Source organism: Pannus brasiliensis CCIBt3594 (assembly GCF_036688125.1).
GTDB classification, from domain to species: domain Bacteria; phylum Cyanobacteriota; class Cyanobacteriia; order Cyanobacteriales; family Microcystaceae; genus Pannus; species Pannus brasiliensis.
Genome location: NZ_JBAFSM010000002.1, coordinates 1 through 56,749 on the forward strand (window position 1 = coordinate 1; position 56,749 = coordinate 56,749).

Annotated in this window: 55 protein-coding genes and 1 pseudogene (1 of these 56 cut by a window edge); 18 read left to right on the forward strand and 38 right to left on the reverse strand. The window is 52.3% G+C overall.

Annotation, left to right across the window (positions count from 1 at the left end; genetic code table 11):
* Positions 1-58: 58 nt before the first annotated feature.
* The 3 genes from miaB to V0288_RS01265 all read right to left on the reverse strand — a co-directional run bounded on the left by miaB (position 59) and on the right by V0288_RS01265 (position 2,273).
* Positions 59-1,399 carry a tRNA (N6-isopentenyl adenosine(37)-C2)-methylthiotransferase MiaB gene (gene miaB / locus V0288_RS01255; protein ID WP_332863186.1) on the reverse strand — a complete coding sequence of 447 codons (1,341 nt, stop codon included), beginning with the start codon at positions 1,397-1,399 and terminating at the stop codon, positions 59-61.
* Positions 1,400-1,614: 215 nt separating this feature from the next.
* Positions 1,615-2,049, reverse strand: a complete 435-nt coding sequence (locus tag V0288_RS01260) for a PIN domain-containing protein (RefSeq protein ID WP_332863187.1) — start codon at positions 2,047-2,049, stop codon at positions 1,615-1,617.
* Positions 2,046-2,273: a hypothetical protein gene (locus tag V0288_RS01265; protein WP_332863188.1), complete on the reverse strand. Its 228-nt coding sequence runs from the start codon at positions 2,271-2,273 to the stop codon at positions 2,046-2,048. The genes V0288_RS01260 and V0288_RS01265 overlap by 4 nt, the downstream gene beginning before the upstream one ends.
* Positions 2,274-2,344: 71 nt before the next feature.
* On the opposite strand from V0288_RS01265, the gene V0288_RS01270 reads away from it, so the two are divergent.
* Positions 2,345-2,587: a hypothetical protein gene (locus tag V0288_RS01270; protein WP_332863189.1), complete on the forward strand. Its 243-nt coding sequence runs from the start codon at positions 2,345-2,347 to the stop codon at positions 2,585-2,587.
* 109 nt (positions 2,588-2,696) lie between these two features.
* Here the strand turns inward: V0288_RS01270 and V0288_RS01275 are convergent, their stop codons facing one another.
* The 5 genes from V0288_RS01275 to V0288_RS01295 form a co-directional block, all read right to left on the reverse strand.
* The gene (locus V0288_RS01275) at positions 2,697-3,722 is read right to left on the reverse strand and encodes a HEPN domain-containing protein (protein WP_332863190.1); all 1,026 of its coding nucleotides are present in this window, start codon (positions 3,720-3,722) and stop codon (positions 2,697-2,699) included.
* A gap of 267 nt (positions 3,723-3,989) precedes the next feature.
* Positions 3,990-5,354: an NAD-dependent succinate-semialdehyde dehydrogenase gene (locus V0288_RS01280; RefSeq protein WP_332863191.1), complete on the reverse strand. Its 1,365-nt coding sequence runs from the start codon at positions 5,352-5,354 to the stop codon at positions 3,990-3,992.
* A 32-nt stretch (positions 5,355-5,386) separates the two neighbouring features.
* Positions 5,387-6,385, reverse strand: a complete 999-nt coding sequence (gene pdxA / locus V0288_RS01285; protein ID WP_332863192.1) for a 4-hydroxythreonine-4-phosphate dehydrogenase PdxA — start codon at positions 6,383-6,385, stop codon at positions 5,387-5,389.
* A 50-nt stretch (positions 6,386-6,435) separates the two neighbouring features.
* Positions 6,436-7,146: a tetratricopeptide repeat protein gene (locus tag V0288_RS01290; RefSeq protein ID WP_332863193.1), complete on the reverse strand. Its 711-nt coding sequence runs from the start codon at positions 7,144-7,146 to the stop codon at positions 6,436-6,438.
* A gap of 106 nt (positions 7,147-7,252) precedes the next feature.
* A complete protein-coding gene (locus tag V0288_RS01295) occupies positions 7,253-7,798 on the reverse strand; it encodes a dihydrofolate reductase family protein (RefSeq protein ID WP_332863194.1) in 546 nt (181 codons plus the stop codon).
* A 22-nt stretch (positions 7,799-7,820) separates the two neighbouring features.
* Between V0288_RS01295 and rbsK the strand changes: the two genes are divergently transcribed.
* Positions 7,821-8,771 (forward strand): ribokinase, encoded by a 951-nt coding sequence (gene rbsK / locus V0288_RS01300; protein ID WP_332863195.1) that lies wholly within the window; start codon positions 7,821-7,823, stop codon positions 8,769-8,771.
* A gap of 99 nt (positions 8,772-8,870) precedes the next feature.
* On the opposite strand, the gene V0288_RS01305 is transcribed toward rbsK, so the two are convergent.
* From V0288_RS01305 to V0288_RS01320, 4 genes are all read right to left on the reverse strand, one after another.
* Complete coding sequence (locus V0288_RS01305) at positions 8,871-10,289, reverse strand: slr1306 family protein (RefSeq protein WP_422661868.1); 1,419 nt, start codon at positions 10,287-10,289, stop codon at positions 8,871-8,873.
* A 29-nt stretch (positions 10,290-10,318) separates the two neighbouring features.
* Positions 10,319-10,579, reverse strand: a complete 261-nt coding sequence (locus tag V0288_RS01310) for a hypothetical protein (RefSeq protein WP_332863197.1) — start codon at positions 10,577-10,579, stop codon at positions 10,319-10,321.
* A 101-nt stretch (positions 10,580-10,680) separates the two neighbouring features.
* Entirely contained in the window at positions 10,681-12,291 is a 1,611-nt protein-coding gene (locus V0288_RS01315; RefSeq protein ID WP_332863198.1) for a calcium-binding protein, read from the reverse strand.
* 825 nt (positions 12,292-13,116) lie between these two features.
* Positions 13,117-16,200: a DEAD/DEAH box helicase gene (locus V0288_RS01320; RefSeq protein ID WP_332863199.1), complete on the reverse strand. Its 3,084-nt coding sequence runs from the start codon at positions 16,198-16,200 to the stop codon at positions 13,117-13,119.
* 228 nt (positions 16,201-16,428) lie between these two features.
* On the opposite strand from V0288_RS01320, the gene V0288_RS01325 reads away from it, so the two are divergent.
* The 5 genes from V0288_RS01325 (at position 16,429) to V0288_RS01345 (ending at position 19,400) form a co-directional block, all read left to right on the forward strand.
* Positions 16,429-17,217: a pentapeptide repeat-containing protein gene (locus tag V0288_RS01325; protein WP_332863200.1), complete on the forward strand. Its 789-nt coding sequence runs from the start codon at positions 16,429-16,431 to the stop codon at positions 17,215-17,217.
* 76 nt (positions 17,218-17,293) lie between these two features.
* The gene (locus tag V0288_RS01330) at positions 17,294-17,920 is read left to right on the forward strand and encodes a TenA family protein (RefSeq protein ID WP_332863201.1); all 627 of its coding nucleotides are present in this window, start codon (positions 17,294-17,296) and stop codon (positions 17,918-17,920) included.
* Positions 17,921-17,994: 74 nt separating this feature from the next.
* Positions 17,995-18,315 carry a DUF2605 domain-containing protein gene (locus tag V0288_RS01335; protein WP_332863202.1) on the forward strand — a complete coding sequence of 107 codons (321 nt, stop codon included), beginning with the start codon at positions 17,995-17,997 and terminating at the stop codon, positions 18,313-18,315.
* Positions 18,316-18,438: 123 nt separating this feature from the next.
* A complete protein-coding gene (locus tag V0288_RS01340; protein ID WP_422661869.1) occupies positions 18,439-18,744 on the forward strand; it encodes a DUF2973 domain-containing protein in 306 nt (101 codons plus the stop codon).
* Positions 18,745-18,752: 8 nt separating this feature from the next.
* Positions 18,753-19,400 (forward strand): YqiA/YcfP family alpha/beta fold hydrolase, encoded by a 648-nt coding sequence (locus V0288_RS01345; RefSeq protein WP_422661870.1) that lies wholly within the window; start codon positions 18,753-18,755, stop codon positions 19,398-19,400.
* Positions 19,401-19,511: 111 nt separating this feature from the next.
* On the opposite strand, the gene V0288_RS01350 is transcribed toward V0288_RS01345, so the two are convergent.
* Positions 19,512-20,072 carry a hypothetical protein gene (locus V0288_RS01350; protein WP_332863205.1) on the reverse strand — a complete coding sequence of 187 codons (561 nt, stop codon included), beginning with the start codon at positions 20,070-20,072 and terminating at the stop codon, positions 19,512-19,514.
* A gap of 189 nt (positions 20,073-20,261) precedes the next feature.
* Entirely contained in the window at positions 20,262-21,719 is a 1,458-nt protein-coding gene (locus tag V0288_RS01355; protein WP_332863206.1) for a hypothetical protein, read from the reverse strand.
* A 520-nt stretch (positions 21,720-22,239) separates the two neighbouring features.
* Between V0288_RS01355 and psaA the strand changes: the two genes are divergently transcribed.
* Complete coding sequence (gene psaA / locus V0288_RS01360) at positions 22,240-24,495, forward strand: photosystem I core protein PsaA (RefSeq protein ID WP_332863207.1); 2,256 nt, start codon at positions 22,240-22,242, stop codon at positions 24,493-24,495.
* Positions 24,496-24,736: 241 nt separating this feature from the next.
* The gene (gene psaB / locus V0288_RS01365) at positions 24,737-26,950 is read left to right on the forward strand and encodes a photosystem I core protein PsaB (RefSeq protein ID WP_332863208.1); all 2,214 of its coding nucleotides are present in this window, start codon (positions 24,737-24,739) and stop codon (positions 26,948-26,950) included.
* A 96-nt stretch (positions 26,951-27,046) separates the two neighbouring features.
* Here the strand turns inward: psaB and V0288_RS01370 are convergent, their stop codons facing one another.
* The 5 genes from V0288_RS01370 to glcD form a co-directional block, all read right to left on the reverse strand.
* Positions 27,047-27,559: a TolB family protein gene (locus tag V0288_RS01370; protein ID WP_332863209.1), complete on the reverse strand. Its 513-nt coding sequence runs from the start codon at positions 27,557-27,559 to the stop codon at positions 27,047-27,049.
* 23 nt (positions 27,560-27,582) lie between these two features.
* Complete coding sequence (locus V0288_RS01375; RefSeq protein ID WP_332863210.1) at positions 27,583-27,798, reverse strand: hypothetical protein; 216 nt, start codon at positions 27,796-27,798, stop codon at positions 27,583-27,585.
* A 111-nt stretch (positions 27,799-27,909) separates the two neighbouring features.
* Positions 27,910-28,203: a cupin domain-containing protein gene (locus V0288_RS01380; protein WP_332863211.1), complete on the reverse strand. Its 294-nt coding sequence runs from the start codon at positions 28,201-28,203 to the stop codon at positions 27,910-27,912.
* A gap of 30 nt (positions 28,204-28,233) precedes the next feature.
* Positions 28,234-28,635, reverse strand: coding sequence for an acyl-CoA thioesterase (locus V0288_RS01385; protein WP_332863212.1), 402 nt, complete (start codon positions 28,633-28,635; stop codon positions 28,234-28,236).
* 22 nt (positions 28,636-28,657) lie between these two features.
* Positions 28,658-30,124, reverse strand: coding sequence for a glycolate oxidase subunit GlcD (gene glcD / locus V0288_RS01390; protein WP_332863213.1), 1,467 nt, complete (start codon positions 30,122-30,124; stop codon positions 28,658-28,660).
* Positions 30,125-30,311: 187 nt separating this feature from the next.
* Between glcD and V0288_RS01395 the strand changes: the two genes are divergently transcribed.
* Positions 30,312-31,046 (forward strand): ABC transporter ATP-binding protein, encoded by a 735-nt coding sequence (locus V0288_RS01395; protein WP_332863214.1) that lies wholly within the window; start codon positions 30,312-30,314, stop codon positions 31,044-31,046.
* Positions 31,047-31,142: 96 nt separating this feature from the next.
* Here the strand turns inward: V0288_RS01395 and V0288_RS01400 are convergent, their stop codons facing one another.
* On the reverse strand, positions 31,143-31,469 hold the full coding sequence (locus V0288_RS01400) for a hypothetical protein (protein ID WP_332863215.1): 327 nt from the start codon (positions 31,467-31,469) through the stop codon (positions 31,143-31,145).
* Between the two features lie 481 nt (positions 31,470-31,950).
* On the opposite strand from V0288_RS01400, the gene gnd reads away from it, so the two are divergent.
* Complete coding sequence (gene gnd, locus V0288_RS01405) at positions 31,951-33,378, forward strand: decarboxylating NADP(+)-dependent phosphogluconate dehydrogenase (protein WP_332863216.1); 1,428 nt, start codon at positions 31,951-31,953, stop codon at positions 33,376-33,378.
* Here the strand turns inward: gnd and V0288_RS01410 are convergent.
* The 4 genes from V0288_RS01410 to V0288_RS01425 all read right to left on the reverse strand — a co-directional run bounded on the left by V0288_RS01410 (position 33,375) and on the right by V0288_RS01425 (position 37,260).
* A complete protein-coding gene (locus V0288_RS01410; protein ID WP_332863217.1) occupies positions 33,375-34,337 on the reverse strand; it encodes an HhH-GPD family protein in 963 nt (320 codons plus the stop codon). The two genes, gnd and V0288_RS01410, sit on opposite strands and share 4 nt — an antisense overlap.
* A gap of 222 nt (positions 34,338-34,559) precedes the next feature.
* The gene (locus V0288_RS01415) at positions 34,560-36,296 is read right to left on the reverse strand and encodes an ABC transporter substrate-binding protein (RefSeq protein WP_332863218.1); all 1,737 of its coding nucleotides are present in this window, start codon (positions 36,294-36,296) and stop codon (positions 34,560-34,562) included.
* A gap of 40 nt (positions 36,297-36,336) precedes the next feature.
* The gene (locus tag V0288_RS01420; RefSeq protein ID WP_332863219.1) at positions 36,337-36,765 is read right to left on the reverse strand and encodes a DUF29 family protein; all 429 of its coding nucleotides are present in this window, start codon (positions 36,763-36,765) and stop codon (positions 36,337-36,339) included.
* Between the two features lie 114 nt (positions 36,766-36,879).
* The gene (locus V0288_RS01425) at positions 36,880-37,260 is read right to left on the reverse strand and encodes a hypothetical protein (protein WP_332863220.1); all 381 of its coding nucleotides are present in this window, start codon (positions 37,258-37,260) and stop codon (positions 36,880-36,882) included.
* 78 nt (positions 37,261-37,338) lie between these two features.
* On the opposite strand from V0288_RS01425, the gene hpsP reads away from it, so the two are divergent.
* Both hpsP and V0288_RS01435 read left to right on the forward strand, forming a co-directional pair.
* Complete coding sequence (gene hpsP, locus V0288_RS01430) at positions 37,339-38,499, forward strand: hormogonium polysaccharide biosynthesis glycosyltransferase HpsP (protein ID WP_332863221.1); 1,161 nt, start codon at positions 37,339-37,341, stop codon at positions 38,497-38,499.
* Positions 38,496-39,362 carry a DUF1338 domain-containing protein gene (locus V0288_RS01435; RefSeq protein WP_332863222.1) on the forward strand — a complete coding sequence of 289 codons (867 nt, stop codon included), beginning with the start codon at positions 38,496-38,498 and terminating at the stop codon, positions 39,360-39,362. The genes hpsP and V0288_RS01435 overlap by 4 nt, the downstream gene beginning before the upstream one ends.
* A gap of 43 nt (positions 39,363-39,405) precedes the next feature.
* On the opposite strand, the gene V0288_RS01440 is transcribed toward V0288_RS01435, so the two are convergent.
* The gene (locus V0288_RS01440; protein WP_332863223.1) at positions 39,406-39,723 is read right to left on the reverse strand and encodes a slr1957 family protein; all 318 of its coding nucleotides are present in this window, start codon (positions 39,721-39,723) and stop codon (positions 39,406-39,408) included.
* 187 nt (positions 39,724-39,910) lie between these two features.
* The gene (locus V0288_RS01445; protein WP_332863225.1) at positions 39,911-40,471 is read right to left on the reverse strand and encodes a 5-formyltetrahydrofolate cyclo-ligase; all 561 of its coding nucleotides are present in this window, start codon (positions 40,469-40,471) and stop codon (positions 39,911-39,913) included.
* Between the two features lie 157 nt (positions 40,472-40,628).
* On the opposite strand from V0288_RS01445, the gene grxC reads away from it, so the two are divergent.
* Positions 40,629-40,943 carry a glutaredoxin 3 gene (grxC, locus tag V0288_RS01450; RefSeq protein WP_332863226.1) on the forward strand — a complete coding sequence of 105 codons (315 nt, stop codon included), beginning with the start codon at positions 40,629-40,631 and terminating at the stop codon, positions 40,941-40,943.
* 1 nt (position 40,944) lies between these two features.
* Positions 40,945-41,436, forward strand: a complete 492-nt coding sequence (locus V0288_RS01455) for a nucleoside deaminase (protein WP_332863227.1) — start codon at positions 40,945-40,947, stop codon at positions 41,434-41,436.
* Positions 41,437-41,443: 7 nt separating this feature from the next.
* Here the strand turns inward: V0288_RS01455 and V0288_RS01460 are convergent, their stop codons facing one another.
* From V0288_RS01460 to V0288_RS01495, 8 genes are all read right to left on the reverse strand, one after another.
* Positions 41,444-41,866, reverse strand: a complete 423-nt coding sequence (locus V0288_RS01460; protein ID WP_332863228.1) for a hypothetical protein — start codon at positions 41,864-41,866, stop codon at positions 41,444-41,446.
* Positions 41,867-42,681: 815 nt separating this feature from the next.
* Positions 42,682-43,737, reverse strand: a complete 1,056-nt coding sequence (locus V0288_RS01465; RefSeq protein ID WP_332863229.1) for a Fe(3+) ABC transporter substrate-binding protein — start codon at positions 43,735-43,737, stop codon at positions 42,682-42,684.
* A 467-nt stretch (positions 43,738-44,204) separates the two neighbouring features.
* Positions 44,205-44,414, reverse strand: a complete 210-nt coding sequence (locus tag V0288_RS01470; RefSeq protein WP_332863230.1) for a DUF6887 family protein — start codon at positions 44,412-44,414, stop codon at positions 44,205-44,207.
* A gap of 74 nt (positions 44,415-44,488) precedes the next feature.
* Positions 44,489-46,720 carry a tetratricopeptide repeat protein gene (locus V0288_RS01475; protein WP_332863231.1) on the reverse strand — a complete coding sequence of 744 codons (2,232 nt, stop codon included), beginning with the start codon at positions 46,718-46,720 and terminating at the stop codon, positions 44,489-44,491.
* 19 nt (positions 46,721-46,739) lie between these two features.
* Positions 46,740-47,126: a hypothetical protein gene (locus V0288_RS01480; RefSeq protein ID WP_332863232.1), complete on the reverse strand. Its 387-nt coding sequence runs from the start codon at positions 47,124-47,126 to the stop codon at positions 46,740-46,742.
* Positions 47,127-47,239: 113 nt separating this feature from the next.
* Positions 47,240-47,518: a DUF4164 domain-containing protein gene (locus tag V0288_RS01485; protein ID WP_332863233.1), complete on the reverse strand. Its 279-nt coding sequence runs from the start codon at positions 47,516-47,518 to the stop codon at positions 47,240-47,242.
* 104 nt (positions 47,519-47,622) lie between these two features.
* Positions 47,623-48,012 carry a hypothetical protein gene (locus V0288_RS01490; RefSeq protein WP_332863234.1) on the reverse strand — a complete coding sequence of 130 codons (390 nt, stop codon included), beginning with the start codon at positions 48,010-48,012 and terminating at the stop codon, positions 47,623-47,625.
* 99 nt (positions 48,013-48,111) lie between these two features.
* Positions 48,112-49,524: a collagen-like protein gene (locus tag V0288_RS01495; protein WP_332863235.1), complete on the reverse strand. Its 1,413-nt coding sequence runs from the start codon at positions 49,522-49,524 to the stop codon at positions 48,112-48,114.
* A gap of 149 nt (positions 49,525-49,673) precedes the next feature.
* On the opposite strand from V0288_RS01495, the gene V0288_RS01500 reads away from it, so the two are divergent.
* Both V0288_RS01500 and V0288_RS01505 read left to right on the forward strand, forming a co-directional pair.
* Positions 49,674-50,963, forward strand: coding sequence for a glucose-1-phosphate adenylyltransferase (locus V0288_RS01500; protein WP_332863236.1), 1,290 nt, complete (start codon positions 49,674-49,676; stop codon positions 50,961-50,963).
* 99 nt (positions 50,964-51,062) lie between these two features.
* Entirely contained in the window at positions 51,063-51,509 is a 447-nt protein-coding gene (locus tag V0288_RS01505) for a YidH family protein (RefSeq protein WP_332863237.1), read from the forward strand.
* 9 nt (positions 51,510-51,518) lie between these two features.
* On the opposite strand, the gene V0288_RS01510 is transcribed toward V0288_RS01505, so the two are convergent.
* The 3 genes and pseudogenes from V0288_RS01510 to V0288_RS01520 form a co-directional block, all read right to left on the reverse strand.
* Positions 51,519-52,361, reverse strand: a complete 843-nt coding sequence (locus V0288_RS01510; RefSeq protein ID WP_332863238.1) for a ChaN family lipoprotein — start codon at positions 52,359-52,361, stop codon at positions 51,519-51,521.
* A gap of 72 nt (positions 52,362-52,433) precedes the next feature.
* Entirely contained in the window at positions 52,434-53,636 is a 1,203-nt protein-coding gene (gene petH / locus V0288_RS01515) for a ferredoxin--NADP reductase (RefSeq protein WP_332863239.1), read from the reverse strand.
* A gap of 303 nt (positions 53,637-53,939) precedes the next feature.
* Positions 53,940-54,155: pseudogene (locus tag V0288_RS01520) on the reverse strand (phycobilisome linker polypeptide); the annotation flags it as partial.
* Between the two features lie 409 nt (positions 54,156-54,564).
* Here V0288_RS01520 and V0288_RS01525 point away from each other — a divergent pair.
* Complete coding sequence (locus V0288_RS01525; RefSeq protein ID WP_332863241.1) at positions 54,565-55,566, forward strand: phosphoribulokinase; 1,002 nt, start codon at positions 54,565-54,567, stop codon at positions 55,564-55,566.
* Between the two features lie 183 nt (positions 55,567-55,749).
* Here the strand turns inward: V0288_RS01525 and V0288_RS01530 are convergent, their stop codons facing one another.
* Positions 55,750-56,749, reverse strand: partial view of a S8 family serine peptidase gene (locus V0288_RS01530; RefSeq protein ID WP_332863366.1) — the 3' portion only. Its footprint extends 545 nt past the window's final position; the window shows 1,000 of its 1,545 coding nt (coding positions 546-1,545); its start codon lies beyond the right edge, outside the window — the gene reads right to left on this strand; its stop codon occupies positions 55,750-55,752.

The following is a 56,749-nucleotide window of genomic DNA, read 5'->3' on the forward strand; positions in this document are numbered from 1 at the left end:
ACTCCTGACTCCTGACTCCTGACTCCTGACTCCTGACTCCTGACTCCTGACTCCTCCCTTAAATCGGGACTCCTGACAGGCTGAACGGACGCGCCTCGGTAATTTTGACTTTGACCGATTTGCCCCGTAATTCGTCGATATTGCCGGTGAAGAAGGTTAAACGGTTGCCGCGGGTACGTCCCATCACTTGGGTAGCGTCTTTCGGGTTCACTTCCTCGACGAGAATTTCTTCTACCCGTCCTAGATAACGCTGGGAACGTTCCGCCGCTTTGGTGGCGACGAGGTGGTTGAGACGTTGCAACCGATCGCTTTTTACCTCCTCGCTTACTTGATTGTCCCACAGCGCGGCCGGGGTTCCGGGACGCGGGGAATACGCGGCCGTATTCAGTTGGTCGAAGCCGATCTCGTCTACCAGTTTCAGCGTATTTTCAAACTGTTCCTCGGTTTCGCCGGGAAAAGCGACGATCGCGTCGGCGCTGATAGACGCGTCCGGCATTAGTTCGCGAATGTTATCGATAATCTGGCGATATCTCTCGTGTGTGTAACCGCGTTTCATCGCCTTGAGAATTTCGTTATCTCCCGATTGGAAGGGAATATGAAAATGTTCGCAAACTTTCGGCAATTCCTGACAGGCTTTGATCAAACGCTCGGTAAAATAGCGGGGGTGACTGGTGGCGAAACGCAGGCGATCGATCCCCTCCACGTCATGCACGTAGTACAGTAAATCGGTCAGGGTGTGTAAATGTCTACCGGTTTCCGTCACTCCCGGCAGATCTCTCCCGTAAGCGTCGATATTCTGCCCTAATAACGTGATTTCTTTATATCCCTGTCTACCTAGTTCTTCCATTTCCGCGCGAATCGCGTCGGGAGTCCGGGATTGTTCGATTCCGCGGACGTTGGGAACCACGCAATAGGTACAGCGCTCGTTACAGCCGTAAATCACGTTCACCCACGCGGTAATATGGCTTTCCCGTCGGGGTTTGGTGATGTCTTCCATGATGTGGACGGGTTCGGTAGCGACCACCTGCGAACCGTCGAAAACCTGTTGCAGTAAATCGCCGAGACGGTTGGCGTGTTGCGGCCCCATGATTAAATCCACCTCGGGAACCCGTCGCAAAAGTTGTTCGCCCTCCTGTTGCGCCACGCAACCCGCGACAATGAGGGTGAGATCGGGTTTGTGTTGTTTCCGTTTCGCCTGCCTACCGAGGTAGGAATAGACTTTCTGTTCGGCGTTGTCGCGAATGGTACAGGTATTGTAGAGGATCAGATCCGCCTCGTTGGGATCTTCCGACCATTGGAAGCCCATATTTTCGAGAATACCCGCCATGCGTTCGGAGTCAGCTTTGTTCATCTGACAGCCGAAGGTGGTGATATGGTAACGACGGGGGGAGAGGTTCATGGCGGTTCGGGGAATTCGGTACTAAACATCCAGCCCTCTATTGTAGCAATTCTCGATCCGTCGATCGGGGGGAGTAGTCCGCGAGCGGGCGATTTCTCTACTCTATTGAATCGTTTAGACGTAATATCGAGAGAAAGTTACGGGTTTGTCGTCCGCGGGATCGTTCGGGTGATATTTTCGAGCACTTTTTCAATCGCGCCAAATGTTAGAACCGCTTAACTGGGAGACGATTCTCGTTCTAACAAATTTTTTAGCTCTTCTGGCGATCGAGTGGGAATGGGTGAACCGACGAATCCGGAAAGATCACGAGTCACGATCGTTTCTAACTCGGCCGTTATCGCGCAAGCTACCTGTACCGCGTCTTCAAAATCAGCCAACCCGATCGAGATCGCCCGTTCTAATACCGCTCGATCGACCGGGCAAATTTCCATCAACGCTAATAAACGAGTTACCGCCATAATAGCGGTTTCCGCGCTTTTGGTCTGCCGTCCCACCAGATAGTGTACGTCTGTAATCGTCGTTGCCGATATAAATCCTTCGATCGTTCTGGATTCAACGGCCTCCAGCAGAAAACCCGCGGACTCGACAAACGGTTCTCGTGCCAGCAAAGCGTCTAACAGGACATTAGTATCGAATAAAACTCGAATCACAAATATTTACTCTCTAGACGTTCTTTCAAGAGGGCTTCTACTTCCTCATCGGTGGGAGGGGGCGCGTCTGTTTTGGCGATGCCGATTAAACTGGCCGCTAAACCTTTGGGTTTTACGGTGGGACGGGATTCGGGTTGAAGAGATCGAGTCAGGGTATCGATTAATTGTAAACGCTCCTCGATCGAGAGTTGTAAGGCTCGCTCTTGAATTTCCTGTAAGGTCATAAGTCGAGTAACCGTCTAAGATTCCCCTATTCTATAATTAAGATTACTTCATTCGATCGAACCCTTACCCTATGGAAGCCACGAGCGAAAATCTCCCCGAACTCCAACAAGCACAAGAGGCACTGGCGCAACTTTCGGCCGAGCGTTTAAAAATCGCCGTCGAGTTTATCGCCTATTTGCAAGAGAAAGAATCACGAGAGGCAACGGAAGAATTGCTGACGATTCCGAATTTTTTGGAAGAGTTAGAAGAAGCGGAGGAAGAAGTTCGATCGGGCGCGGTAGTATCTTTTGAAAGTATCCGTCGTGATGTATGAAATAATTCTAGCTCGCAAAGCACAGCGATTTTATCACGAGACTGATTTTACGCTTGGTCTCCGATCAAATAGCTGTTTTAATGAATTCGCCAAGAATTTCCTTTATATATTAAAATTTAGCGTGTTCTTGTAGAAATTCGTGTAATGGCATACCATCGAACTCTAATTCGGGTACAACTGGCATATCACGATTTAAGTTTTTGCCGATACATTGAGCGACGACTTCACAAATTTCCAATGATAAAAGATGAGCTTTAACGGCATCATTTATTAAAACCGTTATTTCTCCGTATCGAACGCCAGCGAGACACTGTATATCTTCAATATACTGTTGCGGTATTTCAGGAAGACCTAAATTTTTAGCCTGATTAGAAAGTTCTCGTAATGAGTGAGTTCGTTTTATCGAGCCTCCTTGTAAAGCTATATATGACTTGAGCAGTTTTTCAACAGCCTGTAGACTCGACCATTTACTTAACCCCGGTTGAGATCGATGCTCCATAAGGTGAAATACAGCCGCATTAAAATCCCCATTCGCCTCGTTAATGTAATCTATATCCTGTATGGCTTTTAAGGATAAGTACGCTCCCATGCCGCTCATAAAAGCAACATATATTTTAATAAATTCTTCTGTGGAGAGTGAGGAAGCGAAATCGAGAGTTAAATCCTCAACAAAATTTATAATATTAGAAATTGGAGGTTGATTGATGCCAATATTTTCATATTGTTTGCCTAAGTTTTGCGGCTCGCAAATAAAATGAACCGCGCCGTATATTGTAGGACAGTTAATCACAAACAGATCCCCGCGCAAAGGACAAACGACCTGACCTATACGAAAGGGAACCTTAAGTCGGTCACCATATCTTCGTTCTATCCAGTTATGAACTCGTATACTTATTTCCAGTGGATCGAAACAGCCATGTTGATGAGGGCGACGAGGTGGAAGAGCGTTAAGAACAATATCATAGCGTTTAGTTATTTTTAAGCCTGCCATAAAAGGACGTGCCGTAATTGAAATTCCCTCATTTGCCATCTCCCGATCAATATCTTCCATTAATAACAAAAATTCCTCTTCGGAGGAAATGACTAGCGGCGGTCTAAAATCTTGTGATTTTTCTTCCCGATCATTTGTAGTCATCAATACATCCTTACATTAGAATTAGATTTAAACGCAAAACAATCTGTTACTATCCTCATTATACCAATTTTTAAAAGTCATGCAAGAATTAGTTAGTTCGTGCGCTCCTAACCTCTTGATCACCAAGTATAGAGCCTCGGATGTATTGCACGATTAAAGAAAAATAGTATTATTGATTATAGCAAATTTTTCTAAAAAGTTTACAGATTGATTAAAAATCAGGGTGAGCGTATCGCCCACCCTCAGTTAAATCTTAAGAAATTCAGGCTACTTAATCCAAATGGTCTTGATGTTTACGAACTCGCGGATGCCCTCCGCGCTTAACTCGCGACCGAAACCCGATCGCTTGCTACCCCCGAAAGGTAAACGCGGATCGGATTTCACCATGCCGTTAATAAACACCGAACCGGCTTCCACTTCCGAGACCAATCGATCGATCTCCGCCGGATCGTTCGTCCACGCGCTCGAACCTAACCCGAAAGGACTATCGTTCGCCAACGCGATCGCCTCGTCGATATCTTTCACCCGGAACAACAACGCCACCGGCCCGAAAAACTCCTCTTTTTCCCCCGGTGAACCCTTCGGAATATCGGTCAGAATCGTCGGTTGATAGAAATTTCCCGCGCCCTCGATCCGTTGTCCTCCGGCTAGAATTTTACCGCCCATCTCTACCGTTTTCCGTACCTGTTCGGCAATTTCCTCGACGATTTTCGCGGTCGCGAGAGGGCCGATATCGTTGCTTTCCTCGATCGGATCGCCCACTTTCAACGCTTTAACTTTCTCGACAAATAATTCCGTAAAGCGATCGAACACCGAATCGGCCACGATAAACCGTTTCGCCGCGATGCAAGTTTGCCCGTTATTCAATGTCCGCGCCATTACCGCCGTCGCGGCCGCCGCCTCGATATCCGCGCTATCCAAAACGATAAACGGATCGCTACCCCCCAACTCCAAAACCACTTTTTTAATCTGTTTCCCGGCCGCGGAAGCGAGACTCATCCCCGCGGGTTCACTTCCCGTTAATGTTGCCGCTTTCACCCGCGGATCGTTGACGAGATCGAGCACTTTTTCCGCGCCGATTAACAAGGTTTGGAACACACCCGCGGGAAATCCCGCCTCTAGTAAAATCCGTTCAACCGCCAGGGCCGATCGAGGTACATTAGAAGCGTGTTTGAGAATCCCCACGTTTCCCGCCATTAACGCGGGCGCGGCGAAGCGGAATACCTGCCATAACGGGAAATTCCACGGCATGACCGCGAGAATAATCCCTAACGGTTCGTAACGGACGAAACTACGGCTCGCGTCGGTAGCGACTTCGTGATCTTGGAGAAATTCCGCCGCGTGATCCGCGTAGAAACGGCAGACGAGAGCGCATTTCAAAACCTCGCCGATCGCCTGTTTGATCGGTTTCCCCATCTCTAGGGTCATATTTCGCGCCAATTCCACCTGATCGCGCTCTAGAATGTCCGCCGCCTTTCGCAACCATTCACCCCGTCGCGCGATCGGGATGTGACGGTATTCTCGGAAAGTCGCGTCCGCGAGCGTTAGTTTCGATTCGATTTCGTCTGAAGTCAGAGGGGTAAAAGTTTCCAAAACTTCGCCGGTTGCCGGATTAACTGAAGCGATCCCCATATTCGATCGTCTCCTAGTGAGAGCTACATGATCTAGTCTAGATCGCCGCTCGATCGCTGACGGCACAATTCCGCGGCTAGTTGAATAGCGGCTTTCATACTATCGGCGCGCGCGATGCCTTTTCCCGCGATGTCGAAAGCTGTCCCGTGATCCGGGGACGTGCGAATGAACGGTAGGCCGATCGTCGTGTTCACCGCCCGATCGAACGCCATTAATTTCACCGGAATCAGCCCCTGATCGTGATATAACGCCAGATACGCGTCCGCGGGATTTCCGCCCCCCTCGAACCAAGCGCGGCCCGGTTCCAGCCACATCGTATCGGGAGGGATCAAGCCGATTAATCTCGCGTTCGGGTATTTTTGCCGCGCGCTGTCCAACCACGCGTTTAACCAGTCTTTTTCCTCGGTTCCCAGTTGTCCGGCTTCCCCACTGTGGGGATTCAATCCCGCGATCGCGATCGACGGATTCGTTATCCCGAAATCTCCCGCTAAACAATCTAGCAATAATTCGAGTTTTCGGGTCATTAGCTCAGGATTTAACGCGGTCGGAACGTCTTTTAGGGGAATATGGGTCGTGGCGAGGAGCGTTCGCAGTGTCCAGCCGGTACGCGGGGATCTGGCGACGAATAGCATCCCGTAGCGATCGATTCCCGCCATTCCCGCTAATACTTCCGTCTGTCCGGGGAAATCGTATCCCGCTTGTTTCCAACAGGATTTCGCGATCGGCGCGGTCACGATCCCGTCAAATTCACCCGCTAACGTGCGTTTTATCGCTTCCTGTAAGTAGAGAAAGCTAATTTCCCCGCTGTACGCGTCTCCCTTGCCCACGGTGATTTTTTCGGGGTTGTAGGGGATATCGAACAGAGGAAAATCGGTATTCGGTAGAAACGCCCGCGTACCGATGAGAGCGATCTGACAATCGCGGGTAATCACTGGATCTTCGATCGATTTTAAAACCACTTCCGGCCCGATGCCCGCCGGATCGCCGATGGGAATCACCAGACGGGGAAGAGAAGAGGGGGAATGTGCCATCGGAGAAACCCGCGAGAATTACCAGGATCGATCGTAACCGCTCGATCGCTCTATTTGGGCTGTTCGTTTCCACCGGACGCGGGGACGGGGTTCGTGTTTTGAGAGGAACGGAAATATCCTTTGGCCAACGCGAGCGCTAATCCGACGAGAATCGCCACGATCGCGCCCCGATAGAGGGAATTCACGCCATATCTCGGTTTCGCGCTATTTTTCCATCCGTTAATTTGCCGTAATACGCGCTCTCGTTCCCGCTCGGCCCACGGCCAACCGGGAGATAAAACCAACGCGCGATCGAAATCCGCGAGGGCTAAATCGAGTTGTTTCATGTCCGCGTACACCAATCCCCGGTTATAAATCGTCCCGCACTCGTCCGGAACGCTCTCTAGAATTCGGTTGTAATATTCCAACGCCTTATCGTATTGCTGGAGTCCGTGATAGGCCGCGCCGATGCGTCGGTAGTAGGGAATCGGCTCGGTATCGAGTTCTAGTCCCCGGTACGCGTCATCGAGTTCCCCCTGAAAATCACCTTCCGCGTGTTTCGCCCATCCCCGACAGTAGTAGGCGAACCCGTAATCCGGCGCGAGTTGTAAGGCTCGATCGTAATTTTTTTTCGCCTGTCCGATGTCGGATTTTTGCTGGTAGGCGAACCCGCGATAGGCGTAGGCGGGCGCGTGGTCGGGTTTTAACCCGATAACCTTCGAGAAACAATCGATCGCGCGATCGTTCTCGTCTTCATTTAACCATTCATTCCCTTGCGCCATTAAGCGATTTACTTCGGAGAGCGTGTCGGGATCTGTTCGGGAATTTCGATCGATCATAACCGGGCAATCATTTTGAGGGGAAACGGTTGGCTAGATCCCGCGGGTATTATTCGCCACGATCTCGTCGAGAATCGAGCCTATACTGCAATTGTATACACCCATTCGGATAGGAGCGAGAGGCGATCGGGGTTAACTTATCCGGCTTTCCTGACACACCGAAGAGGGGAATTCCCGACCCCAAAACGATCGGCATAACCGAGACGATCAATTCATCGATCGATCCCGACTCTCGAAAAGATCCGGCCAGTTGTCCCCCACCCACTAACCAAACTCGCCCCCAACCCCTCTCCCGTAACTCCGCGACCGTCTCCCGCGGGTTCGCCGGGGTAAAAGTGACTTCCGGGATTTCCCCCGATAATGGCGTTCGCGAGAACACGAAACAAGGTTTCCCCGGATAGGGCCAGCTACCGAAACCGAGAATCTGTTCGTAAGTGCGACGACCGAGGAGAAGAGCGTCGATCGAGTCGTAAAATTCCCGATAACCGTAGTCTTCTCCCTCGATCTCGTAAGCCCCTAACCAATCGATCGATCCGTCCGGGGTGGCGATATAACCGTCCACGCTCATCGCGACATAGTAAACCACGCTCGTCATAATTTTCGGGATTCTAGAAAGAGTGTTCAACCGATCAGAGTACGATCGAATTATCGTTCACGCGGATCGATCGATGGAAATTCTGGTTATCGGCAGTTCTAACACGGATATGGTCGTTCGCGCGCCCCGTCTTCCCGTCGCGGGAGAAACCATTCTCGGGGGACAATTCCGCATGGTTCCGGGGGGAAAAGGCGCGAATCAAGCCGTCGCGGTGGTGCGTTTAGGCGGATCGGTTCGTTTCGTGGCGAAATTAGGGGACGATCTCTTCGGGAGACAGACGCTCGCCGGTTTGCGAGAAGAGAATATTCCGGGCGATTATATTTCGATCGATCCCGAATTTCCCTCCGGGGTGGCGTTAATCACCGTGGACGAGCGCGGCGAAAACTCGATCGTGGTCGCGGGTGGCGCGAATACGCGGTTAACCGAAACGGATATCGATCGATCCCTTCCCGCCCTAGAATCCGCGGAAATCATCCTCCTACAGTTAGAGATTCCCTTACAAACCGTCGAATACGCCGCGAGATTAGCCCGCGAGTTCGGAAAAACCGTCATTCTCGACCCCGCGCCCGCGTGTCCCCTCCCCGATTCCCTCCTACAAACCGTCACCATCCTCACCCCCAACCAAACCGAAGCCGAGCTATTAACGGGAATCGCGGTCAATAGCCCCGAAACGGCGCGAAAAGCGGCGATAGAACTGCGCGCTCGGGGCGTGGCGAACGTGATTATCACCCTGGGTTCGGAGGGCGCGTACCTGTATAACGGGGAGATCGATCGACGGATTCCCGGATTTCCCGTCGAGGCCGTGGATACAACCGCGGCGGGCGATACTTTTAACGGCGCGTTAGCGGTCGCGCTCGCCGAGGGCAAGGATCTCGTAACGGCGATCGCCTTCGCCCATCGGGCCGCCTCGATCGCGGTGACTCGTCCCGGCGCTCGTTCCTCGATTCCCTACCGTCGGGAAATCGCCTTTTAGGGACAAAAACTTCGAGAGATAGCCGTATATAAATTAAAAAATCTAGGATTTCGTCTCCTAGACTTTCGTATGATGACCGATCGAAGAATTCCCGATCGACTAACCCGCCACTTTCGCCTCGGCTAGATGCGGTATAGCTTGCTTGACAAAATCTTGTAAAAATGCTATGCGCTGATTTTGTTCAAAGATCTGCTTGATTTTCCGCGCCAGTCGATCGAGGTTGAACTCTTCGCCGGTTTTCGCGGTGATTTCCTGTTCTTGGAAATACTCGATCACGCTCAAACCCGCCAGACGGGTGAGATAGGCCGCGCTGACTCCCTGCACCGTACCGCCCGCGATATAGGTGAGGGCGTTACCTTTGAGGAGAGCGCCGATCGCCTGCGTCGTCACCTCTACCACGCCTAACTGTACCATCAGTTTCCCGATCGTTTCCGCCGCCGTCCGCGCCCCCGCGAGAGAGATTTTCTGCTGGTAGATCTCGCCGAGATCGACTAACATCTGTCCGTTAATCGCCGCGGCCGCCACCAGATCCAGCGCCGCGACCGGGTTCGCGAAAGCCGTCGCCGCCGCGATCCATTGATACTGTTCGATGACGGGGATAGCGCGCTTCCGTCGGGACTCGTTGAGGAGCGATTTTCCCCGTTCCTGTAACGCGACCGCCTCGCGCCAGAGGGTTCCGAACACTAAACTCTCTCTTTCCTGTTGGAAAATCCGGGTTAACCGGTTTTCTAACGCGTCGATCTCGATTTGACGGGGTTCGATCGATTCGATAATCTCGCCATCGGCTTGATGCTGGCGGACTTTCATCGGTTCGGGCGCGGCGGCGATCGAGAGGATATTTTCGACGGGAATGGTATCTTTAATCCGTTGTTTGAGCGCGAGAAGGATTTCCTCTTTTTCTTCCGGGTGGAGACGATCCTGTTTGGTGAGGAGAAGGAGCGATCGCAGGTGTTTTCGATCGAACTCTTGCAGGATCTGCCACTCGGAATCGGTGAGATCGCCGTTCACGAGATATAGCACGAGATCGGACGCTAGAGCCGTCTTTTCCTCGCCCGCGCCGGTAATCGTTAGTAAAGGTTCCGTCTCGACGAAAGAAACGCCATCGCCAAAATTTTTAGCCGATAATACTTCTTGTAAAGCCGTTTTTCCCGTTTTGCGGGTTCCCGCGATCGCGACTTGTAGGGTTTGTCGATCGAACCGTCGGGGTAGTGCCGCGATTTCCTGTTTTAACGCCGAGATATCGGTTTCCGGGGCTTCTTTTTCCAGATAATTCACGATCGTGTTGGCGCGCTCGATCGCCTCCAGCACTTTTTCCCGATTTAAAGGACTCGGACGGAGGAAATCGAGGGAAGGAGTCGGTTTTCGGAAAAACCATAACCCGGCGCCGACGGCGATCGCGCCGATCATTCCCCATTCTCCGACCTCTGCCAGTCTGCTATGAAACGCTTCCCAAACTCCCAGAGCGATCGTGATGCCTAAGCCCGATACTAAAATTGGTTTTCCGATTTTCACGCCCATTTCTCTCGATTCCTCGCCAACTGCCGTTTTCATTTTATCCTTTTCCCGATCGAACCGAGGCCCTTTTCCCGTATCGCGAGCGATCGGTTAACCGTCATCTCCCGAACGAGCGGTTCTCCTACCGTCCGGGAGAGAGCGTGTTCCCGATCGCCGGAACCCTGGATTTCTTGTCCCTCCACCCGTTCGCGGGGACGATCGAGAATCGTCGCCTCTTCCACTTCGTTTCCGACGCGGGTAATTCCTCGATCGATCGCTTTCCGATCCCGGTTCCCGGCGATCGACCCCGGCAATTCTATCCCCGTTTTTTCGATCGAGATTGTTCTGTCCGGTGAGCGACAAGATATTGAACGGCGCGTTCCGGTAGCTCTCCAACCGCGAACGCTCGGAGCGACTACCGCCCGAGGATAGCGGCCGGTCTCCCCCCTAACTCTTCCAGGATCGCCAGGTGTTCCGCGTCGGCGATCGTCAACTCCAGGCGCATCTGTCGGAGAATGGACAGACTAGAGACCGAGTCGGTGTACCCTTCCTCTAGGAATTCTTTCAACACGGCTTTATAGGCTTTTAATCGCTCCTCGTGGGTGAAATCCGGGAGGATTTTGGCGAGAACGTATACTTCGTCGGCGTTGAGCTTTTCTAGACAACGACCGTCCAGATAGCTGGCGGTATCGAGACCGAGTTTCGCCAGTTGCTGGCGGAGTCGTCCGGCGAGAGATTCGCGCCGGTAGCCACTCGGATCGCGGAACCACGTCCGGTACAACCAGGTGCCACTGATAATCCCGAACGAGATACTGGCGAAAAAATGCCAGAACGTCGGCATGAGGTTAATAAACGGTCGCCCCCCGAAAATAAAGAAAAAGTTGAAAATCAGGAAGGTTCCGAAACTGAACATTCGGTGGCGAACAATTTCGGAAGGTAGAGGGTTCTTTTGACGAATTAGAGACACTTTGTAGGCTTTCTCGAGTTTTCTTCCCGAGAAATAGCCGAAATAGGTAAAAAGCCCCAGGGTCAGGGGAACGGACACCCATTTCGGGATCGCGATCGTCTGTCCCCAGACATAAAAACCGGACTTAAACAGTTCTCCGAGCGGATCGGCCTGATTTGCCCAAGCCCCGGAGAAATAATAATCCCAATTTCCCGCGTAGAGATAGTAATAGACGAAATAACCGACAACCAAGCCGAAATAGGCGTAATACATGAACTGGCGATCGGGGGACAGAATGCCCTCCCAGTAGGAACGTTCCGCGTCGATGTCGTTACAGGCACTCTTACAGGCGACACAGGCGCTCTGTTCGGTTCCGTCCGCGAGGACGACACGGCACATAGACTGGGTGATCTTGAGGTTCCGATCCTCGTGCGCGGTACTGTTCAATAAACCTCTCGGTTCCCCGAAAATTTTTTCTACCGGTCCCATCGGGCAGAAATAGTGACACCAGGATTTGCCACCGTACCAGTATCCCACGCCGATCGCGGCGACAATGGTGAAGACCAGAAAGCCCCCTAAAATCAGGCGATGGGAGTTATAAAGGAGGATTCGACCGCATAAGCCCAAAAATAGGAGTCCGAATTGTAGATATAGATGATTTCGGGCGAGCCAAGAGTTTTTCGGTACTTTATAGACCTCGTAACGGGTTTTCCCCGATCGATCGGTGTGTTTTTTTTGCCTCTGTTTTCCCAGGGCCCGCGGGATCTGCGAGAGGAAGGATAAAGGACAGATCCGCCGCCAGGTCTCGTGGCCGCAGAGTAAGAGGATTAAAATTCCAGCGGGGACGATCATTCCCCAAAAAATCGATGTTCCTAAAGGATGGGGGGAGTCGGATAAACAAACTCCCTGAACCGCGATACAAACCTCGGGACGCGATCTCAGGGGGCTATAGTAATTGGTCGGTTCGGTTAGTATTGACGAGATCGGGTCGTAAAAGAGAGAGAATATTAAAAGGAGCCATCCGATGGTGATCGTCCACCGGACGCGGTGCATGGTTCTCTCGGGGATTCGCGCGAGCATAATTAATTCTCCTGTAGGTCATTCACTTCGAGAAAGGAAAACACGATCGATAGAAAACTCCACCTATCCCCCCCCTAGATCGGGTTAGACAGGCGCGATTCGGGTTGAGACCGGAGTATTGGACTATAGCGAGAAAGTATCGGTCGCCTAGGAGTTTCCACTTCCGAGGAAAGGGGGTAGGTAACGCCGCGATAGGTGAGTTGCATGGGTGTGTCTCCTAACAAGCTAACGTTGTTTTACATGACTCCAGTATCGCGATAACGCCCAAAATCCGAAAGCCGAAAAAATCTGGAAAGTTAAGGAGCGAGAAGCCGGAGAAATCAGGTCTACAACTATATAGTTGTGGTAGGTTACGCTTCGCTAACCCACCACAACGATAACTTTATTTTTTCCGCGTTCTCGCGCGACTGTGGCTAAGACTCTACCGGGAGGTTTGTAGCCAGTATAGACAGGGAAAGGGGCTTGACAATCGTTCGATCGCCTTTTTCCATCATCTTACACCATATTTCGGTATCGAGACGAACGCGGGCTTGGCAAGCATTCGGACGCGGTTTTCCGTGAGAGATCGGGAAATTGGGGATCGCGCTCCCCGTCCGACTACCGATCGAAGAAATGGATAATTTTTCGATTTTTTCGCTCTCTGCCGTTGTTTCTCGCGCGGGGAGATCGGCGATCTCGGACGGAACTAGCGGGAGCGAGCGAAAACCATCCCGGAAACGAAATATCCGTCTGAATCTTGATTTCGGGGATTTTTCGAGGCTCGAAACGGAATTCTGGCAGGATTTTCAGAATGGAGAGAGCGTCGTATCGCGAAAAAACAACCGCTTAGCTCTCTTCGTCGTCGATAATCGCCGATCGATCCAGTAATAACAGTTCCCGCAGTCGATCGGTATCCAGTTCCGTCAGCCAATTTTCTCCCGCGTCCACGGTTTGTTCCGCGAGTTGTTTTTTACTCTCGATCATGTCGTTAATTCTCTCTTCTAGCGTTCCCGTACAGATAAATTTATGTACCTGTACGTCGCGTTTCTGGCCGATGCGGAACGCGCGATCGGTGGCCTGATTTTCGACCGCGGGATTCCACCAGCGATCGACGTGAAAGACGTGATTCGCTCGCGTGAGATTTAAGCCCGTCCCTCCCGCTTTTAAAGAGAGGATAAAAATCGGCGGCCCGTCCGGATCGTTTTGGAAGCGATCGACCATTTCCACCCGTTCCTTCTGTTTTGTCGAACCGTAGAGAAATAAAACTTCCCGCTTTAATTTCTTCTGTAAGTACGGTTGTAATAATTTTCCCCACTCGGCGAACTGGGTGAAGATTAACGCTCGATCACCCTCCTCTACTAACTCCTCTAGCATTTCTTCCAAGCGTAATAATTTTCCCGATCGATTCCCGGACTCTAAACGATTTTCCTTGAGAAACTGAGCGGGATGATTACAGATCTGTTTCAACTGCATCAGTAACGTGAGAATCAATCCCCGTCGTTGAATTCCCTCGCTCGATTCGATTTTCTGTAAAGTCTCGCTCGCGAGCGCTTGATACATATCGGCCTGCTCTTTAGAAAGTCCGCAGAAAACATTCATCTCCTGTTTTTCCGGGAGATCTTGAATGATGCTTTTATCGGTTTTCAAGCGTCGCAGAATAAACGGACGGACGAGAGAGCGTAGGGAGTGTAAAGATTGTCGATCGCCGTATTTCTCGATCGGGATCGCGAAACGTCGCTGGAAGAAGGATTTATTTCCTAAAAAATTCGGGTTGAGAAAATCGAGGATCGACCACAATTCCGAGAGACGGTTTTCTACGGGAGTTCCCGTTAAAGCGACCCGGAATCCCGCGGGTAATTCTCGTACCGCTTTCGATTGTTTCGCGTCCGGGTTTTTGATATTCTGCGCTTCATCTAACACCACCCCGCGCCACTCGATCGACCCTAACGTTGTCGCGTCCCGATACACTAACGGGTAACTGGTGATCACGAGCGCCTTATTTTGAACTTCTCTCGCGAACGTTTTTCCTTTCGATCGCTTTTCCCCGTGATGCAAGAGAACCGAGAGTTTCGGCGCGAATTTTTTCACCTCCCGTTCCCAGTTATTCACCACGGAAGTCGGACAGACCACTAACACGGGATTCTCTAACAGATCCCGCTCCTGTAAAGACAGTAAAAAAGCGATTAACTGCGGTGTTTTTCCCAATCCCATATCGTCCGCTAAACAGGCACCCAATCCCCACTGTTCGAGGAAATTTAACCAACTGACCCCTTTCTTTTGATAGGGGCGTAATTCTCCTTTAAAATCTTTCGGAGTTTCGATCGGTTGAATGCCTTGATTGTTGGTGAGATTGGCGATCAGTTCTTGCAGGATTCCCGTGGCCTCGAAATTCACGACGGGAAGTTTCGCGATCACGTTATGATCTCCCGAACTCAATCGTAAAGCATCTTCTACCGAGAGATCGATCGGGGCTACGGTATTGCTTAAAATCTCCCGCGCCGCTTTCACGTCCGTGGGTTGTAGAACGATCCACTGTCCCCCCACCTCGACGATCGGCGATTTTTTCGCCAGTAATTTATCGAAATCTTTTTGCGAGATTTCTTGATCCCCGACTACTAATTTTAATTGAAAATTTAACAGACTTTTTAAGCTTAACCGCTCTCCTTTCTTGGGCGTAACATTCGCCTCGATTTTAATTCCCAAACGGGTTTCGTTACTTCCCGCCGCCAATCCATCGGGTAGAATTACCCCCAAGCCCCGATCTTGTAGTTGCCAGGCTATCGAGCGGATAAATTCGTAGGCTTGGATCGGATCGAGCGCGCATTCGGTGGGATTACTTTCTTCTAAGCTCGCCTCGATCGGCGCGTGAATTAACGAGGCGAGTCCTAATCCTTTTAATAAAATCTCTTGCGGGTGTTCGATCGCCCGTCCGTTCGTGTAATAGATCTCGCCCGACTCTTCCCAGATCGATCGGGCCGTGACGAGAACTTTTTCATCATCTAAGGCTTGTAACGCGTAAACTAATCGCCACGTTTCCCCATCGGGTGACGGGGGATGTAGCGAGAAACAGACTCGATACTGATTCTCGATCGAGAGTCGATTATCGAGGGGGATCAGGTTTTCTTGAATCGGGAATACCCAGTTAGAATAAGCGTTCGCTAACCGCTGGAACGTGTTCGGATCGATCGCTATCTGTCGATCGGTATCGCTCAGGGATTGTAACCAGGGACGCGTGAAAAGAGACGGGGAGATCGCGCTCTTACTGTCTACAGAACCGCGAACGCGCGCGTCGATAATATTGCGGAGGAAATCGAGCAGGATAACCCGCGTGTCCTCTCCCCCCCGATACGCTTGACAGATTTTCGGCGCGGTTTGAATGAACTTGGCGAAACGGGAACGATCGAGCGTGCTATCGAGCAGGGGATACCACCAACTCTCGAAGTTTTCCCCGTCCGGATTCGCGATTCCCGCGAGAAATTTTCCCCGCGCGAGTAAATCCAAACTCCAGCGATGAACGTACAGCCAGAATCGCAGATCGTTCCCGATTCCCTCCACCGTCCCCAAAGGTAATCTCGTCAAAAGTCCCGCGCTCGTCGCGACATCGAGGGCGATTCCCGACACGCGCCAAGTCTGTAATCTCGTGGATTTCGCGGACGGATCGAGAGATTGTTCGCCTAGGAACGGAAGAAGATATTTTTTTCGGGGAGGCGAGTAACTCGGTAAGGTGATTTCTTCCTCGGTAACGTTCGCTTTATCGAGTTTTACCTCAAAAGATTGAAGCTTCCGAATTAGTTCCGAAGAATCTAAACAGAACGGGTGAAAATCGAGGTTTTCCAGTTCTCCGACCTCGATCGTTCGCCATCGTTCCCCCCAGATAAAAAAATAGCTGACCCCGGATCGAACCATCCAATTCCCGTGTAAAGTAGTCATTATCGATCGGTAAAATCCTTAGATAAATTGTTTTTTCCGAAAAACTTGTCGATCGCCTTCAGAACTATCGGTCGGAACAAATCGTCATTCTAGTCAGGCTCCAAATCGCGGGCGGTTCCCGAAGATCGTCCTTGTATTGTAGTTGACGGGCGATGCTTTCTCAAGCAAGATCGAGTCGAAACCCTTTTCCCCACTGCGCTCATCCCTTTCGCCATCGAGGCCGAGATCATGAATAAGTCGATCTTTCTAACCCTTGCCCTCGGTTTTCCGATTCTCTGTATTTCCCCCACGCGAGCGGAGGATCTTAACCAATTACAGCAACTCCTTTCCACCAATCAATGCAACTTATGCGATCTCTCTAGGGCGGGTCTCGTTCAATCTAACCTATCCGGCGCGAGATTGAGCGGGGCGAATCTCCGGGGCGCGAACTTGAGTCAGGCGAATTTAAGCGGTGCCGATCTCGATGGTGCGGATTTAACGGGCGCGATTTTATTCGGGGCGAACTTGACGGGGGCGAATCTCCGGGGCGCGATTTTAAACGGGACGGATCTCCGGAACGCGTATCTAGTCAATGCCGAGTTCGGCGGGGCGACCCTGGAGAAAACTTTCCTACGCGGCGCGGTCGGGATTCCCCTGGAAGCGGCCACTCCCGAACTCTTTTATACGTTAGGCATCGACGACACGCGACAGGGACAGAACGCGGAAGCGATCGAGAATTTCAATCGAGCTTTGACGATTAATCCCGATTTCGCGCCGGCCTATCTCGCGCGGGCGATCGCCAATTTCCATCTCGGGAACAACACCCTTGCGGCCGATGACGCGCGAACCGCCTCGACTCTCTTCGAGCGCCAGAATAATCCGGAAGGCCAAAAGGCGGCGGAAGACTTTATCCAAGGGATGGAACTCGCGCTGAAACCGAAAAAAGAGCCGGGGCAAACCTCGTCCCTCGATCGCGTCGTACAGGGGATCGGTTCGGTATTGTTACAGTTCGTGATTCCCTTTCTCGGTTTCCTGTAATTTCGGGAGGCGGGAGGCGATCGGCAATAGGTAGGAGCGTAATATTTAGGAATCTCCCTCATCTCTCTCATCCCCCATGCTTAGTACAGAACTCTGGCAAGCCCATCAAGATATCGCCCGCGAGTGCCTCGATCATCCTTTCGTGCGGGGAATCGCCACCGGGACGCTCGATCGAGATCGTTTCGCGTTTTATGTCGGTCAGGACGCGTTTTTCCTCGAATCTTTCGCCCGTTCCTATAGTATCGCCGCCGCGAAAGCTCCCGACTGGAAGGGATTCCGGGTTTTCCAGCGGTTAGCGACCGGGGTTTTAGAAGAATTACAGCTACACGAAACCTACGCGCTTCGCTGGGGGGTGGATCTGCGAACGGTACGGCCCGCCCCGGCAACGCGCCACTATACCGATTTTCTCCTGGCGACCGCCTGGGCGAAAGACCCCGGAGCGATCGCCGTGGCCATGTCACCCTGTATGCGTCTATACGCTTTCTTGGGTCGGGAATTAGCCGGGGAGAGGATTTCTGAGAACCCTTACCAAGATTGGATCGACACATACAGTTCGTCGGAATTTGAAGAATTAGCGTGTGAGTTAGAGAGATTGGTCGATAAATACGCGGTATCGGGCGAGGAAAGTTATTCTTCCTACCGTTACGCTCTCGATCGCGAGCGAGACTTTTTTGAGGCCGCGATCGAGAGGGGCGAACCTTAAAATCCCGCGCGGGTAATGTTAAGAAATATAAATAACGCTAAGATTAGGGGAGAAAAAATCGTCATCATAAAGTAATGTACAACTCGCGACCGACCGAAAACGAACTGTTGAAAGCCGTTCTGGAGCCGTTGTTAGAGGACTTCCGGGAATGGTTCTCCCGCGCCCGAGCGCTCTTGGAAACCGAGAGATTATCGTTTTTATCGATCGAGGAACAGGAGGATCTGCTCGATCGGGTAAAACGCTCTCAACAGGAAGTGGCCACGGCCGATGCCCTGTATCGAGCGACGGGAGGACAGGCCGGAATCGAGGCCCGGATGTTATTTCACTGGCATCAACTGGTGGCGGAGTGTTGGAGGGTGTCGAGTCGGTGGCGATCGTTCCGGGGAAAGGTATAAATCGCTCTCGCGGATCGGGAGCGTGACCGTGACCTTTTTGATAAGCTAGAGAATCGATCGGGTTTTCGAGATAAGTTTTTGAAATTCGGAATTTCCGCGAAACCGCAACGGGAGGATTGGCTAATGTTACATCTGCTCTATATTGTCGCTTTCACGATCATCGCTTTTCTGACGATCGGGAATCTGGTCCGGAGTTTACTGACCGTCAGCATGGACTCTCAGAAACGTCCGACGGGTTCGTCCAATCGAAACCATCCCTACGGCTACCCGACGGCCTCCCATCCCGAACTATTAGATGACGCGGGACAGCCGATTAACGAACCGCTTTTGGTGATCCGTTCCGTTACGGTAGAGGATGCCCGTCAACAGTTGGACGCGATCTATAACGCTTCCCCCGGCCAGCCGAAAGAGTGGGAAGACGACAAATAATCGATCGGGTGTCGGTGAATCAGAGCGACTATATTTATTTACACGGTTTCGCCTCCGGGCCGCGCTCGGCGAAAGCCGCTTTTTTTCGCGAGCGTTTCCGGGAGTTACGGAGATCGATCGAGACTCCCGATCTCAACGGCGAGAATTTTTCCACGTTAACCCTGACCCGACAGATCGAGCGCGTGGGTCGGGAGCGGTTAGCTTCCGGGTCTCCCGTCACGTTGATCGGTTCGAGTTTGGGCGGATTAATGGCGGCCTGGCTGGCCGAGAAATATGTCGCGGTGCGAGGCTTGGTTTTACTAGCTCCCGCTTTCGGTTTCCCCCGACGACCACCGACGGAAGAGATGGAGGAAACGCTGAGAGAATGGGAGAGATCCGGGTGGTTATCGGTTTATCACTACGGCTACGGGCGATCGCTCCCGATTCACTACGAGTTCGTTCGCGACGCGGGCATCTATCGGGAGGAGGATTTAACCCGCCCCGTTCCCACCCTGATCCTTCACGGTCGTTCGGACGGGGTGATCCCGATCGAACGAAGTCGGGAGTACGCGCGCTCCCGTCCCCACGTACAATTAATCGAATTAGATAGCGATCACGCGCTCACCGACGTTCTGCCGAGAATCTGGACGGAAACGCGGAATTTTTTAGAGCTATAAGGAAATTTTTGTTTTCCCGAGACAATTCTCGATCGCCCGCGAACGAAAACCCCTTTTCTGACTCGAAAAGGGGTTCGCCGAGATAATTCCCGGAAAGTCGATCGGGTCTATCTACCAAAGTCCCCGAATAGGAGCGGCCGCGGGAGCGGGAACGGGAGTGGGTTCGGCGGTGAAGGTGCGGGTTTCCGGAGCGAGAGGGGGAAGGCCGGTAGAGGTTTCGGAGCGGTTGAGTTCCTCGATCAATCGAGCGGTATTGCCGTTATACGAGGTTTCCGATTTCAGTTTCAAGCGGGAGATCCAATAGGGGTGAGCCTTGCCGATATAGACTAACTTACCGTCCACGACCTGTAAGATCACGTCGTCACCACCCATCGCGTCGCCGACCACCCGTTGGCTAGTTCCGTAGGGCGCGAGATCGGCGGCCATAATGTCTTTCCCGTCCACGGTAACGGCTCTCATCAACTCGATCGACATGATGCCGCCAACGGTTCCCCGCACGCGACCGAGAACGTATTGAGTCGGGTCCATCTGCGGTTCTTGCCGGTAGGTTTCGTGGCCGCGCAGTTGGCTGAGAAGAATACCTTGCGGTTCCGCTTTGACGGGGCTCGCGCAGAGGGCGGTCACGGTCAGTAATCCGGCGGTTCCCAGCAGAGGAAGCATCTTGTTAAACATGAATTACCTCACTCGAAAAAATCGGTAAATTTCTAATTGACGTTTTAGATTATAGCGCGGTTCCCAAAATTGTCGAGATTGGCACATACTCCTTTAACAATTGTCGGCGCGTTTCCCTTTTACCTTACAAAAAGTCCTAGAGGGAGACGGCTCCCTCTAGACAGAATTCCCCGGATGGTCTCCCCGGGCTTACGGCGCGGGCGATCGCTCCGGAGCGATCGGTTTCACGGGTTCCGAACCCTCGCCGCGGGCGGAACGCCATCGATCGAGGGTCCCGCGAAAGCGATCGATCCAAGGGTTCGCCCGCGGGGGATTCGGTTCGGCGGGAGGCGGTTCGATCGTCGGGGTTTCGGTCGCTTCCGTCTCTGCGGGGAGGACGATTTCGGGGGGGGCTACCGGTTCCGCGGCGGTCACTTGTCCCTCGTCGGGAAGAACGAGACGCGGCAGTTGTACCGGTTCGGCTGTCGGGGTTTCGAGGTCTTCGGGAAGAACCAGTTCGGGTAATGGGAGGGGCGGACTCTCGATCGGCGTTTCCGCTTTCCCGACTTCTTCGGGAATTTTGAGGGCGGGGAGTTCGATCGGCTCCGGCGTTTCTTCCGCGACCGGTTCTTCTACCGCGGGAGGGATTTCTTCGGTGGCGGTCGGTTCCTCGATCGGTTCGGGAATGGCTTCGGTTTCCGTTACGGGAGCGGGTTCTTCCTCGATCGCCGGTTCTTCCCCGATGACGGGGGTCGCCGTATAGTTCGGATCGACGATTTTCCGGGCGATCGGGACGGGGATCTCGCCTTTGACTAGCTTGGTAAGCGAGTCCTCGTAAGCGGGATCGTAGGTAATTAACCGGGCGGTCGTGTTGAAAACGTTCTCGATCACGTTCCCTTTTTCGTCGATAAATTCCAGTTTTACTAAATTATCGCCTTTGTCAAAGCCTTGCAGATAGATGGGTTCCCAGGTATCGAGGAGGAAACTCTCGCCGTTGACGGTGACGCGTACCCGCCAGTCGCGGATCTCGTCGGCCTCGCTCTCTCGGGCGACAACGTGCAGGGGGGCGTTCGCCAGGTAAAAATCGAGCAGGATCGGTTCGGCCCCGTAGACTCCCCGCGGACGGTTGTAAGTCAGGACGGGGAGTTTCGGGTCGGGCGCGTTGCTACCGGTTTTGGTTTTAACGTGGAAGGTGGTACGGGCGTAAGCCCCGTCATTTTTAAAACTCTCGTGCCAGGGACGGGCGGCGAACACTCGCAGGGTATGGGTTCCGGGACTAAGATCCCCCAGGGTCACGGGTCCGGAGAGGTCGTGGATCTCCCGGGCCGGTTCGTTATCGAGGACGAGGGATAGATAGGGGCCGAGATCGAGTTCGGGATCTTGAAAAACGGGCAGATCGGTCACTTGTAACTCGACGTTTACGGTGGTGCCTTCAAAGAGTTGGTCGGGCGCGGGGCTAAGGATAGCGACCTGCGGCGCGTAGCGATCGAGGCTTTTGTGAAGTTCTCGAATCGCCGGGGGCGGGGCGACCTCGGACAGTTTGCCGTGAACGACCGGCAGGTTCGGGGAATCGGGAGAGGGCCGGTCGGTAGCGGTCAGGCGATCGCTACAGGCCGTCACCAGAAAGGCGAGTATCCCGATCGAGAGATAAACGCCGAGGGTTTTCATCGATATATATCTATAAATTCGGGATAGCACGTTCCTCCGCGTCGGTAGTAAAGGGTAAAAGTTTCGCGGTCTGTCGATCGGGTCGCGGGGGGCGATCGGGACAGAATCCTGTTTGATCGACTTAATTTTACTGAATTACTGCATTGTTTTTGGGAGATCGATCGATTGAATTTTCTCGATGGCGCGGCGGCGGGAGCGGGAAAAAACGGACGGAATCCGGTTTATCGATCGATTTTTGGTTCCATCGGCGCGTTTTCTGCCCTCTCGCCCGCCCGCCCGTAGCAGAAAACGCCGCTCGTATCAAGGGTTAAGACAATTTTAATTATTGTTAAGCGTCTCGGACGAAGCAGAGAGGGAAGATTTATTATCAACTATTGATGCTTTTGGCTGGAATCTAATCAAAATAGGACAGTCGAGCTAGATTAACAAAAGGGAATCGGTTCACCGCTTGCCTTTCCGCTGTTAAAAAATCTATCCTCAAAGAAAACGCTAAGTCCATTGTCGAGAGAGGAGAGTCCTCATGGCAATCAGTCCTCCCCCCAGAGAGGCGAAAGTTAAGGTAACTGTCGATAAAGACCCGGTGGCCACCTCCTTCGAGAAGTGGGGACAACCGGGCCACTTCGATCGCACTTTAGCGAAAGGTCCCAAAACCACGACCTGGATTTGGAACCTTCACGCCAACGCCCACGATTTTGACAGCCAAACGAGCGACCTAGAAGATATTTCTCGGAAAATCTTCAGCGCCCACTTCGGGCATCTAGCCGTTGTCTTCGTCTGGCTGAGTGGAATGTACTTCCACGGCGCGAAATTTTCTAACTATGAAGCTTGGTTAACCGACCCCACCCACATCAAACCCAGCGCCCAGGTGGTCTGGCCGATCGTCGGTCAGGGCATCCTCAACGCGGATGTCGGTGGCGGATTCAGCGGTATCCAGATCACCTCGGGCCTGTTCTATCTATGGCGGGCTTCCGGCTTTACCAACAGCTACCAGCTATACTGCACCGCCATCGGCGGTCTGGTGATGGCCGGTCTGATGCTATTCGCCGGTTGGTTCCACTACCACAAACGGGCGCCGAAGCTCGAGTGGTTCCAAAACGTGGAATCGATGATGAACCACCACCTCGCCGGATTACTCGGTTTGGGTTCCCTGTCTTGGGCCGGACACCAGATTCACGTTTCGTTACCCGTTAACAAACTGCTCGATGCCGGTGTCGCTCCCCAGGATATTCCCCTGCCCCACGAGTTCATTCTCGATCCGAGCAAGATGGCCGAGTTGTATCCCAGCTTCGCCCAGGGAATTCTCCCCTTCTTCACCCTGAACTGGGGCGTGTATTCCGATTTCCTCACCTTCAAAGGTGGCTTGAACCCCGTTACCGGTGGTCTGTGGCTGTCCGATACGGCGCACCATCACCTGGCGATCGCCGTGTTGTTCATCATCGCCGGCCATATGTACCGGACCAACTGGGGTATCGGTCACAGCATGAAGGAGATCCTGGAAAACCACAAAGGACCCTTCACCGGTGAGGGACATAAAGGACTCTACGAGATCCTGACCACCTCCTGGCACGCGCAGTTAGCGATCAACCTAGCGTTACTCGGTTCGCTAACGATCATCGTGGCCCACCACATGTACGCCATGCCGCCCTATCCCTACCAGGCGATCGACTACGCCACCCAACTATCCCTGTTCACTCACCATACTTGGATCGGTGGCTTCTTGATCGTCGGCGCGGGAGCGCACGGCGCGATCTTCATGGTTCGGGACTACGATCCGGCCAAGAACGTGGACAACCTGCTCGATCGGGTGATCCGTCACCGCGACGCGATCATCTCCCACCTCAACTGGGTCTGTATTTTCCTCGGCTTCCATAGCTTCGGACTCTACATCCACAACGACACCATGCGCGCCCTCGGTCGCCCCCAAGATATGTTCTCGGATACGGCGATCCAACTCCAACCGGTGTTCGCGCAGTGGGTGCAAAATATCCACACCCTCGCCCCCGGCGGCACCGCTCCCAACGCTCTAGCCCCCGCTAGTTACGCGTTCGGTGGTGGTGTGGTCGCCGTGGCCGGCAAGGTAGCGATGATGCCCATCGCGCTCGGCACCGCCGATTTCATGGTGCATCACATCCACGCTTTCACCATCCACGTAACGGTGTTGATCCTCCTCAAAGGGGTTCTCTACGCTCGTGGCTCCCGCTTGATTCCCGATAAGGCGAATCTCGGTTTCCGTTTCCCCTGCGACGGCCCCGGCCGTGGCGGTACCTGCCAAGTTTCCGGTTGGGATCACGTTTTCCTCGGTCTGTTCTGGATGTACAACTCCCTGTCGGTGGTGATTTTCCACTTTAGCTGGAAAATGCAATCCGACGTGTGGGGAACCGTCGCCCCGGATGGCACCGTGACCCACGTTACCCTCGGTAACTTCGCGCAGAGCTCCATCACGATCAACGGTTGGTTACGCGATTTCCTCTGGGCGCAAGCGGCTCAAGTCATTAACTCTTATGGCTCCGCCCTTTCCGCCTACGGGATCATGTTCCTCGCGGGACACTTCGTTTTCGCGTTCAGCTTGATGTTCCTGTTCAGCGGTCGCGGCTACTGGCAAGAACTGATCGAGTCGATCGTCTGGGCGCACAACAAACTCCGCGTCGCTCCCGCGATTCAACCCCGCGCTCTGAGCATCATTCAGGGTCGCGCGGTCGGGGTAGCCCACTACCTCCTCGGCGGTATCGTGACGACTTGGGCGTTCTTCCTCGCTCGAAGTCTATCGATCGGCTAACCGGGCGCCCGTCCCTTGCCAATCCCGATCGAACGGATTGGCAAGATCCTATCAAAACGCTCTAGAGTAAGTATGATAGGGACAAGACCCGCCCTAGGGTCGGCAGACCCACTTAACAACCGTTTATTGACCGAACCCCTGTAATGATTTCCTTTTACGGGGGCGAGTGAAAAAACAAGGAAATGACCAGCACTCGTGTAAGAGCCTCAGTTATTTAGAGAGGAGAATTTCCTAAACAGCTATGGCAACTAAATTCCCCAAATTTAGCCAAGACCTAGCCCAAGATCCAACGACTCGTCGGATCTGGTACGGGATCGCCACAGCCCACGACTTTGAAAGTCATGATGGAATGACCGAGGAAAATCTCTATCAAAAGATTTTCGCCTCCCACTTCGGACACATCGCCATCATCTTTCTGTGGACTTCCGGCACCCTATTCCACGTCGCGTGGCAAGGTAACTTCGAGCAGTGGATCAAAGATCCCCTCAATATCCGCCCGATCGCCCACGCGATCTGGGACCCCCACTTCGGCAAAGGCGCGGTTGATGCCTTCACCCAAGCGGGCGCTTCTAACCCCGTTAACATCGCTTATTCCGGTGTATACCACTGGTTCTACACCATCGGGATCACCTCCAACCAAGACCTGTACCAAGGCGCGGTGTTCTTGCTAATCCTCTCGGCCCTGTTCCTGTTCGCCGGCTGGCTCCACTTGCAACCCAAGTTCCGTCCTAGCCTCGCCTGGTTCAAGAACGCCGAGTCCCGCATGAACCACCACCTCGCCGGTCTGTTCGGGGTTAGCTCTCTGGCCTGGACGGGACACCTCGTTCACGTCGCCATCCCGGAATCGCGCGGTCAGCACGTCGGTTGGGATAACTTCCTCTCTACCCCCCCTCACCCCGCGGGCTTACTGCCCTTCTTCACGGGCAACTGGGGCGTGTACGCGCAGAATCCCGACACCGCTAACCACGTTTTCGGTACGGCGCAAGGCGCGGGAACCGCGATCTTGACCTTCCTCGGTGGCTTCAACCCCCAAACCGAATCCCTCTGGCTGACGGATATGGCGCATCACCATCTGGCGATCGCCGTGATCTTCATCGTTGCCGGTCATATGTACCGCACCAACTGGGGCCTCGGCCACAGCATGAAGGAGATCCTCAACGCCCACCGTCCCCCGAGCGGTAAGTTAGGAGCGGGTCACAAAAACCTGTACGACACGGTTAACAACTCCCTCCACTTCCAACTCGGTCTCGCTCTCGCCTCTCTCGGCGTGGTGACTTCCCTGGTGGCGCAACATATGTACTCGATGCCCCCCTACGTCTTCATGGCGAAGGACTATACCACCCAAGCGGCTCTCTACACCCATCACCAGTACATCGCTGGTTTCCTGATGGTCGGCGCGTTCGCTCACGGTGCTATCTTCTGGGTACGTGACTACGATCCCGAAGCGAACAAAGACAACGTTCTCGCCCGGATGCTCGAACACAAGGAAGCGATCATCTCCCACTTAAGCTGGGTGTCTCTCTTCCTCGGTTTCCACACCCTCGGTCTCTACGTTCACAACGACGTGGTGGTCGCTTTCGGTACTCCCGAAAAACAAATCCTGATCGAACCCGTTTTCGCGCAGTGGATTCAAGCCTCTCACGGAAAACTTCTCTACGGGTTTAACGTTCTGCTATCGAACCCCGATAGCGTCGCTTCGACCGCTTACCCCAACTACGGTAACGTTTGGCTACCGGGCTGGTTAGAGGCGATCAACAGCGGTACGAACTCCCTATTCTTAACCATCGGCCCCGGTGACTTCCTCGTTCACCACGCCATCGCCCTCGGTCTCCACACCACCACCTTGATTCTCGTCAAAGGCGCGTTGGATGCCCGCGGCTCGAAACTGATGCCCGACAAAAAAGACTTCGGGTACGCCTTCCCCTGCGACGGCCCCGGTCGTGGCGGTACTTGCGACATCTCCGGTTGGGATTCCTTCTACCTCGCCATGTTCTGGATGCTGAACACCCTGGGCTGGTTGACCTTCTACTGGCACTGGAAACACCTCGGTGTGTGGCAAGGTAACGTCGCTCAATTCAACGAAAACTCTACCTACCTGATGGGCTGGTTCCGCGATTACCTCTGGGCGAACTCCGCGCAGTTAATCAACGGCTACAACCCCTACGGTGTGAACAACCTCTCGGTCTGGGCGTGGATGTTCCTCTTCGGACACCTCGTTTGGGCGACCGGTTTCATGTTCCTCATCTCTTGGCGCGGTTACTGGCAAGAGTTGATCGAGACCATCGTTTGGGCGCACGAGCGCACTCCTCTGGCGAACCTGGTTCGTTGGAAAGATAAGCCCGTCGCTCTGTCGATCGTTCAGGCTCGTTTGGTCGGTCTAGCTCACTTCACCGTCGGCTATATCTTCACCTACGCCGCCTTCTTGATCGCTTCGACCGCCGGTAAGTTCGGCTAAACTCGACAAGTTAGGTAACTAACGAAATCCCCCGCCGCCCGGTGGGGGATTTTTCATTTTGAACGCGGGGCGTAGTTCTCGATCGAATTAATAATTTTAATAATTCCTCTCGACGAGGGCGATTTTCCACTGGCCGCTTTGATTGGTTTCAAAAGCTACCCGACTACCGTCACCGCTAATGGTGGGATTCCGCACCGTCCCGCGGACATTGGCCGTTAAGAGTTCCGATCGCCCCGAATCGCGATCGTACACCATCACGTCAGCTTTACCGCGCTCGGTGGAGATATAGGCGATAAACCGTCCGTCCCCGTTTAACGCGGGTTGATCCTGACGGGAATCGCGACGGTTTAAATTCGGTAGGTTGACTAATCTTCGTTCCTGTAAATCGAACAGGTAAATACTCCGGCGGCCCGATCGATCCGAGGCGAACGCGAGATAACGCCCGTCCCCGCTATAACTGGGCGATTCGTCGGCCGCGAAACTATTCAACCCGCCGGCGGGAACCTGGGGCGTGACCAACAGCGCGGAATTACAGCCGGTCGCCCCGAAAATCAGCCAGATGAAAACGAAAAATCGTCTCGATCGAACAAAACGAAATTTAGTTTTCATCTTGACTTTTTCCTTAGTTTGTGCTAGTAGCTATCGTCTTTAGTTGCGGTTTTCAGGGTTAATAACTGGTTCGCTTCCCCGAGGCTATCGGCGATCGCTTCGCGGAGGGGCAGATCGATCGTCGGTTCGGCGAGGACTTCCTGCGCTTGTTGGCGGATCTCCGCGCCGGTTTCGGGGGACGCTCGATCGAGTTCCTGTAAGCGTTCGGGTAATCGCTCGATCGGGATAGACGTATCCATTGGTTCGCGCTCCTGCAAACGTTGTTCTCTTCCCCATTCTAGAGAGCCGGACGCGCCGCCCGTTCCCGAACCCCCTTTTATTTAAGATTCTCACCGTTCGCGAGCGTTGTCTCAGAGAAACCGATAACGTTTCTTCACGTCCCGGCGGATCTTCCAAGTGCAGGACATCCCCGCGGGAAAGGTGACGAGATCGCCCGCGCCCATTTCTACCGGTTCCCCACCGTCGGGAGTGACTACCACCTCCCCCTCGACAAAATAACAGGTTTCATCGCTGTCATACGTCCAGGGGAATTCCGAGATTCCCTTCGTCCAGATCGTCCAGCCCGTCACGTCTAAACTCTCTAAACGTTCCGGGCTAATTTGTCGTTCGATCGCGATGCCGAAGGTTTGTTGGCTAGTCGTCATAATTTTTCGGAGAAGTCATATCGACATCGTTTACAAACTTTTCAGCCAGTTTTGAAGGGGATTTGGGAGAACGATCCGCTGTCGCGAGTATCGATCGATACAGACATGACGGGTTCGCGCTTTCCCCACCGCTTTCTCCGTATTTTCGCCGAGAAAAATCGTGTATTCTAATTCAAATTCCGTGTCGGCGATCGAGATCGGGTGAATTTGAACTCGCAGTCGATCGCCACAGAAAAGAGGATGGAAAAATTGGATTTCCGCCTTAGCGATCGGGATGGCGATCGGGGAATCATCGAGAAAGTCCCGTAAAAAAATCCCCGATCGGGCTAACGATTCCTCGTAGGCTTCGTGACAGATCGAGAGGAGATTCGCGAAGTAGATAACTCCCGCCGCGTCGGTATCGGCCAAACGGATCGAACGAGTGTAAATCATAACGGTTACGGATTCGGTTATCTTAGAACAGATCGACCCCATTAAACTCCTGTTGTTTGGCGTTAGCCGCTTCGCCGCAAGTGCGCGGGGTGGGGAATAATTTCCCCGGATTGGCTAACCCTTTCGGGTTAAAACAATCGCGAACGTAGCCCATCGTTTCCAGATCGATCTCGTTAAACATCGCGGGCATATAGCAACTCTTATCCACGCCGATGCCGTGTTCTCCCGATAAACTTCCGCCCACGCGGACGCAGACTTTCAAGATTTCTCCGCCCAACTCTTCCACTTCTTCCCACGCGCCTTTCACCTTATTATCGTAGAGAATCAACGGGTGAAGATTGCCGTCTCCCGCGTGGAAAACATTGGCGATTTTATAGCCGTATTTTTCTCCTAACGCGTTAATTTCCTGTAAGACTGGCGCGAGTTGACTGCGGGGAATCACGCCATCTTGAACGAAATAATTCCGACTCATTTTACCCGCCGCCGCGAAAGCCGCTTTCCGTCCTTTCCAGAGTTTTAATCTCGTTTCCGCGTCGTTCGCCGCGGTAATATTCCGCGCCCCGTTCTGACGGCAGATCTCGCCGACGCGATGTTTATTGGCGGCAACTTCTACCGCCAATCCGTCTAATTCTACTAATAAAACCGCTTCCGCGTCTCGGGGATAACAACCGGTAGCTACCACGTCCTCGACCGAGTTAATGCTGAGATTATCCATGATCTCCATGCCCGCGGGAATGATGCCGGATTTGATGATATCCGCGACCGTTTGCCCCGCCGCTTCGACACTGGTGAAATCGGCGAGTAAAACACAGATCGATTCCGGGGTTTTCAGAATCCGTAACGTGATTTCCGTGGCGATGCCTAGCGTTCCCTCGGAACCGACGAATACACCGGTGAGATCGTAGCCGGGAGTTTCGGGGACGAATCCACCGGTGTCGAGAATCGAACCGTCGGGAATGACGATTTTTAAGCCTAATACGTGATTGCTGGTGACTCCGTATTTGAGACAGTGAACGCCGCCGGAATTTTCGGCCACGTTACCGCCGATCGAGCAGATAATTTGACTGGAAGGATCGGGCGCGTAGTAAAATCCCGCCCCGCTAACCGCTTGTGTCACCCAGTTATTAATCACCCCCGGTTGCACGACAACGCGCTGATTATCGAGATCGATCGAGAGAATCCGATTCATCCGCGCCGTGACGATTAAAACGCCGTTTTCGAGGGGTAACGCGCCCCCGGATAAGCCGGTTCCCGCACCTCTCGCCACCCACGGGATCTCTTTCTCGTGACAGATTTTCACGATCGCCGCGATCTGTTCGGTAGTACGGGGAAGTACCACGAGGGCGGGTCTTTGTCGATATCCCGTGATACCATCGCATTCGTAGGTTAATAGCTCGTCTTTTCGACGGATAACGCCGTCTTTGCCGACGATCGTTTCAAATTCTCGGGCTACCGTCTGGATCGGATCGGGGGGAGATTTCAGGAACATAGCTTCCGCTTAGGCGTTGGGACTGTTCGTATTGTATCGGGAAAGTCCCCCGACCCCGATCGAGCGTCCGTATCGCGTTCGGCGTTTAATAAGATAGGGGGAGAGGCGCGAGGCTCGATCGATCTCCTGTCCCGATCGCCTTAGAGATAAATCACCCGAAAATCGGATTATTAGGAAAAAAACAAGCTTGATTTTAGATTTACAGCAAGTAACTTTAACGGTGCGCCGGGGAACGTCCCATCTCTTACAGGATGTCACCTTTTCCGTCGAACGCGGGGAACGAGTGGGAATTATCGGGGCTTCCGGCGCGGGGAAAACGTCGCTGTTACGGCTTCTCAACCGTCTCCAAGATGCCACGACCGGGGAGATTTTTTTCGAGGGGAAATCCAATCGACAGTTTCCCGTCGGGCAGTTGCGTCGGGAGATCGTTCTCGTCCCGCAGGAACCGAAATTATTAGAGTTAAAAGTACGGGAATCGCTGGTTTATCCGTTGGAATTACAGAAGCTACCGCGACGGGAAATTCTCGATCGCTTAGAACACTGGACGGCGCGGATCGGCATTCCGGAAGCGTGGTTCGATCGCACCGAATTACAATTATCCCTCGGTCAACGGCAGTTAGTATCGATCGCGCGGGGTTTACTATTGCAACCGAAAATTCTCCTCCTCGATGAACCCACGTCCGCGCTAGACGTGGGAACCGCGACGCGATTGTTCGAGGTATTGGCGAATTTACCGGATTTAACGATTATTATGGTTAACCATCAACTAGAATTCGTCAAAACCTTCGCCGATCGGGTGATCTATTTACAACGGGGACGGGTATTAGAAAATCGAGTCAGATCGTCGATCGATTGGGAGGAAATCCGCGCTCGTCTGGTAGCTTCGGAACAACAGAACTCGATCGATGAGTGGGAGGATTAATGAACTCACCACTCGTTCCGCTCCCGACGGGGTAAAGATTTCGGGGAAAAATCGAACCTCGATCGAGTTGACTTCCCCGATCTTTCCCGCGGTCTTTTAGTATGGCTCGATGAGTTGCAATAGATTCGTGACGTGGAATAAATAGCTTCGATCGTTCAGGGTTTCCGGGGAGAGTCTCCCGCGGACGATCGCGCTCTGTACCAAGGTGATCGGTGTGACCTTTCTCGATTTTATCCCCACCAGAAAAGCGCCGTTACTCGGGATTCCTTGTTTCTCGAAATAGCCTTGATAACCGAGATGAACGAGATAAAAAGGTTCGAGTCGGGGGGCATTTTCGCCCGAGTTCGTTGCCGCCCGAGTCGAGGGAATCGACAGGGTGGACAGGAAGAAAACGGATAAAACTCCCAGCAAGAAACGTTTCATATTTTTTCCCCTCGCCGATCGAGAGCGGGATCTCGATCGGGGAAGACCTCGATCGACTTCTATAACCCAGTTAATCCCCGATCGCGCGATCGTTCATCTTTCCCGGGTATTTCTCGTGAATTTCTTCGGGAATAGTTCTCGAAGGCTGTTAGCAATCCGACTCCAGCGATGGCAAGACTCATCAAAAATCTCTCGCGCGCTTCATTCTAAATGCCTGAAAATTTGACCGTAAAGAATCCGGGCAGAATAAAGATCGATTTTTCGGGATTAACTCCCTAATTTATTCCGTTTCCTCCCTCCTGACTCCTGACTCCTATCTCCTGTCTCCTTTCCCTGACGAAAAATTTGGTTTTCGGTAAAAAAGGCTACCGATCGAAGCCTAGCCATCTCGACCGACAGCTTAAGAAATAGAAAAGGAATCGCGCTCGATCGGAACCCGCGCGATAAAAGGAAATAAAGAAAGCACTAGCAACGAATTTCTATGACGAAACGCACCTTCGGAGTGATCGGACTCGCCGTAATGGGGGAAAATCTCGCCCTCAACGTCGAGAGTCGCGGCTTCCCTATCGCGGTCTATAACCGCACGAGCGCCAAAACCAAAGAATTCATGGAAACCCGCGCCGTCGGTAAAGATGTCAAAGCCGCCTATACCCTAGAAGAATTCGTACAGATACTCGAAAGACCCCGGAAAATCCTCGTCATGGTCAAAGCCGGTTCCCCGGTCGATGCCGTGATCGAACAACTCAAACCCCTTCTCGACGAGGGGGACATGATTATCGATGGCGGTAACTCCCTCTACGAGGATACCGAAAGACGCACCCGCGACCTAGAATCCACCACCAAACTCGGATTCGTCGGCATGGGAGTTAGCGGGGGAGAGGAAGGCGCGTTACACGGCCCCTCGCTGATGCCGGGGGGAACCGAATTCGCGTACCGGGAACTCGAACCGATTCTGACGGCGATCGCCGCTCAGGTCGATGATGGCCCCTGCGTCACCTACATCGGCCCCGGCGGCGCGGGACATTACGTGAAAATGGTTCACAACGGCATCGAGTACGGCGATATGCAGTTAATCGCCGAAGCTTACGATGTGATGAAAAACGGTCTAGGATTGACCAACGAACAGCTACAAGCCACCTTCGCCGAGTGGAACACCACCGACGAGCTAAATTCCTATCTCATCGAGATTACCGCCGATATTTTCAAATACATCGACCCGGAAACCGGGAAACATCTCGTCGATCTCATCCTCGATTCCGCGGGACAGAAAGGAACCGGACGCTGGACGATCGTGAGTTCGTTAGAATTGGGTGTACCGATCCCGACCATGTACGCCGCGGTGAACGCGCGCGTGATGTCCGCGTACAAGGAGGAACGGGTAGCGGCCTCGAAAGAATTACCCGGCCCCGCGGGAACCTATCCCGGCGATACCGCGGCTTTCGTCAATAAGGTGCGGGACGCGCTGTATTGCTCGAAAATGTGTTCCTACGCGCAGGGAATGGCGTTAATCGCCAAAGCCTCGAAGGAATTTAACTACAATATCAGCCTGCCGGAGTCGGCGCGTATCTGGAAAGGCGGCTGTATTATCCGGGCGGGATTTTTGGATAAAATCCGCAAAGCTTTCGCGGAAAATCCCGGCTTACCGAATCTGTTACTCGCGCCGGAGTTTAAACAGAGTATCCTCGATCGACAGGAATCGTGGCGCGAGGTGTTAGTGTTAGCCAATAAGTTAGGCATTCCCGTCCCGGCGTTCAGCGCGTCTCTGGACTATTTCGACAGCTACCGTCGGGCGGATCTACCGCAGAATCTCACGCAAGCGCAACGGGATTACTTCGGGGCGCACACTTACGAACGCGTCGATAAACCGAGAGGCGAATTTTTCCATACCGATTGGATTTCGGCTTCCTAACCGTTTCGGGGCGGGTTCTCTCGCCCTTTTCTATAAAAATCGCAGTTTTTCTGTAAGGGACAAACCGAACAGCGAGGGTTCGGAGTACAGACGAGAGCGCCGAAATCGATCAGCGTCCAGTTCCATTCTTTCAGGTTCCGTTTCGGGGCGATCGCTTCCGCCGCGTCCCACAGATAATGATCCCGCGACTTTTCCCCCCTCCCTTCCAGCCCGAAAAAGCGTTCGAGAATCCGCACCACGTTAGTATCGAGGACGGGGGCGCGTTGCCCGAAAGCCGTGGCTAGAACCGCGTTGGTGGTGTAGCGTCCCACGCCGGGCAGAGTCATCAACTCTTCGGCTCGATCGGGAATTTCCCCCCCGTAAGTCCCCACCAGACGCGCGGCCGATCGATGTAACTGCGACGCGCGAAAGTCCAATCCCAACGGGGCGATCGCTTTTTCGATACTTTCTACGGGCGCGTTGGCGAGGTCTACCACGGTCGGGTATTTTTCGAGGAAAGCGATGTAAACCGGGGTAACGTTCTCGGCCCGCGTTCGGGTGAGAAACATCTCGGCGATGAGAATATGATAGGGATCTTTCGTCTCGCGCCACGGGAAATCGCGGCGATTCTCCCGAAACCAAGCTTTTAAACGGCGACGGAACCACTGGAGTTTCGCGGGATCGATCGCCAGTTCCCGACTTTCCCCGCGACGTTCTAACTGTTCTAGCCGTCGAGATTCGGCCAGATGTTCCGGCAGTTGCCCGTCGATCGCCATTCTCGCGCCGAGTTGACTGTATTCGGCGATCAATCGGTCGGTTAGGGCGATTTTGCGTTCTAGGGTTTCCAAGCGTTCTCTATCGCGTCTTTTTCCCGTTCCCGTTCTCGCGAGGGATTGCCGTAACTCGATCGACTGTCGGTGTAGTTCCTCGATCTCGCGATCGATCGAGTCCGGGAAAGCGATGTCTAGGAGGTTGTCCATAGATGGCCGTTCGATCGGTTCAATACTATTGTATTCAATTCGATCGGGGCGTGGGGAGATGGGATGTCGGGTGTCGGGTGTCGGGTGTCGGGTGTCGGGAGATGAGGGAGTTTTTTTGGGAAAAAGGGGAAGGGGAAAAGGGAAAAGACGACTTTTAAGCCCTTCACCTTTACCCTTTACCCTTTACCCTTTTCTCTACACCCTACACCCCACACCCTATTCTCACGTTTTCTCACAGACTTTTTTCAACTCGTCTAGATTCCAGAACTCGCCACCTAACGCGGAGTATTGAATCTCCTCGAAACAGTTTCGCACCGCGCCTAACGATAGGGGATTGACGAGATAGATAAAAGGAACGTACTCGTTCTGTAAGTGCTGGATCTCGTCGTAAATGACTTTCCGTTTTGCGGGGTCTAATTCTTGCGATCCTTGAATGTATAACTGGGCGATTTTTTCCTCCCAATCGGCCACTTCTTGCCCTTCGAGTGCTTTTCCGGGGGGGGATTGTTGGTTAAACGAGTGTAAGTTTCCATCCACGTACCAGATATTCGGCGCGTGAGGATCGTTATCCCCGGTGAATCCGAGAATGTGCGCTTCCCAATCGAGATCGACATTTAATTTATCGACAAGATTATTAAAAGCGGTCGGCTGAAAATCAACTTTAATTCCAATCTTTGCGAGATCTTCTTTAATTTGCGCTCCCATAAACTGCCTCGTTTTATTTTCCGCATTAGTAATTAGGGTAAAACGAACGGGATTATTATCTTGGTCAACTAACAGATTCTGACCATTGTATTTAAAACCCGCTTCTAAAAGTAATTGTTTCGCTCTTTCGGGATCGTATTGATAACCCTTGAGATTCTTGTCATAGTAGGGAGATTGAATCGACATGAACGAGTTCTGTTCCTGTCCTAATCCCCGATAGATGTTGTCGATCATTCGCTGTCGATCGATCGCGTAGGCGATCGCTTGACGGAATTTCACGTTATTAAACCAGCGGGATTTAATCGGATCTACCAGAGGTTTTCCATTCCGTTTTCCTTTATTAAGATTGAAGCTGAGAAATTGAGTCCCGTAAGCCGGCCCACCGTTATAGATGGTAAAATTCCCTCGATTCTCCTCATTTTTTAACAGAGAAAAATATTCGGGAGTTACCCTGATCGAATCTAAACCCCCCGATCGAAATTGCACTAAAGAAGTATCAGGAGACTCGACGATCGCCCACACCACCCGATCGATGTGCGGTAACTGTTTTCCCTCCTTATCCTTTTTCCAGTAGTACGGATTTTTCTCGAAAATAATCCGTTGTCCCGTGATGTATTCTTTGAGTTTATACGGGCCGCTAAAAACAATTTCTTCGGGAGGTGTATCGATTCCCCAAACCGAAAGAAATTCTAACTTTCCGTCCTTTCCTTTTTTCCGAACCGATTTTTCTAACACGTGTTTCGGTAAGATCGAGACTCCCAGACTATCGAGGAAAGGCGCGTAGGGTTCGGGTATTCTAAATTCTACCCGTCGATCATCGAGTTTTTTGACCGTCGGAAACACTCCTTTTTTACCTATTCGGAAACCATCTTTAGAGTTATTTGGAATATCGGGATTGAGATAGAGATCGTTAAAGCTGAAGACAACATCATCGGCGGTTAACGGCTTTCCATCCGACCATTTTAATCCCTCTCGCAGGGTAAAAATAATACTTAATTTATCGTCGGAAATCTCCCACGATTCCGCTAATCTAGGTTCTTTTTTGCCCGTGATCGGGTTTTCCGCTAACAATCCCTCGTAGGTTAACCCGAAAATATTCGGGGATTCGGCCGAAAGAACCGCATTAAAGGTTTTCGGATCGCCGGGGACGGATTGTACCACTTCATTGCGCGTTTGTCCCTTACCACAAGCCACCAGCGACAGGATTAGAACTCCCGCGATCGCCACCGCCATTACTTTCTTCAACCATTGCATAGATTCGATCTCTATCCTCTGCCAAAAATTCCCGATCCTCTCATCCATCTTCGCGTATTAGCGTCATCGATCGATTAATAATTGTCGATCGATCGATCCGGGCCGCGACCTCTTCCACCTCGTATCTCCCCTCGAAAGCCTCTAGCGCGGACAGCCGTAACGCGAGATCGTAAGCATCTTCCAGCGTTTCCCGTAATTCCGCGTCCGTTAAATAATTTCCCCTCGTTTTTCGCCGTTTATTCACCCGCTGAATTTCTTTCACGGAATTAGCGATCGAAATCTCCCACGATCTCGTCGTTCGGTTTTCTGCCGCTTGTTTAATAAGATGGAGAAGGAGAATTTTCGCGAAACTGAAAATTTTATTCAGCTTGTCATCCTTACTCATCTCGGTCATTTCCTCCACCAGAACCAGCGCTTCGGAAATATTTCCCGCGACGAGTAATTCCTTCAGTTCTAGCAGTTCTTCCATCGCTTTTCTCCATTCGGCGGATTATCGAGATAATCTTTTGATTTTCCCGATTTTTATGCCGTATCACCCGCGATTTTTGCCGAAATCGATCGCTTCGTGTCGGGTTACGATTTCCTATTGGCTACCGTCTTGCCGTCCCAATTCGTAGACCCCGCAGGCGATACAGGCGAGAATTCCGGCGCTAATCGCCCAACTTTCCCCTAAACCGAGTTTAACGCCCCAATTACACAACCCACCGATCGCCAGAAAGGGAAAAATACTGAATAGCGACGCGTAGAAAGCGTTCTGAGATTCGCGCGCGACGCGGGTTCTCTCGAACTCCTCCCGCGAAGTATACAACGATCGCTCGGCGAAATTGAACCAGCGATCGAGGAGTTCGATCACGCGATCGCGAACCCCCGTCAGTCCCAAGTATAAAGCCAACGACCACAGACAGCTACCGGCGATCATCGCGGGTTCGATGGCGATTCGGAAGGGCAGAAATTCACTTAACATAAGGGGGGAGTTTAGAAAAAGTAATCTTCAGCGATCTGCTTTAATAAAGTTTAACAATTCTTGACGCGCGAGAAACGGATGAAGATCTTACAGGTTGTCCCCTCGATTTCCCTGGTGTACGGTGGTCCCAGTCAGATGGTACTCGGTTTATCGGCCGCCCTCGCTAGACTGGGAGAGGACGTGACGGTAATTACCACCGACTCCAACGGGGACACCGGACAAGCGCCCCTCGACGTGCCGTTAGGGGTTCCGATCGAGCAGAATGGTTATAAAATCCTCTATTTTCGCTGTTCCCCGTTCCGTCGCTACAAATTCTCGCTCGATCTCTTCAACTGGTTAAACACCCACGCGCGCGAGTTCGATATCGCCCATATTCACTGTCTCTTTTCCCCCGTTAGCAGTATTTCCGCCTCGATCGCCCGTTCTCGCCGATTACCCTACATTCTCCGTCCCCTCGGAACCCTCGACCCCGCCGACCTCCGCAAAAAACAACAACTGAAAAAACTCTACGCCACGTTTCTAGAAAAACCGAATATCGCGGGTTCCGCCGGGATTCACTTTACCAGCGACCAAGAATGCCGCATTTCCGAACGATTCGGCGTGAAAACGAACGATATCGTCCTCCCGATCGGTGTGAACTTACCATCGGGAACCGCGAAAAATCGGGAGGAATTAGGTATCCCTAGCGATAAACCCGTGATTCTCTATATGTCCCGTCTCGATCCGAAAAAAGGCTTGGATTTACTGCTACCGAGTCTCGAAAATCTCGTTAAAAAGGGAATCGACTTTCATTTCGTCCTCGCGGGGGGAAATCTTCAGGATGCCGACTACGAGAATCGGGTGAAAAACCAGGTCAGAAACTCGATAATCGGTCAAAACAGCACGATCGCGGGTTTCGTGACGGGAGAAACGAAGCGAGGACTCCTAGAAGCGGCGGATCTTTTCGTTTTACCCTCCTATTACGAGAATTTCGGGATCGCCGTAGCCGAAGCGATGGCCGCGGGAATTCCCGTCGTCATTTCCGATCGAGTGGACATCCATCCGGAGGTAGAAAAATTTAACGCGGGATGGATAACACCCTGTAACGTGGAAGAATTAACCGCAACGCTAGAAAATTCCCTAAAAAATCCCGAAGAAAGACGGCGGAGAGGGAAAAACGCGCGTGAATTGGTAATCGATAAATATAGTTGGGATTCGATCGCCCGGCAGATGGTCGCCGTTTACGAGAAAAATCGATGAAAAACCCCGAAATCGCCCGTCAATTGTGGTCTGAACTCTGGCAGGATTACCGTCAGCGCGTCCGATACGCCCGAGTTTATCAAGAAATGATCGAAAGTGCGGGGGGAAGTATCGCCAACGATCATATCGCTTTTCGTTCCCTATGCCTGAAAATCGGCGATCGACCCTTCGGAATCGCCTATCTCGAACCGATAATCGAATCCTTGGGCTATCGCGTCGGGGGAGAGTACCATTTTCCCGCCACCCATCTCTACGCGCGCCATTATTCCCATCCCGAACAGGACAGCCTCGATCTGCCGAAACTGTTTATCAGCGAGTTAATCGTTTCCGAACTCCCCGCGGAAATCGCGAGTTCGATCGAATCCACCGTTCTCGATCACCCCGCCAATACACAAAATCTAGAATTCGTCAAGGACTATTTAAAAATCTTTACCCGTCCTTGGTCGATCCCGTCGCGCTCGGTAGTTGAGGCGGTAAATCAAGTTAGTCAGTACGGCGCGTGGGTGTTATTACACGGATATAGTGTCAATCACTTTACTGGCTACGTCAATCGCCAGAATACGCCCGTTTACGCCGATATAGAGAGTACGGCGCGGGGATTGAGCGATCGGGGGGTTCCCATGAAAGATACCGTAGAGGGCGATCGGGGGACGGGACTCCGGCAAACCGCCACCCGCGCGATAACGGAAACGGTAACGGTCAAAGATGACGCGACCGGGGAATCGATCGAGATCCCGTGGACCTATGCCTATTACGAGATCGCCGAAAGAAACGCGATCCGATTAGCCGACGGACGCGAGGAATTATTTCAAGGCTTCCTCGACGCGCAGGCGAAAAATCTTTTCGAGATGACAAAACAGTAGGCGGGAGGCGGGAGGAAACGAAAATAGCGTGAAGGGCGATCGCTTAATACTCTACTTCTAATTGCGCCGCCGTCACCGCGTCGAACGCGAAAGCCAACACCACCGGCATCGGACAGACGAAAACCAACCCGACAACTACCGCGATCAGCGTAAAAGCGATCGCCATTCCCAACCACCATTTTTCATCGGGACAAAGACCCCTTTGCCGCTTGATTTTCTGTAATACTTTTGTCGGGATCGGTTCCGGCATTACCGCGTTCGGTGGAAACGCCCAATAGTTGCTATAACGCTCGATAAATAGATCCGTCCAACCGTTTTCTTCACACCATTCTTGAATCCATCGATCGTGAAAATGTTTCATCGTTAACCCCCATTGTTACTCGCGATTTCTAGTCGATAATTTACTGTAATAGCATTTATAAGCATCTCTCGATACGATACCGATCCTAGCAAGGCCATCTAGTTCGGCGATCGAATTCAATAAATCTTTACGTTATTCCTCGCGCGATTGTAGAGCCTTATTGAGTAATAATACTTAAGTCTAAAAGTTAAAAAATCTCGATCCGAGACTCGGTACAAATTCCCTGTAACGGTTTATCCCAGGGATCGATCGGCAGTTCTTCTAGATAGAATCCCTCGAAAAGAATGCCGATCGTCGGAATATCCCGCCATTCGGGACGCGCGAGAACCCGATCGAAATAGCCCCCCCCGTAGCCCAAACGATACCCCCGTCGATCGCAAGCCACCGCGGGAATTAATAGTAAATCCACCTCCGCGGGCAAAATCTCCGGGGCGATCGCCATCGGTTCGTAAATCCCGTACCGGTTCAATTCCAACGGATCGCCCGGTGTCCAGCAGTGCCAGCTTAACGAGTCCCCCGCGCATCGCGACAATCCCCAACGGTGATGCAGGGTGAACAGGGAGCTTAGATCCGGTTCCTGACGGTAACTAAAATAACCGAGAATCGTTTTCGCTCGCTGGAATAGGGCGAGAGCGCGTAAATTCTCGCGCAGACGCTCGCTATCGTGTTCCCAGCGCTCGATCGGGATCGATCGTCTCGCCGCGATCAGTTGTTTTCTCAGTCGGGCTTTCCGGGTGGCCGAATCCATATTTTTAGGCAGGAGGCGGGAGGCAGGGGGCAGGAGGAAAAAATAGGGATGTAATTCTAAAAGGCGATCGATTTTCGATTCTCGTCCGGGCGCGATGATTTCGGCTACCGGTTCGATCGAGATAGAGTAGTAGTAAAAATCCCTCTTTCAAAAAACCATGCTAGATCTATTAAACTCCCTCTTGGGTCGTCATCCGGAAAAAATTAAAGCGAACGTCGAGATTTACACCTGGGCGACCTGTCCCTACTGCATCCGCGCGAAATGGCTCCTCGGGTGGAAAGGCGTGAACTACACCGAGTATAAAATCGACGGGGACGAGACCGCGCGCCAGTCTATGAGCGAGAGAGCGGGCGGGAAACGGAGCGTTCCCCAGATTTTTATCGATAATCAACACGTCGGCGGCTGTGACGATCTCTACGCCCTCGATCGGGCCGGAAAACTCGATCCCCTCCTCGCTCGATCGAACGCTTGAAATGTGGGACTATCTGAACGCTATCGACGAGTCCACCTATCTCCGCCACCGTCAACGCATGGGCGAGGCGCTACTCCTGGCGCGGTCGGCCGGGGAAGCCGGGGATGTGCCGGTCGGGGCGATTATCACGGATAAAAACGGCGAGATCATCGCGCGGGCGGCGAATCGCAAGGAAAGAGACCGCGATCCGACCGCTCACGCGGAAATTCTCGCTCTACAAATGGCGAGTCGGGTATTAGGCGATTGGCACCTGAACGACTGCACGCTGTACGTCACCCTCGAACCCTGCCCGATGTGCGCGGGGGCGATCCTTCAGGCCAGGTTGGGGCTGTTAATTTACGGCGCGGACGATCCGAAAACGGGAGTGATTCGCACCGTGGCCAATTTTGCCGACAGTGTTTTTTCTAATCATCGTTTGCCGACGATCGCGGGAGTTCTAGAAACCGAGGCTAGGGAACTGTTGCGGACGTGGTTCGAGAACAAGCGAGCGTGAGGGAGGATTAGCCCGCGGTTTTTTCGGGTTCCAGAAGCGTCTCGATCGATAACAGAGAGATCGAGCCGTTCGGGAGTAAGAAAAAACGCCAGATCTGGTCGATATCGGCCTTAGAACCGAACCAGGGGATACGCGCTTTCCCGAAAACCGTGATTTGTAGGCGACCGTTCGAGCCGACCGCGGAACTATATCGTTCGGGGATTAACTCCACGTCTCGGTATTCCTCTCGTAAATAGGCGAGAATGGAAGTCTGTCCGACGATCGGAATCTCGAAAGGCGGCTGTAATGCTCCCCTCGGATCGAATAACCGAACGGCCTCGGAAAAATTACCTAGATTGATTGACTCCAGATAACGGAGAACGATAGGATGATCGAGTTTTCCGATCGGGTGGGGGCAGGATTCAGGAGCGGACGCGATAGTGTAGGCCATACTTCAAGGCTCCAAGTTTGAAGAATATGAAAACCGATAGAATTGAGAGATATCCTCCCAATCCGAGAGAGCGCGGGGCGTGACAATATTTTTGCACTACCGTGAAAACACTGAGATTCGAGCGATAGGCAAAATCTATCACACCGGGACGGGAGAGTCAAAAAAGATAACTCTATCTTAAGGTATGTTCCTAGAGACAGATGAAGTTTAGATCGTCGGTCACGACCACTATTGAACGAAAAAGGCCAAAAACTCGATACTATGCCGATTTTCAAGTTAATCCCCGTACCGAGAGACCTCTCCTCAGCACCAAGCTCGCTGACCGAGGCAGAAAACGCTCGAAAATTGTCCTTGTTTGCCCAAATTTAGCGATTATTATCGATCGGGTTAAATTTTGTTTCTTGTAGGCGTATATCAGGTAACAGTCACCGGGGAGTGAATCATTTCTCGATCGTTTTTCCTCGTTTTCACTATACCATGAAATCCCGATCGAACAAGTTCAACGATCGGGCGGACGGGGGTTATCGCGGGAAAAAGGGCGAGAATTTCACGCGATCGTGAGGAGATTTGACAATAAATTTCTAATTTCTCAATAGTAAATCGTAACGCCCCTCGATCGAGCGCGACTTTTTCTAGAAATTCGTCAGGTAATCGGCAACGGGCGATCGGCGAAAGTAAACCGTGAGTTGGTTGAATCGTCCTAACCTTACCCCGCGATGCTATCCAACCTAAAAATCGCTATATTCTTATCTCTAAAAGCGAAATATTTCTAAATTACTCGATGGGAGGCGGGAAACTCCCACCCCCCGCGGGAACTATTTCCAACCCGCGCGATCCATCACCTGTACGGCTTTGGCTAGATTCGGCCCGTAATCCGCGACCGACGCGGTATCCTCTTTCCCCCGCCCGAGTTTGGCGAGGTAGGGGTCGAGCGTGATCCCACGGACGACGGGATACTCGTTATTTCCCTTGGCGAAAAAATTCTGCGCCTCGTTACTGGAGAGATATTCCAAAAAGCGGATCGCGGCCTCCCGATTGGGCGCGGTTTTAATCAATCCCCCGCCGCTGATGTTGACGTGCGTGCCGCGTCCCCCCTGATCGGGGAAAATAACGCCCACTTTGTCATAAATCGCCCGTTTCGCGGGATCTTTATCCTCGGCGTATCCGGCGAGATAGTAGGTATTGGCGATCGCCAGATCCGCCAATCCCGCCGCTACCGCCTCGATCTGCGCTTTATCGTTGCCCTGGGGCGGCCGGGCGAAATTCGCGACCAGACCGCGACACCATTTCTCGGCCGCGGCTTGTCCTCGCGTATCGATCATCCACGCGGTAAAGGATTGGCTGTAAATATTGCTGGACGATCGGGTGACGACTTTCCCTTTCCATTTCGGGCTAGTTAGATCCACGTAGGATTTTATCTCGGAAGGGTTCACCCGGTCTTTGGCGTACATGATTACACGGAGACGCTTACTGAAACCGAACCAGTGTCCTTTCGGATGGCGGAGGTTGGCGGGAATTCGAGCGCGGAGGATTTTCGAGTTCACGGGTGCGAAAATTCCCTGTTGATCGGCGCGCCACAACCGGCCCGCGTCCACGGTGAGCAGGATATCCGCGGGGCTATTGGCTCCCTCGCTCTTGATCCGCTCGATCAGGGGATCGGCCTCTCCCTCGATGAGATTTACCTTGATCCCGGTCTGACGGGTGAAGTTGTCGTACAGCCGGCGATCGGTGTTGTAATGGCGGGAGGAATAGAGGTTTATTTCCTTGCTTTGAGCGGAAACGGGGCTAATTCTACTCAATTGTCCCGCCGCCACCGCTAGAGCCGCGGTTCCCGTCCCGAGAAAGACCCGTCTCGTGATTTTATCGGACATTACTCCTTCCTATTGACTAGATTGCCATTCCTCATTGTACAGTTTATCGCGAATAATTCCTAACTATCGGGGATATTTCGCGCGATCGATACCGGGACAAGTCAGGATAATCCTTGTGAAATCAGGCTTTCCCCCGATCGATCGCCCGGCGGTTCCGATTCGACTATCGCTATTATTCCTCAATAATTCTGGCGGAAGGTGGCGATCGGCCCGATCGAGGGGAAATACCGGCGATCGATCCCGTTCCCGAAAAAAGGTTTTTCCCCCGATTTACGGAATAGCGAAACAATTTAGTTAAATTGTCAATTTTTTCTCGAAAGAGCTTGACAAAAATCGACGACTTGACGGATAATTATATTTAGAATGGAAATCCGTGCTTTCCTGTAGACTCTCTTTTTTGACCGCGATTTTGAAGGTTTTTCTCTGAGTTTTTTCGCGAGCGTTATTCTCCCGATTTCTCCGGACGATTATTCTTCTCGTTTTTTCATCCGTTCTTGTAGAGCTTTTTCCATGATCGCGAAGCCTTCCGGTGTGGTTGGACTGGGATACCAAGGGGAATCGGGATTTTCCGCTTCCAAGCGATCGACCAATCGATAAAAAGCTTCTGTATCCTGTTTATGATCGAGAACGTAGGCTTTTAATTCGGTCACGCTCATGGCATCGAAATCCGGTTTCATAAAAACCTCCATAAACCATTTCGATCGATTTGTTTCGGGATTGGCGCGTTGAGATTGGCTCGTTAACGGGTAATCTATCCCAACCTTAACCAACGTCGTAACAATCGCCACACCCCCATGATAAGCGCGACGAGAACAATCGCGGGAAACTTGAACGCACCGAGAAAGAAAGCGACAATAAACGGAAATTTTCTCTTTTTTAACCCTTGAATTTCATGATCGCAACGTTGGACATATTCATCTAATCCCATCGCTTGATACAATTCTCGCGACCGCAAATAAGCGTCTCTCGCTTCCGATTTGCTGTCGAGTTTGCTGAAGGTAATTCCAAGATTAAACCAAACACTCGCTTCTCCCCATCGATCGCCGATCTCCCGAACGATAGCCAGAGACTGTTGATGGAACTCGATCGCCTCCCGGTATTGTCCGAGGAAATGGTAAGCGTTACCTAAATTTCCATAGGAACTCGCTTCCCCCCATCGATCACCGAATTTCCGAAAGATAGCTAGAGACCGTTGATGATACTCGATCGCCTCCCGGTATTGTCCCAGGGAACGGTAAGCGTTGCCTAAACCCATGTAGGAACTCGCTTCCCCCCGTCGATCACCGCTCTCCCGAAAGATATCCAGAGACCGTTGATAGAACTCGATCGCCTCCCGGTATTGTCCCAGGGAACGGTAAGCGTTGCCTAAACCCATGCAGGAATTCGCTTCCCCCCGTCGATTGCCGCTCTCCCGAAAGATATCCAGAGACCGTTGATAGAACTCGATCGCTTCCCGGTATTGTCCCAGGGAAAGGTAAGCGTTGCCTAAATCTATCAGGGATGCGGGGTATTTCCAGTTCGTTTTATCGTCCTGTCGTGTGTAAACCTCGACTAACTGCTGGTAATAATCGACTTGCGTTTGATAGTATCCCTGCAAGGTGAGAAAATCATCAATATAATCGAGAATATCGAAAGCAGAGTCATAAATTTTTAGCTGACACCAATGATAGAAAATTTCTAAATATTCTTTTACGTCTTCTAAAGTTTGCCAAGGTTTTGCCTTAGCGGTGACAAGATAATAATTAAGGGCTTTCTGATGAAGTTCGGTTTGCTCTCCCGCTACATAGCGCGCGTATTCCAATACCAACGGCTGAAAACGGAACGATCGCTTTTGATTTTGCCAGCTTTCTTCTAGGAGCGATCGTCGTCGTAGTTCCCGTAGATCCGACTCGATTTCCGAGGGGTTCGGATCGGTGCGATCGAGTAGTGCGATCGCCGCGGCTGTATCGAAATCCCTCCGATAAACACTGGTTTTTAGAAACAATTCCCGCTGTTGTTCCGAGAGTCGATGAATACTCGCGTCCAACACTAAAGCGATTCTCACCGTCTCCTTCCGATGCGCTCCCCTCACCCGCGGATCGGTCAAAAGTCGCGGTAAATTTCCCAAACCTAAATCCGCTAACCGTTCTAAACTAGGCTCTCGCGGATATTCCGCCAAGAGTAGATCCGCCACCAATCGTAATAGTAAAGGATGCCCGTCCACCTCTCTCGAAAAATCCTCTAGATCCCCCGAGATTTTCGATTCTGTCAACAATGCCGCCCCTTCAGACGGTTTCAAACCTTTTAAGAGATGCCAGTGGTTAACGCCGGGTAAACGCGGTCTTTCCCGCGTCGTCACCAGAATCGTACTCGTATCGCCCTGTTCTACCCAAGCGGTAAAAAAGCTCTCGTAAAATGAATTATTCCAACTCCCATCTGCGTTAAATAAAGTTTCTAAATTATCGATAATAATCAAATGCTCCCGCGACTGTAACCGTTGAATTAAAACATCCTGTAATCGCGCCTCTTCCTCCGGAACTGGATAACCGAACGATCGCAAAATATCCCGCGCCAACCCGCTAAAACCCTCCGCGCCTCCCACCTCTCCCCAAAACCGTCGCGGAAATAAATCCTCGCCCTCGTTTCCCGAAGGATCTACGACAATTCTCTCCTCGTAAATCTTCGTCGTGAGGGTCGATTTGCCGATTCCCCCGATGCCCTCGATTCCGATCAAATGAACATTTTTATCCCGTAACCAGCCGTGAATTATCTCGATATCCTCCGTTCTTCCCTGCCAATAATCCAGACTTTTCCGAGGTTTTCCCGCTTTATAAATACCGCCCGAACCCGTAGAAACGGGATTTTCTAAACGTTGTAAAAGTTTTTCGTCAGGAACGCCGATGTTGATAATGTTGGCGTTCATTTCGCCAACTTGAATCATTTTAGCGTTATCTTTCGCCGTTCCCGATAGATGGATATCCGATCGATCCTGTTCCGAGTTCATGATAGATGGCTAAAACTATTTAAGGATTACCGACAAATCCGAGAACCTTGGCCGCCCCTCCGAGAATAGCGACCACTAGGGCGATTAAAATTCCCCGATTCGTAAATTCTTGATATTTTATTCTTTCCGTCAATCCTCTCATTTCTACCGATCCTCTTTCATCGAGAGCCTTGATCTCTCCCTTAACTCCTATTATTTCCACCGATAGTCTTTCATCGAGAGCCTTGATCTCTCCCTTAACTCCTATTATTTCCACCGATAGTCTTTCATCGAGAGCCTTGATCTCTCCCTTTATTTCCGTTTGTCCGATTTCTAATTTGGTTAGTCGATCGTCTATTTTATCTATTTTTCCCTCAATTCTCGTTAGGACAGCCTCTAGGGAATAGGTAACAGTTTCTCCAGACATTTTGATTAACTCCTATGGATAATTCGGTGGGTTGAACGACGGGAAACCCAACAGCCGAGGGGGGTTGTGTTGAGTGGGGGATGGGTCTTCCCACCCTCCTGGATCTCCCGGTTTTAAGGATTACCGACAAATCCGAGAACCTTGGCCGCTCCTCCGAGAATAGCGACCACGAGAGCGATCAAAATTCCTCGATTCGTAAATTCTTGATATTTTACTCTTTCGGTTAAGCCTCTCATTTCCGCCGAGAGTCTTTCATCGAGAGCCTTGATCTCTCCCTTCATTTCGGTTTGTCCGATCTCTAACTTGGTTAGTCTCTCGTCTATTTTATCTATTTTTCCTTCGATTCTCGTTAGGACAGCTTCTAGGGAATAGGTCACGGTTTCTCCAGACATTTCGATTAACTCCTATTCATTAACGGAACTGAAAATTGTTGATTTACCTTGAAATAAAATTCGAGGCGAATCGGTGAAATCATCACGATACGGTGAAACAACGTTTAAAAATTCACCGTATCGGCCTCGATTTTCCCTACCTGTTTCACGGTGCTATTATCGTGAGCCGTCGCCGTTAGAGAAATATTTTCCTGATTCCCCGCGCTAATTTCTTGGCGGATCTGTTGGGCTAAAGTTTGAATCTCCCGCGCGAATTCGGGGTCTTTAATCATCTCCACTTGGAGGAAAGGGACGACGCGCTGTTGCACTATCTCCTCGGATTTCATTTGTTCCGCTTCCACGATCGCCGTTTCCACCGCGGGTTCTTTCTTCAGTTTCCCCTTGATTTTTTTCCATAATTCTAACCCACCCGAGAGCGCGCCCTCGGTTAACTTGCCGATCGCCGCTTCAAAGGCAATTTTCGCGATCGCGGCCGCGGTAATTTCTAAACTCATGGCGATCCTCCCGACGATTTTCCTCGATTCTAGCAAAGAAAACCGAGCGCGGGAGTAAGGTAACTATTCAATTTTCCCGATCGCCTCCCGCCTCCTAAATTACCGACTCACCCCTTTAATCGTGTCGCGGAGGGTGATTTTCTGATCTTTAGAATAGCCGGCGAAAGTCCGGGTGGCGGTTAGTTCGATTTCTACTCCCGTTCCCGATCGCGACGCTTCGGCCGGGAGCGGTAACTGTCCGATCGCCAGTGTAAAACGATTCCCGTCCTGTGTCACCAATTCGGGGGGGATCTCTCCCTCGTAACGGGTGACGAAATCGGTACTCGGACTAATTTGAGGATCGTTCCCCGACCAGCGACTGACGCGATAGCGGACGAAAAACTTCGTACCGATCAAATTCGATCGATCCGCCGTATCTTCCAGAAAAACGCGTAAATTCTTCCCGTTGCCCGTGATGCCCCGATCCGCGAGTTTGGTCACATCCCGCTCGAAAATGGCATTATAAACGACGAATTCCGTCACCTTATTTTTCTGTTGGGTCGTTCCCTCGATCCAGAGATCCGGGGGAAGCGTGATTTTCATCTCCTTGTTATCGTTCAGGGAGAGCGTGAAACGTTGATCGGCGAAGCGATCGAAACTCTGGGGCGCGTTCCAGATCAGGATCATCGATCGCTCCGTCCGATCGACCAACACCCGATACTGATCGTCGATCGTCGAACCCGGCGCGAATAACGAGGCGGCCCCGGTACGGGTTTCCCAGGAATTTTTCGAGAGAATGTAGCCGCGTTCTTTTAATTCCGACAGGGGAACGCTGGCGGTCGGTTGATCCGCGGTCAGGGGGCGATCGAGTTGGATTAACGTTAACTGTCCCAACAATCCATCGCGTCCCGGCCGGCCGTTATTACCGCTCGTCCCGTCGATACCGTCCCGACAGCGGAACTCCCGCGTCGTACATCGATAATCCGGACTTCCCGGCCGTCCGCTACAGGTTTGAATTGTCCAAAACGGTTCCTGACAGCGACAGCCCTTTCCTCCCCGTCCTCCCTCGCCACCCTGTCCTCCCTTACCACCGGACGCGTTCACCATCACCTGCTGTAAAAGAGCGAGATCCTTGGCGTAGAGCGTCAGCGGGCCGCCGTTACCGCCATCGCCCCCGTTACCCCCGTTTCCACCATCCCCCCCGCCGGCCGCCTGGAGGTCGCGGGTACTGTTTTCCGGTTGACCGGTGCATCTCCCGTCGTCCCCGTTGGTTCCCCTCTCGCCATCGGTGCCGTTTTGACCGCTTAAATCCAATTTCAAGGGAGAACCGTCGAGAAATAAAGTGAGACTATCGCTATTTTTCCCGTTATTTCCCGCCTTGCCCGCTCCCCCGCCCCGTCCTCTCGTGCCGAAATTCTGTACCTCCGCGCCGAACGCGACCCAAGAACAGCGATCGAGCTTGGCCGTAGCGGGAACTAAATAGGGAAAAACGAGGAAAAAGGCAACTAGGGAAGCTTGGTAGCGAAAACGCATGATTTTGGGAATTTATCTCGAACGGTTTCCATTCATTCGGAACTGATGACTTTCGATTTCCGAGTTTTGTTTCCCCTCTATCGATCCGGCGCGCTCTCGTCATACACTTGACTGAGACAGGAAACAAGCCAATCGCGAGGGGTACGCGCGTGAAACGAGTCTTAGCTATTATATTGGGCGGTGGAGCGGGAACCCGTCTCTACCCGTTAACGAAACTCCGGGCGAAACCCGCCGTTCCTCTAGCGGGTAAATATCGGTTGATCGATATTCCCGTGAGTAATTGTATAAATTCCGAGATCGTCAAAATTTACGTTCTCACGCAGTATAATTCCGCCTCTCTCAACCGCCACCTGACCCGCACCTACAATTTCTCCGGATTTAGCGAGGGGTTTGTCGAGGTGTTGGCCGCCCAACAAACGATGGAAAATCCGCAGTGGTTCCAGGGGACGGCGGACGCGGTACGACAGTATATGTGGATGATGAGGGATTGGGACGTGGATGAATACCTGATCCTCTCCGGCGATCATCTCTACCGCATGGATTACAGTCAATTTGTCCAGCGCCACCGGGAAACTAACGCCGATATTACCCTATCGGTCGTCCCGATCGACGAACGGCGCGCCCCCGGTTTCGGCGTGATGAAAATTGACGACTCCGGCCGGGTGATCGATTTTTATGAAAAACCGCAGGGATCGGCCCTGGAACGGATGCGCGTCGATACGACGATTCTCGGCTTAAGTCCCGATCAGGCGCGGCAGAGTCCCTATATCGCCTCGATGGGCATCTATGTTTTTAAAAAGGACGTTCTCATCGATCTACTAGAGGCCAATAAAGAACAGACCGATTTCGGTAAAGAGATCATCCCCGCCGCGTCGAAGGATTACAATCTCCAAGCGTATTTATTTAAAGGTTATTGGGAGGATATCGGGACGATCGAGGCGTTCTACGAGGCCAATCTCGCCCTGACGCAACAACCGACCCCCCCGTTCAGTTTCTACGACGAGAAATACCCGATCTACACCCGTTCGCGTTATCTTCCCCCGACGAAGATGTTGAACTGTACCGTTACCGAGTCGATGATCTCGGAGGGGTGCATTCTCAAGGATTGTCGCATCCATCACTCGATTCTCGGTATCCGCTCTCGGGTGGAGAAAAATTGCACGATCGAGGATACGATGCTGATGGGTTTGGATATTTACGAGTCGTTCCCGGAACGCGAAAGTTTAGTCCGCAACGGCCAGATCCCGATGGGTATCGGCGCCGGTTCGACGATCCGCCGCGCGATCGTCGATAAAAACGCCCGCATCGGTTCTAACGTGTTAATCGTCAACAAAGATCGCGTCGAGGAAGCCAATCGCGAGGAGCTAGGTTTTTATATCCGGAACGGCATCGTCGTGATTTTCAAGAACGCCGTGATTCCCGACGGTACGGTGATTTAAGTTTCGCTGTAATGATACTGGATTAGGCGGGCGATCGCCCGCCTTTTTTCATGGTTTCGGGTAGGGCGATCGATTTTAGGTTCTAGTAAATTTGTTTAAATGGCCGTGTTAATGAATTCTCACTCTCGATCGCTCCCTCCCTATATGCAACTCCCCCCCGAAACACCGTACAACCTAAACAACGAACTAGCCAAAGAACGCAACCGCCAAGCGGCGGAAAGAACCCTAATGGCTTGGATTCGCACCTGTCTGGCGATGATCAGTTTCGGGTTCGGGATCGATAAAATCGTCGGCGCGTTAACGAGAACTCGATTAGGAAGTAGCGCTCGCGCCGATCTGAGCGTTCGTCTGGTGGGGATGAGTTTTATTCTCCTGGGAATGTTCGCCCTGCTCGCCGCGGTTCGCGAACATCAAGCCACTTTAAAATTAATCCGACGGGATGATTACGTGTACAGTCCCCCGCGCTCGATCGGAGTTTTCACCGCGGTCGCTTTACTGGCGATCGGCGCTGTCGCCTTTATCCTCTTATTAGAAGGTTTATTTTAAAGCCGTCCCTCACTTTTCCAACTGCCAATAATAATCCGCGGGCGCGGGTTTACCCTTTTCCCATAAATCCGCGTCGTATCCCAGAAAAATCGATCGAGCCGTCACCCGATCGCCCAATCTCCGTTTCACCCGATCGGGAATACCGTACCCGTAGATAATATGTCCTTTCCCCGCGAGAACGAGGATCTGATCGTCGGGGTTCGCGCGATGGAATTCGGCGATCGAATCCGCCATCGTCTCGTCCCACAACACCTGCGCCAGAAAGAAGCGATCGAATCCCTTACTGTTCCCCCCGCTATGCCGTTCGTATACCTCGCGGATCATCTGACGGTAAGCCTCGTTATCGGTCTTAATTTCCTCCTTCGGGGGGATGTAGGTCATTTCCGAGGGGGTAAGACTTTCCAGCCCCTCCCGCGCCACTTTTCGGGTGATTTCCGCGGGCGTATTCAGGGCGATAAGCGGGATTTTGTTCTCTCGGGCGAAACGGAGAAGCGGCGCGTAAAATTCCCAGTCGAAACCCCAGCGATCGTCGTATTCCGTTTTCTCGCGTAATTCCGTCTCCTCGATCGTCCCCGCGACGTATCGATCTAGATAAACTTGATAGGGACGTTGGAACATCTCGAAAGCGATCGCCACGCGGGGATTTTTCGCCTGTAGACGTTGGACGAGTTGGAATCGGGCCGCGTGATCCTCCGCTCGATCGTGCGTTTCCCCGATATACACGATATCCGCCCGCGCCAGATCGTCGAGGATAGCCGTTTGACGCGTTATTTGACCCCAAGCAACGGGAACGAGCAGGAAAAACAGGAATAACCCGATCGAGAGTCGCCACAGGTTCTTAGAAAGTCTCATGTTGGAAATCGATACGGCAGTAAAAAAGGTGGGCGATGCCCACCCCGTTCTATGTTAAAGCCTTCTCCCGGCTTAGTAGGTTTCTACGTGCCAACGATGCTCTTTCTTCAATTGCTTCTGATAGGCCGACCATTCCGCGCCATTTTTGGCCGCCGCGCCACTGAGCGCCTGATCGATACCGTCTTCCATCCCCTTGAGTCCGCACATATAAGCGTGGGTGTTGGGTTTTTGCAGGAGATTCCAGATCTCGTCCGCGTTTTCGGCGACCCGGTGTTGGATATACATTCTACCGCCCTCGGAGTTCTGCTGTTCCCGGCTGATCGCGTAGGTGAGACGGAAATTATCGGGGAACTCGGCCGCGATTTTTTCCAGTTCTTCTTTATAGAGAATATTCGCGGTCTTGGGAACCCCGAAGATTAACCAGGCGAGTCCTTTGAATTTGTAATCCTCGTGCTGTTCTTTAAACATCCGCCAGAGGAAAGCGCGGAAAGGAGCGATACCCGTTCCCGTCGCCATCATAATAATCGTCGCGTCCTCGTCTTCGGGGAGGAGCATTTCTTTCCCGACCGGGCCGGTGATCGCCACGTCCGCGCCGACTTCCAAATTGCAGAGGTAGGTCGAGCAAACCCCGTAGACGGTCTCGTTGGTTTCGGGGTGTTGGTATTCTAACTGACGGACGCAGAGGGAGACGGTTTTATCGTCCAGCTTGTCCCCGTGACGGGTAGAAGCGATCGAATACAGTCTAAGCTTGTGGGGTTTCCCGTTCGCGTCGGTTCCGGGGGGGATGATCCCGATACTCTGTCCTTCCAGATAGTGGAGATTTCCAGCGCTCAGGTCGAAGGTTAGATGTTGCACGATCCCGATGCCACCCTCGCCAACGAGGGAATAGTTCTCGATACATTTCCCGATGAACGGGTTATTCGGACGGTAAAGATTGACGGGGATCTCGGTTTTTTCTTTCGCTTGAGTCATGGCCTTTGCAGGGGTCTTCTCTTGAACTTTCGGTGGTTCAGCGATGACCTGTGGCGCGGGAGAGCGATCCGCGCTGATTTGTACGGGCGCGATCCCGTTGAGAGGCTTGATACTGACGATCTTTCCTCCCAAACGGCTGATCCGGCGCATTTCCTGATTCATGCGGCTGTAGGGAACGGTGAAAAACACGCTCCCGCTCTGACGGATCGAGTAGTCTAAGCTGTCCGTGTTGCCATTTTGACTTAGACCCACCACCTCGTAAACATACAGGCGGTTTCCAGCCGCGGTACTTGAACTGTACATTAAGATATAACTCCCAACTCTAGTCACGATAATCGTTCCATAGTTTAGCCTACCATCGGTAGGCTCTCTATTACGCCGGATCGAGAGTTATCCGAAAAACCACAGGCCACCGCTAGGGTACTTACAGAGCATAGGCCAAGTCTATCGTTAAAAACTGTTAAACCGGTGTCACTTTTATGCTTTGTTAACAGTCGATCGCCCGCTTTTCCGGGCAAAAAGAATCCCCGAAACCGGAAAGTTCGGGGAAATCGAGGAAAATTAAGGTTTTTTGAAATCGGGATTCATTTTCGCGGAAAATAATTACGCTTCCGCGTTTAAGGGTTTGATACTAACGATACGGCCGCCCAATCGGGAGATCCGGCGCATTTCTTGGCTCATGCGGCTATAGGGAACGGTGAAAAACACGCTCCCGCTCTGGCGGATCGAGTAATCCAGGCTATCGGTTTCGGTATTTTGACTTAATCCGGCTACCTCGTAGACGAAAAGGCGGTTATCCGCGGCGGTACTGGCTGTGTACATTGAAGTATCTCCTAAATCGAATTGGTATCGATGTTTTTTAGTGTAACCCAGCCGGGGCGCGCTTCTTTCAGAAGGCAGGAGGCAGGAGTAGGGAGTAAATTTCTCGAAACTCTCGATTTTTTCCCGAAATTGTCTCCTCTCTATCTTGATTTCCCACTCCGAACCCCGAACTCCGAACTCCCCATCCCCCGACCTCGATCGATCCCCGAGTAACTTGTGAGGCGCGATACATTCTGGTATGATCCTCGATCAGTATCTAGTATTAAATACCTACCGGGACTCGCTCGCCGCTCATCGGTTCGGGTCGATCGATCCGAAAATTCGCGATGAAACGCTATTACAGAGATCCAGAGTTTGGTTTAATTACATACTATGGGTTAACAATCAGTTTTGCATTTAGAGGGAAATTATGGCCACTAAGCCAGATCGCGTGGTTTTAATCGGGGTAGCCGGGGATTCCGGATGCGGGAAATCGACCTTTTTACGTCGTTTGACGGATTTATTCGGGGCCGAGTTCATGACGGTTATCTGTCTGGACGACTATCACTGTCTCGATCGCGTGCAGAGAAAAGTACAGGGAGTCACCGCGCTCAATCCGAAAGCGAATAACTTCGACCTGATGTACGAGCAGATCAAGGCGCTCAAAGAAGGTCAGGCGATTAATAAACCGATTTATAATCACGAGACCGGGATGATCGATCCTCCCGAAATCATCGAACCGAACAAGGTGATCGTGATCGAGGGTCTCCACCCTCTATATGATGAGAGAGTTCGCTCGTTACTCGATTTCAGTGTCTACCTCGACATCAGCGACGAGGTGAAGATTAACTGGAAGATCCAACGGGATATGGCCGAACGCGGTCACACCTACGAGGATGTACTCGCCGCGATCAACTCCCGGAAACCGGATTTCTCGGCCTACATCGACCCGCAGAGAGAGTTCGCGGACGTGGTGATCCAGGTTCTCCCCACGCAACTGCTCGACGATCACGAGAGCAAGCTGTTACGGGTTCGCCTGATCCAGAAAGAAGGCATTGAAAACTTTGAACCCTGTTACCTGTTCGATGAGGGTTCGACGATCGATTGGCGCCCCTGCGGTCGGAAACTGACCTGCGCTTATCCCGGTATCAAGCTCTACTACGGGCCGGATAACTTCCTGGGCAATGAAGTCTCGATTCTGGAGATCGACGGTCAGTTCGATAATCTAGAAGAAATGATCTACATCGAGAGCCATCTGAGCAAAACCGGTACGAAATACTACGGCGAAATGACCGAATTACTGCTCAAACACAAAGATTATCCCGGATCTACCAACGGAACGGGTCTATTCCAAGTCCTCGTCGGTCTGAAAATGCGCGAGACCTACGAGAAATTAGTCGGAACCGAATCGAAGGTGGCCGCCAGCGTATAGAGACCGATCGCTATCGCGTATCCAGCATCTCGCTCTTTCACGGGCGAGATATTGTTTTTTTCGGGGAAAGGATCGAGGACATCCCGACCCCGAACGATTCGGACAAACCAGGCGAGAGCGATCGATCCTCCCTCTCGTTTCTAGAGATCGGGATCGATCGTTCGCGGGTTTCCCGATCGAGGTCTAGACTCGGGGTAACACGTTACCGGCCGTCGCGGTAATCATCTCGCGGACTTGAGCGTCCGTGAGAGCGGGATTGGCCTGTAACATGAGGGCGACCACGCCCGCTACGTGAGGGGTCGCCATCGAGGTTCCGTTGTAGGAACCGTAAGAATTGTTGGGCAGGGTGGAGTACACGTTAACCCCCGGCGCGGTCACGTACATCATCGAGGAATTGGTTCCCGCTCGGTTCGAGAAAGAGGCCATATTGTTATTACTATCGACCGCCCCGATCGCGAGTCCCCAAGTGGTCGCGTTGTTCGCCGGATAACCCGGTGCGGCGCCCCCGGAGTTACCCGCCGCCATCACGACGATCACGCCCCGGCTACTGGCGTATTGCAGGGCCGACTGCACCTCGCTATTGGTAGAACCACCTCCCAGACTCATGTTGATCACGCGCGCCCCGTTATCGACCGCGTAACGAATCCCTAGCGCCACGCTGGTATAGCTTCCGCTACCGGAACTGTCTAAAACCTGGACGGGCATGATGCGGGCGTTGTAGGCGACACCGGTCACGCCGATACCGTTGTTCGCCCCGGCGATCGTTCCGGAAACGTGGGTTCCGTGACCGTTGTAATCCAGGGTGTTGTTATTCCCGTTGGCGAAATTCCAACCGTAGACATCATCGACGTAGCCGTTGCCGTCATCATCGATGCCATTGCCAGCGATCTCGTCGCTATTCGTCCAGATATTGTCTCTCAAGTCAACGTGGTTGCGATCGACACCGGTATCGAGTACCGCGACAATAATGCCCTGGCCGGTATAACCCCGCGCCCAAGCTTCGGGAGCGTTGACCAGATTCACCCCCCAGTCGTTCGCTCCACCGAAGGTGGGGACGTTGGCGAAAGTAGACTGACCGATCGCCCGGGCTACGGCGGCGGCGGCATTGACTAAACCGTACCCGGAAGTCGAGCTAAATCCGGGGGTCGGGGGCGGGGTGGTAACAGTAGTGGCCGAGAGCGCT

Excerpts from the sequence above, each read along its gene's own strand:
- V0288_RS01490 (WP_332863234.1), bottom strand. The coding sequence starts at position 48,012 with ATGAGTTTAGAAATTACCGCGGCCGCGATCGCGAAAATTGCCTTTGAA.
- V0288_RS01435 (WP_332863222.1), top strand. The coding sequence starts at position 38,496 with ATGAAAAACCCCGAAATCGCCCGTCAATTGTGGTCTGAACTCTGGCAG.
- V0288_RS01315 (WP_332863198.1), bottom strand. The coding sequence starts at position 12,291 with ATGCTCGCGCGAATCCCCGAGAGAACCATGCACCGCGTCCGGTGGACG.
- V0288_RS01525 (WP_332863241.1), top strand. The coding sequence starts at position 54,565 with ATGGCCACTAAGCCAGATCGCGTGGTTTTAATCGGGGTAGCCGGGGAT.
- V0288_RS01270 (WP_332863189.1), top strand. The coding sequence starts at position 2,345 with ATGGAAGCCACGAGCGAAAATCTCCCCGAACTCCAACAAGCACAAGAG.
- V0288_RS01370 (WP_332863209.1), bottom strand. The coding sequence starts at position 27,559 with ATGAAAACTAAATTTCGTTTTGTTCGATCGAGACGATTTTTCGTTTTC.
- pdxA (WP_332863192.1), bottom strand. The coding sequence starts at position 6,385 with ATGGCACATTCCCCCTCTTCTCTTCCCCGTCTGGTGATTCCCATCGGC.
- V0288_RS01440 (WP_332863223.1), bottom strand. The coding sequence starts at position 39,723 with ATGAAACATTTTCACGATCGATGGATTCAAGAATGGTGTGAAGAAAAC.
- V0288_RS01355 (WP_332863206.1), bottom strand. The coding sequence starts at position 21,719 with ATGAAAACCCTCGGCGTTTATCTCTCGATCGGGATACTCGCCTTTCTG.
- psaB (WP_332863208.1), top strand. The coding sequence starts at position 24,737 with ATGGCAACTAAATTCCCCAAATTTAGCCAAGACCTAGCCCAAGATCCA.
- V0288_RS01465 (WP_332863229.1), bottom strand. The coding sequence starts at position 43,737 with ATGTCCGATAAAATCACGAGACGGGTCTTTCTCGGGACGGGAACCGCG.
- V0288_RS01375 (WP_332863210.1), bottom strand. The coding sequence starts at position 27,798 with ATGGATACGTCTATCCCGATCGAGCGATTACCCGAACGCTTACAGGAA.
- V0288_RS01320 (WP_332863199.1), bottom strand. The coding sequence starts at position 16,200 with ATGACTACTTTACACGGGAATTGGATGGTTCGATCCGGGGTCAGCTAT.
- V0288_RS01420 (WP_332863219.1), bottom strand. The coding sequence starts at position 36,765 with ATGGAAGAACTGCTAGAACTGAAGGAATTACTCGTCGCGGGAAATATT.
- V0288_RS01460 (WP_332863228.1), bottom strand. The coding sequence starts at position 41,866 with ATGGCCTACACTATCGCGTCCGCTCCTGAATCCTGCCCCCACCCGATC.
- glcD (WP_332863213.1), bottom strand. The coding sequence starts at position 30,124 with ATGTTCCTGAAATCTCCCCCCGATCCGATCCAGACGGTAGCCCGAGAA.
- V0288_RS01510 (WP_332863238.1), bottom strand. The coding sequence starts at position 52,361 with ATGAGACTTTCTAAGAACCTGTGGCGACTCTCGATCGGGTTATTCCTG.
- V0288_RS01400 (WP_332863215.1), bottom strand. The coding sequence starts at position 31,469 with ATGAAACGTTTCTTGCTGGGAGTTTTATCCGTTTTCTTCCTGTCCACC.
- miaB (WP_332863186.1), bottom strand. The coding sequence starts at position 1,399 with ATGAACCTCTCCCCCCGTCGTTACCATATCACCACCTTCGGCTGTCAG.
- V0288_RS01505 (WP_332863237.1), top strand. The coding sequence starts at position 51,063 with ATGGCCGTGTTAATGAATTCTCACTCTCGATCGCTCCCTCCCTATATG.
- V0288_RS01330 (WP_332863201.1), top strand. The coding sequence starts at position 17,294 with ATGCTTAGTACAGAACTCTGGCAAGCCCATCAAGATATCGCCCGCGAG.
- V0288_RS01265 (WP_332863188.1), bottom strand. The coding sequence starts at position 2,273 with ATGACCTTACAGGAAATTCAAGAGCGAGCCTTACAACTCTCGATCGAG.
- V0288_RS01415 (WP_332863218.1), bottom strand. The coding sequence starts at position 36,296 with ATGCAATGGTTGAAGAAAGTAATGGCGGTGGCGATCGCGGGAGTTCTA.
- V0288_RS01350 (WP_332863205.1), bottom strand. The coding sequence starts at position 20,072 with ATGTTTAACAAGATGCTTCCTCTGCTGGGAACCGCCGGATTACTGACC.
- grxC (WP_332863226.1), top strand. The coding sequence starts at position 40,629 with ATGCTAGATCTATTAAACTCCCTCTTGGGTCGTCATCCGGAAAAAATT.
- V0288_RS01485 (WP_332863233.1), bottom strand. The coding sequence starts at position 47,518 with ATGTCTGGAGAAACCGTGACCTATTCCCTAGAAGCTGTCCTAACGAGA.
- gnd (WP_332863216.1), top strand. The coding sequence starts at position 31,951 with ATGACGAAACGCACCTTCGGAGTGATCGGACTCGCCGTAATGGGGGAA.
- V0288_RS01425 (WP_332863220.1), bottom strand. The coding sequence starts at position 37,260 with ATGTTAAGTGAATTTCTGCCCTTCCGAATCGCCATCGAACCCGCGATG.
- V0288_RS01280 (WP_332863191.1), bottom strand. The coding sequence starts at position 5,354 with ATGGGGATCGCTTCAGTTAATCCGGCAACCGGCGAAGTTTTGGAAACT.
- V0288_RS01325 (WP_332863200.1), top strand. The coding sequence starts at position 16,429 with ATGAATAAGTCGATCTTTCTAACCCTTGCCCTCGGTTTTCCGATTCTC.
- V0288_RS01295 (WP_332863194.1), bottom strand. The coding sequence starts at position 7,798 with ATGACGAGCGTGGTTTACTATGTCGCGATGAGCGTGGACGGTTATATC.
- V0288_RS01475 (WP_332863231.1), bottom strand. The coding sequence starts at position 46,720 with ATGAACTCGGAACAGGATCGATCGGATATCCATCTATCGGGAACGGCG.
- V0288_RS01305 (WP_422661868.1), bottom strand. The coding sequence starts at position 10,289 with ATGGGCGTGAAAATCGGAAAACCAATTTTAGTATCGGGCTTAGGCATC.
- V0288_RS01340 (WP_422661869.1), top strand. The coding sequence starts at position 18,439 with ATGTTACATCTGCTCTATATTGTCGCTTTCACGATCATCGCTTTTCTG.
- V0288_RS01290 (WP_332863193.1), bottom strand. The coding sequence starts at position 7,146 with ATGGCGCAAGGGAATGAATGGTTAAATGAAGACGAGAACGATCGCGCG.
- V0288_RS01470 (WP_332863230.1), bottom strand. The coding sequence starts at position 44,414 with ATGAAACCGGATTTCGATGCCATGAGCGTGACCGAATTAAAAGCCTAC.
- psaA (WP_332863207.1), top strand. The coding sequence starts at position 22,240 with ATGGCAATCAGTCCTCCCCCCAGAGAGGCGAAAGTTAAGGTAACTGTC.
- V0288_RS01275 (WP_332863190.1), bottom strand. The coding sequence starts at position 3,722 with ATGACTACAAATGATCGGGAAGAAAAATCACAAGATTTTAGACCGCCG.
- V0288_RS01335 (WP_332863202.1), top strand. The coding sequence starts at position 17,995 with ATGTACAACTCGCGACCGACCGAAAACGAACTGTTGAAAGCCGTTCTG.
- V0288_RS01410 (WP_332863217.1), bottom strand. The coding sequence starts at position 34,337 with ATGGACAACCTCCTAGACATCGCTTTCCCGGACTCGATCGATCGCGAG.
- V0288_RS01495 (WP_332863235.1), bottom strand. The coding sequence starts at position 49,524 with ATGCGTTTTCGCTACCAAGCTTCCCTAGTTGCCTTTTTCCTCGTTTTT.
- petH (WP_332863239.1), bottom strand. The coding sequence starts at position 53,636 with ATGTACAGTTCAAGTACCGCGGCTGGAAACCGCCTGTATGTTTACGAG.
- V0288_RS01445 (WP_332863225.1), bottom strand. The coding sequence starts at position 40,471 with ATGGATTCGGCCACCCGGAAAGCCCGACTGAGAAAACAACTGATCGCG.
- V0288_RS01480 (WP_332863232.1), bottom strand. The coding sequence starts at position 47,126 with ATGTCTGGAGAAACTGTTACCTATTCCCTAGAGGCTGTCCTAACGAGA.
- V0288_RS01385 (WP_332863212.1), bottom strand. The coding sequence starts at position 28,635 with ATGATTTACACTCGTTCGATCCGTTTGGCCGATACCGACGCGGCGGGA.
- V0288_RS01380 (WP_332863211.1), bottom strand. The coding sequence starts at position 28,203 with ATGACGACTAGCCAACAAACCTTCGGCATCGCGATCGAACGACAAATT.
- V0288_RS01455 (WP_332863227.1), top strand. The coding sequence starts at position 40,945 with ATGTGGGACTATCTGAACGCTATCGACGAGTCCACCTATCTCCGCCAC.
- hpsP (WP_332863221.1), top strand. The coding sequence starts at position 37,339 with ATGAAGATCTTACAGGTTGTCCCCTCGATTTCCCTGGTGTACGGTGGT.